We start from the raw sequence: 56,561 nt of genomic DNA on the forward strand, positions 1-56,561 counted from the left end.
CCGCACCGAGAATTCCGGTACCGGATCCTGCCAGGCCGCCTTGTGCAGATACTCGATTCCGGGCGCCGCATCAGCAATGGCGATACAGTGGCTTGGCCGACGCTCCTGCGCAGCGGCCCCGCCCGAAATCACCATCAATGCCGCAATCAAACAGCGCATTCCCGAAGTGTAGCGCAGAACGCCCACAAGTCATGCCCCTTGTTCATCTGGCCACAAATATCCCGGGGGAGGCGCGGCTTGCCGCGACGGGGGCAGCGCCCCCTATCCCGCGTCGGTTTTTCCGCGCCGATCGGACCGCAGGCTGGCATACAGAACATGCGTCCGCCACCGTCCGTTGATCTGCAAATAAGACTGCGCCACGCCTTCATACTTGAAGGCCGAGCTTTCCAGCAGCCCGCGCGACGCCCGGTTTTCCGGCAGGCAGGCGGCTTCGATCCGGCTCAGGTCCAAACGGGTAAAGGCATGGTGAACCATCGCGCCGATGGCTTCACGCATATACCCCTGTCGGGCAAAGGCCTGACCGGTCCAGTACCCCAATGTGCCCGCCTGCGCGGGACCGCGCCGTATGTTGTCCAGCGTGATGGCCCCAACCAAGACGTCATCCTCGCGGCGAAACAGAAAAAGCGGAATTGCCGTCCCGGCCGCTACAGAACGTTGTGCCCAATAAACACGGTTGGTAAAGGATTTGCGGCTCAGGTGGTCCTTGGCCCAGATCGGCTCCCAAGGAGTCAGATAGTCTTTCGAGGCCCGCCGCAACGCGGCCCAATCGTTGAAGTCGGAATGTACAGGCGGGCGCAAGCTGAGCCGCGCAGTCTCGAGTTTCACCTTGCGTCTGCCCAACAGCATCACGCCGCCCGCCTCTCCTGTAGTTCGGCCAATGTCGGCGCCCCCGAAACCGGCCCGTACAGCGCCAAAGCGGCAGGTGCGTTGACGGCCATCTGCTCGGCGAATACGCGCACATCTTCGGTGCTGACCGCATCAATCCGGGCCACCGTATCTTCCAGAGACGGGACCCGCCCCCAGATCTGAACCAGCCGCGCCAAGCGTTCGGCCCGGTTTGACGGGCTTTCAAGCCCCATCAACATCCCGGCTTTCATCTGCGCACGGGCACGGGCAACCTCTTCCGTGGTCATGTCCTCGGCTGCGCGCTTCATTTCGTCAATGGTGATGGTGGCAAGCTCTGCCACCTGATCTGCCGACGTACCGGCGTAGATCGTCGTCGTACCGGTATCGGCATAGGCACCGGTCTGGGCAAAGATCGTATAGCACAGACCGCGCGACTCGCGCACCTCCTGGAACAACCGCGAAGACATGCCACCACCCAAAGCGGTGGAATAGATCTGCGCCGTATAGATCGCATCGTCGCGATAGCCCGGGCTTTCCAGCGCAAGTGCGAAATGGGCCTGCTCCAGCTCTTTCTCCTGCCGTGCTTCACCGCCGGTAAAACGCGCAGGCTCGGCGATCAGCCCGGTGCGTGGTTGCAGATGACCGAACATCTCTTCTGCCATTTTCATCAGCTGATCGTGTTCCACGGCACCGGCCGCGGACAGGATCATCTGATCGGGGCCATAATGCTCGGCCACGAACCCCGACAGATCCTCGCGCGAGAACGCACTGACCCGTTCGGTCGGGCCCAGAATGGTACGGCCCAGAGGCTGGTCGTGATAGCTCTGCTCCTGCAACCAATCAAAGATTACATCGTCCGGCGTGTCATAGGCCTGGCCGATCTCCTGCAAGATCACGCCGCGCTCAACCTCGATTTCGCGCGGGTCGAAAACCGGGTTCAGAACGATGTCGCCGATCACGTCCATCGCCAGCGCCACGTCATCCTTAAGCACCCGGGCATAATAGGCCGTCACCTCACGCGAGGTATAGGCGTTGATGTATCCACCCACATCCTCGATCGCCTCGGCGATTTGCAGCGCCGAACGCCGCTCGGTTCCCTTGAACGCCATGTGCTCAAGGAAATGCGCGATGCCGTTCTGTTCGATCCGCTCATGCCGCCCACCGGCGGTCACCCAGATGCCGATGGCCGCAGATTGCAGCCCCGGCATGTGTTCACTGACGATACGAAAGCCGTTCTTCAGTTGGTCTTGTCTGACAGTCACTCGGCGATGTGCCCTTTGATATGATCCTCGATGGCACCCAGATCGTCGGCAATCCGGGTCACCCGTTCCGGACGTTCATACAGATCAGACATGCGGGATGGAAGAGGCGGATGCACGTCGCTTGCCTTCTCGACTGCGGCCGGAAACTTGGCGGGGTGCGCAGTGGCCAAGGTGATCATCGGGGTGCCGGTGGCACGGTGTTCTTCACCGACCTTGATCCCGACCGCAGTGTGCGGGCAGACCAGTTCCGCGCTGTGGGCAAGCGTATGCCTGATCGTCGCCAGCGTTTCGTCCTCGGACACCCGGCCCGAGTCGAAAGTCTCGCGCAGCGCCTCCATCGCGCCCTGACTGACGTTGAAACCGCCGGACTTGAGCTCATCCATCAACTGCGCCACGGCTCCACCGTCCTCGCCATAGGCGTAATACAGCGCGCGCTCGAAATTCGAGCTGACCTGAATGTCCATCGACGGGCTGATCGATGGGATCGTGTCGCCCTTGAAATATCCCTCGCCCGACAGACACCGGTGCAGGATATCGTTCTGGTTGGTCGCCACGACCAGACGGTCGATCGGCAGGCCCATGCGCTTGGCCAGATAGCCCGCGAAGATGTCGCCGAAATTGCCGGTGGGCACAGTGAAGCTGACCTTGCGGTGCGGCGCGCCGAGGCTGACGGCGGATGAAAAGTAGTAAACGATCTGCGCCAGCACCCGCGCGAAGTTGATCGAGTTCACACCGGCCAGTTTGACACCGTCGCGGAAGTCGAAATCATTGAACATGTCCTTCAGCGCGGCCTGACAATCGTCGAAATCGCCATCCACGGCCAGAGCATGAACATTGCTGTCCGCAGGCGTCGTCATCTGGCGACGCTGCACCTCGGACACGCGGCCATGCGGGAACAGGATGAACACGTCCACCGCGTCCAGCCCCCGGAACGCCTCGATAGCGGCCGAGCCGGTGTCACCACTGGTCGCGCCGACGATGGTCACGCGATCTCCGCGACGCTTCAAGGCCACCTGGAACAGTTGACCGATCAACTGCATGGCGAAATCCTTGAAGGCCAGTGTCGGCCCGTGGAACAGCTCCAGCAGAAAATGGTTTTCGTTCAACTGCTTCAGCGGCGCGCGGGCGTCATGGCCGAAACCTTCATAGGCGCGGCCGATGATCTGCTTGAACTCATCCTCGGCAAAGGACCCGCTGACATAAGGCCACATCACGCGGAATGCGATGTCTTCATAGGACAACCCAGCAAGCGCCGCGATCTCGTCATGGCTCATCACGGGGATCTCGGCGGGCAGATACAGACCACCATCGCGGGCCAGACCGGTCAGCATCGCCTCTTCAAAGGTCAGTTCTGGCGCTTGGCCACGGGTCGAGATGTATTTCATTGCTCTTCTCTCTCAGAAGGGGCGCGGTTGCGCCACAGGAAATACCCGGTCATCACAGCCCAGACCAGAGCCAAGCCAAACCAGGTAATTGCATATTGCAGGTGATCGTTTGGAATTCCCGCCGTATCCACCGGCAAAGGCGTCACGTTCGGGTCGGTCTCAGACCGCGCGATCAGCAGCACCGGCTCGGCCCCCAAAGCGGCGGCCAGATTTGGCACGTCGCGGGCAAACCAGATGTTTTCATCGATATCGGGTTCAGGCGTGTAACCGTCGACCTCATCCGGCCAGTGCAGGTTGCCGGTGATCTCCATCGGGCCGGTCAGACGCGGCGTTTGCTTGGCCGTTGTCGGTATAAAACCCCGATCCACCAGGATTGTGCGGTCCTCGGTGCTGAACGACTGGATGATCCGATACCCTGCCCCCACCTGTTTGACCGAAACAAGCACATGGATTTCGCCTGGTTCCATCTCGCCCGTAACCGTCACCGGAAGATATTTGTCAGAGTCTTCTGAAACCTGCCGGGGCAAGGCGGTGGGTGCGGCTGAGATTCGGCTTTCGATCTCGGCCAGCACCTCCTGCTTCCAGGCCAGACGCTGAAGCTGCCAGATGCCCAGCGACAGCAGCACGCCCAAACCGGCAAGGCCGAAGATCAGCGGGAACAGAATGCGGCGCATGTCAGGGTCAAACCTCGTTTCAGGAACCGGCGTCTTGTTAAGGGGCGTGCGGGACAAATTGCAACCACGCAATTGTATGGGGCGCAATCTTGCGCCCGGAATAGAGAAAAAGCCGCCCCAAGGGGCGGCTTTTGCAATTGGATCACCTGACCGGTCTTACATCAGCGGAGCCTGTCCCCAGATGTAGACCGCGAAGAACAGGAACAGCCAGACAACGTCAACGAAGTGCCAGTACCAGGCGGCCGCCTCGAACCCGACATGTTTTTCAGGTGTGAAGTCGCCCTTGAGGGCCCGGATCAGGCAGACCGACAGGAAGATGGTGCCGATAATGACGTGGAAGCCATGGAAGCCGGTCGCCATGAAGAAGTTCGAATAGAACTGATCATCGCCAAACTTCCAGCCTTCATGGGCCAGCAGCTCATAATACTCGAACGCCTGCAACCCGGTAAAGGCGATGCCCAGAACGATACCGATGGCCAGACCGTTGATCAGCGCCTTGCGGTCATTGTCATGCACCAGCGCGTGGTGCGCCCAGGTAATTGCACAGCCAGACAGCAACAGGACCAGAGTGTTGATCAGCGGCAGGTGGAACGGGTCAACGGCGTGGATGTCCGGCTGGATGTATTCGGTGCCGGCATAGTCGTACATCGGGTACATGCGATGTTTGAAGAACGACCAGAACCAGGCAAAGAAGAACATCACCTCGGACATGACGAACAGGATGAAACCGTAACGCAGGCCGATGCGAACCACAGGAGTGTGGTCCCCCTGGCGGCTCTCGACAACGACTTCGGACCACCATGCGAACATGGTGTAGAGAACTGCGACCAGACCGGCCCAGAACATCCACGGCGTCACGCCGTGCATCCAAAGGACGGCTCCGAACAACATCACAAAGCCGCCGACAGCTCCGATCAGAGGCCAGATCGACGGGGCCAGAATGTGATAATCATGGTTTTTAGCGTGTGCCATCAGCGTCCCTCACCTACAGGCGTTAGTTCGTGTTTGTTTCTGCCTGCGCTTCAAGGGCGGCATAGCCCTCGGGCAGGTCGATTTCGTAGAATGTATACGACAGAGTGATCGTATGAACATACTTTGCTTCAAGATCTTCGACCATTTCAGGATCGACGAAGAAGGTCACCGGCATTTCTACGCGTTCACCGGGTTGCAGCACCTGCTCTTCAAAGCAGAAACAGGCAATCTTTTGAAAATACCCGCCTGCCGAATAGGGTGCCACATTGTAGGAGGCCTGCCCCGCGATTGGGCGATCCGTTGGATTGTAGGCCTCATAGAAAGCCAGTCCGGTCTCGCCGATGCGCACTTCCATCTCGCGGACGACGGGCTTGAATTCCCAGGCCATGTCTTTGGCCTTGGATGCATCAAACCGTACGGTGACCGTGCGGTCCAGAATTTCTTCGGGGGCGGCTTCGGCAACACCCGTGGTTCCGCCAAATCCGGTAACGCGGCAGAACCAGTCGTAGAACGGTACCGATGCCCAGGCCAGGCTGCCCATCAGGACAACCACACCCACGGTTTGAGCGACCGTTTTCTGAGGACCAGACAGCGCCATCAGTTCTGCACCTCCTGCGTGGCCATGTTGAAATCAGTACCCGAGACCTTGACGATGGTCAGGCCAAAGATGATCACGATAAAGGCAGCCAGCGTCAGTCCAACGCCCAGATTGCGGCTGAACCGGCGCTGATGCAGTTCATGGCTTTTGCGCAGGCTCATGACCATCCTCCCAAACCATAGGGCTTCAGCAAGGCTTCGGCCAGAACAGCGCCGAAATGCAGGAAGAGATAGAGCAGCGAAAGTTTGAAAAAGCTGCGTTCGGCCTTGAAGTTGTCGGCCTCCGAGTCATCCTCGGTCCGACGCGAAATTTGCCAGGCGCCGCGCAGGAACAACGCGTTCAACACCAGAGCCACGGTCAGGTAGATGGGACCACCGATGCCAGAAAACGCGGTTCCCACCGCCAGAATCGCCAGCAGGGCCGTATAGACGAGAATGTGTACACGCGTTGCACGGCGGCCGTGTGTCACGGTCAGCATGGGCACGCCCGCATCGTCATAGTCCGAGCGCATGAACAGGGCCAGAGCCCAGAAATGCGGCGGTGTCCACATGAAGGTCAGGGCAAACATCAGCCACGGCTCAACCGCCATGGACCCGGTTGCAGCCACCCAGCCGATCACCGGAGGGAAAGCGCCCGCCGCGCCACCGATCACGATGTTCTGCGGCGTCGAGCGTTTCAGCCACATCGTGTAGACAACGACATAGAAAAAGATTGTGAAGCCCAGAAACGCTCCCGCGAACCAATTGGTCGCAAGGCCCAGCATGATCACCGACAGGCCCGACAGGGTCAGGCCGATGGCCATCGCCTCACCCTCATCCACCTTGCCGGAGGGGATCGGGCGACCTTTGGTGCGTTTCATCACCTTGTCGATATCCGCATCCCACCACATGTTCAGCGCACCGGATGCGCCGCCGCCGATGGCGATGAACAGAATGGCGCAGAACCCGACAAAGGGGTGGACCGGAACCGGGGCCGCCAGCAAACCGACCAGCGCCGTGAACACGACCAGAGACATCACGCGCGGCTTCAGCAGGGCGAAGTAATCGCCAAAGCTGGCCTCGTCCGCGTGGGCGGTCGCTGTGCTAGCATTGATGCTTGCGTCGGTCATCTCGGGTCCTTTTGGGGCGAAAGCTGCGCGGTCAGCCCGCACAGCCTGCATTTCGTGTCAGGCGGGCCTCAACCCGCCCTCAGCGTGCTCAGTTCGAAGCAACCTGATAGTTTTGCGGCAGACCCGCATATTCTTCGATCGCGCCTTGCAGCCACTGGTCATACGCTTCCTGGCTGACGACTTTGACGGTGATCGGCATATAGGCGTGGTCTTTGCCGCAGAGTTCCGAACACTGACCGAAGTAGATGCCTTCTTTCTCGGCCTGGAACCACAGCTCCGCCAGACGACCGGGTACGCCATCCTGCTTCACGCCAAAAGACGGGATGGTCCAGGAGTGGATCACGTCAGATGCGGTAACCTGCATCACGACAACCTTGCCAACCGGAACGACCACGGCGGTATCGGTGGCCAGCAGCCATTCGTCTTCGCTGTAGCCGGCATCGGCCAGCTTGGCACGCATGGCATCATCCAGAACAAACGGGGTCACGTCCGCGTCGGCCGGGCGCGCGCCCTCGTCCAGAGTGGCCGGATGACCCAGCAGGTAGCTGTCGAACGCGAATTCGTGATCGACATATTCATAGGTCCAGTACCACTGGTTGCCCACGACTTTGATGGTGATGTCGCCTTCGGGGATTTCCTGCTGTTTGAACAGAACCGGCAGCGAAAACGCACCGATAAAGACCAGAATCAGGATGGGGCCAAGGGTCCAGGCAATTTCAACCGGGGTGTAGTGCGAAAACCTTGCCGGCTTGGGGTTTACACGTTCGTTGTAGCGCACGATGCAGTAGACCAGCAGACCGGCTACCAGCAGGCAGATTGCGGTGATGATCACCAGAATCATGCCGTCCAGACGCTGAATTCCCGTGGCAAGGCTGGTAGCCGCGGGTTGAAAACCCATACCGCCGTCAACCGGCTTGCCAATAATCTCAAGCTCCTGAGCCATGGCTGGAAGGCTGGAGAGGGCTGTCATAAACCCTGAAAGCATCAAAGCATTCTTCATGTTCTGTCCTGATCGTTTGATCTTTGCGTCCCTGGCGAAAAGGTGTGAATCGGTCGCACCTCTCCCGTTGTCTTTGGCCGCGTTAAAAACCATATTCCGTCGGGTAGATAAAGCAAAATGCTTGCGTCAAACAGACGCTATTTTTGATCTGGATCAAACCCGAAAGGTCCCAACCCATGTCCGACGCCCCGTTTCGCCCCTTTGAAAGCGCTCTTCCGCACGATGAAGCGCTTGCCATTTTGCGCTCGGCCACGGACGGTGCCGAGGACGGAGAGCTGTTTGTCGAGCGGCGGAAATCCGAGTCTCTCGTGTTCGATGACGGACGTCTGCGCACCGCGTCCTACGATGCGTCGGAAGGGTTCGGGTTGCGTGCCGTACAAGGTGAAGTGGCTGGATATGCGCATTCGACAGACGTCTCGATTCCTGCCCTGCAACGGGCGGCGGAAACGGCAAGACTGGCTGTGGGGGATGGCGGCGGGGTCCTGGCGGATGCTCCGCGTTCCACCAATACGCGCCTCTATACGGACGAAGACCCGATTGAATCCGCCGCGTTCCCGGTCAAGATCGAGACATTGCGTGAGATAGACGCCTTCGCGCGCGATCTGGACCCGCGTGTGGTTCAGGTCAGCGCCACGATCGCGGCAGCCGTGCAAGAGGTCGAGATTCTGCGCCCCGATGGTGTGATGGTCCGTGATGTGCGCCCCATGACCCGCGTGAACGTATCGGTCATTGTCGAACAGAACGGACGCCGCGAAAGCGGATCCGCCGGTGGTGGTGGCCGGGTTGGCCTGAGCGGGTTGATCGACCCCGCCGACTGGCAGGCCAAGGTACGCGAAGCGCTGCGCATTGCGCTGGTCAACCTGGACGCAGTTCCTGCACCGGCCGGTGTCATGGAAGTCGCGCTTGGCCCCGGCTGGCCAGGCATTCTGCTGCACGAGGCCATCGGCCACGGCCTGGAAGGCGACTTCAACCGCAAGGGCAGCTCGGCCTTTGCCGGGTTGATGGGTCAGCAGATTGCTTCCAAAGGTGTGACCGTGGTGGATGACGGCACGATTGCTGATCGTCGCGGTTCGATCAGCGTGGATGATGAGGGCACGCCCAGCGCACGCACGGTGCTGATCGAAGACGGCGTCCTGACCGGCTATATGCAGGACCGCCAGAACGCGCGGCTGATGGGGGTTGCTCCTACCGGCAACGGGCGGCGGCAGAGCTATGCACACAAACCCATGCCGCGCATGACCAACACGATCATGCTGGGCGGCGAAGCCGACCCGCAGGCTCTGGTGGCTGATATCAAGGACGGCATCTGGGCGGTTGGCTTCGGCGGCGGTCAGGTGGACATCACCAATGGCAAGTTCGTTTTCTCGTGCACCGAGGCGTATCGGGTCGAAAACGGTAAAATCGGCGCGCCGGTCAAGGGCGCCACGCTGATCGGTGACGGGCCCTCGGCCTTGAAACGCATCCGCGGGCTGGGCAACGATATGGCGCTGGACCCCGGCATGGGAACCTGTGGCAAGGACGGGCAATGGGTGCCGGTGGGTGTTGGCCAGCCGACCGTCCTGATGGACGGGCTGACTGTCGGCGGCTCGGCCGCCTGAGTCGGACGCGGCGCAATCCAAGAGGCGCAGGGTTAACCCAGCGCCTCTTTTTTCGCGAAGATCGCCTTTAGTGTTCAAAGCGCTCTTTCTGACTGAAAGTTTTTTATTTTATTTATTATCAACATCTTACATACGAAAACCCTGACAAGATTGCAAAAAAACACTTCTAATTTTCAACGATTCACAAGCTGTTAACTGCCTGTCCCGTAAACCAGTTCTGCAACAAGGCGGAGCAACGGATGACCGAAGAGCAGCTTTCTTCCAATCACCCCCCACTCCCACCCACCACGGAAGAGGACCGGTTTTCGTGGCTTCGTCTGTTGCGTTCTCGCAAGGTCGGTCCGGCGACATTTCGTCGGCTGCTTCGCGAACATGGCTCAGCGCAGAACGCGCTGGCCGCGCTGCCTGAAATGGCACGCGCCGCCGGTATAACAGGGTATGAAACCTGCCCCCCCGGCGTGATCGAGGCGGAACTCAGGGCCGCAAAAGCCGCCAAAGCGCGGCTTTTGTGCCTTGGGTCCGCTGAATTCCCCGCGACCCTGGCTGAACTGAACGAAGCCCCGCCGCTGCTTTGGGCGATCGGGGACCTTTCGCTGCTGCAAAAACCAGCGATTGCGATGGTCGGTGCGCGAAACTGTTCCTCGCTCGGCGCGCGGATGGCCCGTGGCCTGGCCACCGAGCTGGGCAGCAAGGGGCACGTTATAGTCTCTGGCCTGGCGCGTGGCATCGATACAGCCGCGCATATGGCCGCGCTGGAGACCGGCACGGTGGCTGTCATGGCCGGTGGCGTTGATGTGATATATCCCGCCGAAAACACGGAACTGGCCCATGATATCGCGTCCAGCGGCTTGCGGATTTCAGAACAACCGATGGGCGTGACGCCGCAGGCGCGGCACTTCCCGCGTCGTAACCGGATCATATCGGGCCTCGCGCAGGCGGTTGTCGTCGTCGAGGCTGCTGCCAAGTCCGGCAGTCTGATCACGGCACGGGACGCACTGGATCAGGGGCGCGAGGTTCTGGCCGTTCCCGGCCATCCGTTCGATGCGCGGGCCGCCGGTTGCAATCTGCTGATTCGTGATGGCGCCACACTTGTCCGAACCGCTGAAGACGTCATTGAAGCCTTGCCGCGGCAGGACGACCTGTTTTCCCGGCCAACCGAACCGCCCTCGGAACCAATCGCGCGCCCTGCAAGAAACCTGCACGAGCAGATCATCGCGCGGCTTGGCCCCTCGCCCATCGCCGAAGATCAATTGCTGCGGGATATCGCGGCCTCGGCCGGTGAGCTTGGACCGGCGCTGATCGACCTTGAACTTGATGGGCGAATCCAGCGTCAGCCCGGAGGTCTGCTGTCGCTGGCAAGTTGATCGAACCCTCGTTCCGGCGTGCCCGGTTTCTGAAGATCTGTGGTAGCGCACTGAAATCACGGCGCTTTTCCACCGACGAAAGGAACGCATTGACAATTCCTGCTTGCCCCACACATTTTGCACCACCATAGAAGGCGCCAAATTCGTCGAGCGAGGATTCCCCTTAAATGCCCGTAGTTGTTGTAGAATCTCCGGCCAAAGCAAAAACAATCAATAAATACCTGGGCCCCGACTACACAGTTCTGGCCTCTTACGGCCATGTGCGGGACCTGCCGCCAAAGGATGGATCGGTCGATCCTGAGCATGACTTCTCGATGAAATGGGAGGTCGGCAACGACAGCCGCAAGCATGTCAAGGCCATTGCCGACGCGTTGAAAGAAGACAATGCGCTGATCCTCGCCACCGACCCCGACCGCGAGGGCGAGGCGATCAGCTGGCACCTACAGGAGGCGTTGACCAAACGCCGCTCGATCAAGAAGGATACGCCCGTCAGCCGCGTGACCTTCAACGCCATTACCAAGGACGCCGTGACCGAGGCGATGCAGAACCCGCGTCAGGTCGATATGCCTTTGGTCGAGGCCTATCTGGCCCGCCGCGCGCTGGATTATCTGGTGGGGTTCAACCTGTCTCCGGTTTTGTGGCGCAAACTGCCGGGTGCTAAATCGGCGGGTCGCGTGCAATCCGTCTGTCTGCGCCTGATCGTCGAACGCGAGATGGAAATCGAGGCATTCAAGCCGGTGGAATACTGGTCGGTTCGGGCGCTGTTCGAGACACCGCGCGGGCAGACCTATGAGGCGCGTCTGGTCACGCTGGCCGGCAAGAAGCTGGACAAGCACGATCTGGCCAACGCGACGCAGGCCGAGCTGGCGGTTCAGGCCATCACCAGCCGCGCGCTGAGCGTGACCTCGGTCGAGGCCAAACCCGCCGCCCGCAACCCCAGCGCGCCGTTCATGACCTCGACCCTGCAACAAGAAGCCAGCCGCAAGTTCGGCATGGGTGCGCGCCACGCAATGCAGGTGGCGCAGCGACTTTATGAGGCCGGGTACATTACCTATATGCGGACCGACGGCATCGACATGGCGCCCGAGGCCGTGGCCGCGACCCGCGAGGCCATCGCTGATCGCTACGGCGCGGAATACGTACCGGACAGCCCGCGTATCTACAAAAACAAGGCCAAGAACGCGCAGGAAGCGCACGAGTGTATCCGCCCGACGGATATGTCGCGCGACGCCAAGGCGCTGAAAGTGACAGACGAGGATCAGCGCAAGCTTTATGATCTGATCTGGAAACGTACCATCGCCTGTCAGATGGCCGCCGCGCGTCTGGAGCGCACCACCGTCGAGATCGGCAGCGACGACGGTCAGGTCGGCCTTCGCGCCACGGGCCAGGTCGTAATGTTCGATGGGTTCATGCGGGTGTACGAAGAAGGCCGGGATGACGTCGCGGACGAGGATGAAAAGCGTCTGCCACAGATCACGCAGGGCGATCCGGCCCGTTTTGCCAAGACCTCTCTGAAGGATCAGTTTGCCAAGGCGACCAGCGACAGCGGCGACAAGGTCGCGAAAGAAGCGATCCTGTCCGAGAACGAATCCGTTCTGGCCCTTCAACACCACACCCAACCGCCCCCGCGCTATACCGAAGCGACACTGGTCAAAAGGATGGAAGAGCTGGGGATCGGGCGCCCATCAACTTATGCCTCGATCGTAACGACGATCCAGGACCGGGAATATGTCCGCAAGGACAAGAACCGGCTGATCCCCGAGGAAAAGGGGCGGATCGTTACGATCTTCTTGCTGAATTTCTTCCGGCAGTACGTTGGCTATGAGTTCACCGCCAATCTGGAAAAAGAACTGGATGACGTCAGCGCCGGGGAACGCGACTACAAGGACCTGCTGGGCAAGTTTTGGCGTGATTTTTCAGCCGCGATTGGCGAGACGTCCGAACTGCGGATTTCTGAAGTGCTGGACAGGCTCGACGAAGCTCTGGCTCCGCAGCTCTACCCGCCGCGCGAGGATGGGTCCGATCCGCGTATCTGCCCGAAATGCGGTACCGGTCAGTTGCACCTGAAGACCTCGCGGACCGGTGGGTTCGTCGGATGCGGAAACTATCCGGAATGTACCTATACGCGCCCGATTGCCGGTGAAGGCGCGGAAGGTGACGAAAGGCTGCTGGGTGAAGATGCCGGGGATGAGATCTGGTTGAAATCCGGCCGGTTCGGTCCTTACGTTCAGCGGGGCGAACCCACGCCCGAGAACAAAAAGCCCCCGCGTGCATCCCTTCCGCGCGGGTGGAGCAAGGATGACATGGACCTGGAAAAGGCTCTGACGCTTCTGTCCCTGCCCCGTCAGATCGGCGAACACCCCGAAGGCGGCATGATCAGCGCGAATTTCGGGCGGTTCGGTCCTTACCTGATGCATCAGCTGCCGGAGGAGGCAAAGCCGGTCTATGCCAACCTCAAAGACCCCAATGACGTGTTCGAGATCGGCATGAACCGCGCCGTTGAGTTGCTGGCCGAAAAACGGGCAAACCCCGGTCGGGGACGGCGGGCCGCGGCGAAGCCTCTGAAAGAGTTGGGTGAGCATCCGGATGGCGGCGCGATGCAGGTTCTGGACGGGCGCTATGGGCCCTACGTGAAATGGGAAAAGGTCAACGCGACGATCCCCAAGGACATCAAACCCGAGGACGTGACGCAGGAGATGGCCATCGAGCTTGTCAACGAGCGCGCTGCCAAAAAAGGCACCAAGAAAAAGGCCGCGCCCAAAAAGGCCACGTCCAAAAAGAAAGCAACCACCAAGAAAGCAACAACCTAGGCTGACAGGTGGTCGGGGTTGGAAAAGCCCCCCTGCAATCGCCTTTTCGACATTGCGGCGGGCTGTCAGCGAATGACCTGGGCTGAGCGCCGCACCGCACTTTGAGCGTCGTCTGCCGGTCTTCCGAACCGCTTGAGCTCGGAGAGGAACCGGGCGCGGCCTGAGTTCTGGGCAGCGGCGGTCAGGACATAGACGATCAGGGCTGTATTCTTGTCCACCCCCTGACAGCCGGTATCGCTGGCCAGAACGAAGGCCTCTTTGTCCTGCTGCGCACACCGTTCATTGGCGGTTGAAATTGCAGATTCAAATGAAGACTTCTCAGAGTATCCGGCACCAACAGCTTTGATCTTGTTATCATCGAGCTGAAGTACCGCCGCCTGCTCAGGCTCATAGGCTGACATAGCCAAAAGCGCGGCACCAGCGGTTGCTTCGGCACAAATTCGCTTCATGTTATCAACCTCCTATAATGGTGCGGCGGACATGTTGAGCCGCCTGATCAATTGCAACAGCTCTTTCCATTGGTAGAAATACGACCCCGCCTCCGGTTTCATTGACTTCCCCGTGACGCGACGGCACAACCAGCCCATCACCATGTCATTGGGGGAGTTTTCCATGAAGAAAGTCTATGCCAATGCCACCGAGGCGCTCGATGGGCTGCTGTCGGATGGCATGCTGATCGCCGCTGGCGGGTTTGGCCTGTGCGGCATTCCGGAATTGTTGCTTGAGGCCATCAGGGAATCGGGCGTCAAAGACCTGACCTTTGCGTCAAACAACGCAGGCGTGGACGATTTCGGCATCGGCATCCTGTTGCAGACCAAGCAGGTCAAAAAGATGATCAGCTCGTATGTCGGTGAAAACGCCGAGTTCATGCGCCAATATCTGAGTGGTGAGCTGGAACTGGAATTCAACCCCCAAGGAACATTGGCCGAACGGATGCGCGCCGGTGGGGCGGGCATTCCCGGTTTTTACACCAAGACCGGCGTCGGCACCGTGATCGCCGAAGGGAAAGAGCACAAGGACTTCAACGGCGAGACCTACATTCTGGAAGAAGGCATTTTTGCCGATCTGGCCATCGTCAAGGCCTGGAAGGCCGACGACACCGGCAATCTGGTTTTCCGCAAGACCGCCCGCAATTTCAACGTTCCTGCCGCGACCTGCGGCAAGATCTGCGTGGCCGAAGTGGAAGAGATCGTACCGCGCGGTTCGCTGGATCCCGACTGCATCCACCTGCCCGGTATCTATGTGCATCGCATCGTTCAGGGCGAACACGAAAAGCGCATTGAACAGCGCACCACCCGCAAGAAGGAGGAAGCATAATGCCCTGGGACCGCAATCAGATGGCCGCACGCGCGGCAGAGGAACTGGAAGACGGCATGTATGTGAACCTCGGCATCGGCATCCCGACGCTGGTGGCAAACTATGTGGGTGACAAGGACATCACGCTGCAATCGGAAAACGGCATGCTGGGCATGGGCCCCTTCCCCTTTGAGGGCGAAGAAGACCCGGACCTGATCAATGCGGGCAAGCAGACGATCACCGAGTTGTCCCGCACGGCCTATTTCGACAGCGCCACGTCGTTTGCCATGATCCGCGGCGGCAAGATCGCGGCGGCGATCCTGGGCGCGATGGAGGTCGATGAGAAAGGCGATCTGGCCAACTGGATGATCCCCGGCAAGCTGGTGAAAGGCATGGGCGGCGCGATGGACCTGGTTGCAGGCGTCGGACGGGTCATCGTGGTGATGGACCACACCAACAAGCACGGCGACAGCAAAGTGCTGAAGGAATGCACCCTGCCGCTGACCGGCAAGGGCGTGGTTGATCGCATCATCACCAATCTGGGTGTGCTGGATGTGGTCGAAGGCGGTCTGAAAATCGTCGAACTGGCGGAAGGTGTCAGCGAAGACGAGCTGCGCGCCGCGACGGAAGCGACAATCGTTTCCTGATCAATTGCAAAGGCCCGCCAGATCGCGCGGGCCTTTTTAGTTGGAAGTCTGAAAAACACAGCCGTCGGAAATCAGGTCCGGCGGCGTCGTGCACAAGGCCCGCGCGATCTGAAACGCGGCGAGGACTTTTGGCACGTAGTCTCGGGTTTCAGCATAGGGCGGCACGCCGCTGTGTTTGCGTACGGCCCCCTCACCCGCGTTGTATCCAGCCAATACAAGTATTGGATCATTCCCGAACTCTTCCATCAGCCAGTTGAGGTATTTTACACCGCCCGCAATGTTCTCAGAGGGCTGAAGGCTGTCCTTTACCCCGAATCTGGCCGCCGTGGCGGGCATCAACTGCATGAGCCCCTGCGCGCCTGCGGAACTGACCGCGTCTGCACGCCCGGCCGATTCCACCGAGATGACCGCAAGCACCAGCGCCGGTGAAACATTGGTTCCCACAGTGGAACGAAGGATCTCGATCCCGCGTTCCTTTGCGATATCTTGCAGCGATTGCAGTCGCGGTGATCTCACGTTGGTTGCGGCCAGGGCGTTGATGGCCGCGTCAAGCCGCCCGGCCCCGCCTTCATCAATGTGCGGTGAAATCCGGTTCCAGAAAGCCTTGTACGATCCATTGGGGTCTCGTTTGACCTCCGCACCGGGCGCCGGCAGCGGAGCGACTTTGGTGCGCGCGATGATTTCCGGCACCACCAGTTCAGTGCCCGTGCTGGGCGCTGAAGGCTTGGCTGCGTGTTCTTCCGTTGTGATCTGCACGGTCACACGCGGACGTTCACCGGGTTTTGGGGCTTTGACGCGTTTGTATACGCCGCGCGGCTCTGTCTCGGTCGCATTTACGGATGCGGTGCCCGATATCAGAAACGCCAGCACACCGGCGCATTGAAGTGCGTTCCGGAGATTCATTTGCCTGCCTCGTGTTTTCTTTTTAGGCGATTTGAACCCCGAATCTTCCCGCAAGGCCAGAAAAACAAAGCGAAATGGGGCAGTTTCGCCTCATTTGGCGCAATTTTGCATCGCTACAGAGCCTTCGGCTCAATCGTGGTGATTTTTTTACCCTTTATTTTCATATGGTTATCCAATTTATAACCAAAAAGTTAAGCTGCGCGAAAAAAAATCGGTGTTTGGCCCAATTCCTGCCATGCCCAACAGTCAAACATAGTCCCATACCGAGACGGACATGAGCGGACTGAGAGAGAAAGCTCTGAAAGACGCCGAGGTTTGTTAAACTCTTTTTGATCCTTTAGGAGGGACGTAACATGATCAAGTTCATCAAGAACTTCCGCAAAGACGAAGACGGCGCAGTAACAGTTGACTGGGTTGTTCTGACCGCAGCAGTCATCGGCCTGGCCGCCGTTGCATATCAGCAGATCTCGGCTGGCGCCACTGGCCTGGCAACCGGCGTAAACGAAGCGCTGAACGCCGCATCGCTGAGCACCGGCAGCAACACCGCGACAGGTGGTATCACCGGCGAAGGCAAAAGCAACTAAGTTGCTGACCTAGAGAATTTTCAAGGCCGCGCTCAACGGGCGCGGCCTTTTTTTGTGACCTGAAACTGCCCAATCCCAGGCGCACAGGTTCCTGCCTGCGCGCAAGTCATGCAAACCTTCGCGACGCCCGGGGTATTTTGCTGCAACCCCTGTGTTTCTTCTGTCCCGATCAATTCGACACACGCGCGGTCTCTGCCTGAGACCAAAATTTCCTTCGAAATCAATATTTAGCCCAAATTTCGCCATCCGCGCGAACCAGTTATGCGCCAACCTGTCGGTGGCACTGACGCGACGTATTTGGAGATAAGCACATGTTCAGGTTCCTTAATCAGTTTAAATCCGACGAAGCAGGAGCGGTGACAGTTGACTGGGTGGTATTGACCGCCGTGGTCATCGGATTGTCGGGCGCGACCTACCTTGTCATCAGCTCAAGCGTCAACAGCATGGGCGGCAATATCAACGGGGCCATGAACAGCGCCGTCGTCAGCACCGGGTCGAACACTGCACCGTCTGGTATTATCACGGCGGGAACCGCTGGCGGCGGAAACTAAGTCGCGGCAGGTGTAGGCATCAGCTGTTTTCCAAAGACGTTACGTTTAATCGTTTCGACGCAAAGCGCTGCGCCCATGGGGTGCGGCGCTCTTTTGTTGCGCACGATCCGCTGGCAATCGTGAGGAAAGGCAACGCTCACCATGAATAATTGTGCGGAAGATGGCGCAGAATCTGACAATCAGGCATATTTGTCCCACATTTCGACACAATTTGCGGTTAGCAAATAGGCTGTTTCAATGTGGTTCCTTGGCCGCTAAGTATTCGACCAAACAAAAGAATGAGGTACACGCATGCGAGCAGTTTTCGGACTTGTCCTGATTGTCGGCATTGCACTGGCCGGGGGCGCCGTCTACATGGCGCGAAACTATATCGCGGAATACCAAAGCGAGTTGGCACGCCAAAGACTTGCTGCGGAAGAGGCCCTGGCCAATGCCAAAGTTGATGTCGTTCCAACTGTCACTGTCTTTGTGTCGAATCGCGCTCTGAAATACGGCGAGCGGTTGACAGAGGAAGATATCCGCGCTGTTGACTGGCCGGAAAACGCGATCCCCGAAGGTACATTCACCGAGCTCACAGCCCTGTTCCCCGAAAGCGGCGCAAATGAACGTTTCGTTTTGAGGGCAATGGAAAAAGACGAAGCGATCATGGAGGTCAAGATCACTCGTCCGGGCGAAAAAGCCGGGCTGACGTCACGTCTGGAAAAAGGTATGCGCGCCTTCGCAATCAGCGTTGACGTGGCCTCGGGCGTTTCCGGATTCCTGCGGCCCGGAGACACTGTCGACATCTATTGGACCGGTTCCAGTGGAACGATCGAAGGGAGCAGCGGCGGAATCACCCGACTGATCGAAACCAACGTGCAACTCATTGCCGTCGACCAGACCGCTGGTTCGGACGTCACCAACACGACCATTGCACGTACAGTTACGGTTGCGGCCACACCGGAACAGGTCGCCGCGCTGGCACAGGCCCAGAACACGGGGCGTCTTTCCCTGGCTTTGGTTGGCGTACAGGATGAATCCGTTGCGTCCACGATTGAGGTGGACCAAAACAAACTGTTGGGAATTCAGAAAACTGCCCCGGAACCCGAGGCAAAAATCGAAAAGGTATGCACAACACGCATCCGCCGTGGTGGCGAAATCGTAAATGTGCCTATCCCCTGCACAAATTGACGCCAATTCAGAACGTTACAGGTTCAGAGCCGCACCCTTGGTGCGGCTCATTTTTTTGCGATTGTTGCCAATTCCCCACATAAGGAAACTTACGGAAACCATTGATTATTGCAATAAATTCGGATTTCGCGCAGTCTCTCATCCCATAGGGCACAAGACCCAAAAAAACGAGGCGTGATCGGAGAGGCAGGTCACATGACAATACGTTCCTGGATCAGCGCAACCCTGCTGGGGTTGTCGCTTGTTATGGCCCCCATTGGCGACACCGCCTGGGCTGAAACTTTACGCGTGGTGAAAAAAGGGACGGTGGAAACACTTGATGTCCCGATGAACCGCGCAATCGTCGTAGAAAGCGAGCAACCTTTCGCAGAGCTCAGCATTGCCAACGCCGGCATTGCCGATATCTCTTCTTTGTCGGAGCGCACGATCTATGTTCTGGGCAAGGCCCCGGGCCTGACCACGCTGACGCTGTTTGACGGCGCGGGCAATCTTTTGGCCAATGTCCGCGTCCGGGTCGCACCGGATGTTACGGAATTCAAGGAACGTCTGCGTCAGATCCTGCCCAACGAACCCATAGAAGTTCGCACAGCCAATGATGGTATTGTTTTGTCCGGTACGATCTCCAGCTCGGCCAAACTGGCACGCGCGCTGGAACTGGCTGAACGGTATGCCCCCGATCGTGTCTCGAACCTGATGTCGGTCGGTGGTGTCCAGCAGGTCATGCTGAAAGTCCGCTTTGCCGAGATGAACCGCTCGGTCGCCAAAAGCCTGACGGCATCGCTTGGTTTCGGCGGAAGTGACGTTACGGGGGGCATCAATACGCTCAACAACCAGTTCGCGCTGAACAACGCTTTGGCGAACAACATTCCGACTGTTCAGGCCAATACAGGCGCAATCCTGTTTGGGTTCGGCGCGGGTTCGACGCAGGTTCGCCTGTTGCTGGAAGCACTGGAAGCCAAGGGGTTGGCCCGCAGCCTGGCCGAGCCGAATCTGTCCGCTCTGTCCGGCCAGGAGGCATCGTTCCTGGCCGGTGGCGAAGTCCCCATTCCGGTACCGCAGGATGACGGCGTTGTGGCCATCGAATACAAGGCCTTCGGCGTCGAGATGGACTTTATTCCACGCGTCGTGGACGGCGATCTGATCAATCTTGAAATGGGCACGGCCGTTTCAAGTATCGATCAAACCTCGGATTTCACCATCAACGGGGATTCGGTTCCCAGTTTCATCACTCGCCGGGCAAAAACAACGATCGAACTACGCGATGGTGAAAGCTTTGCCATTGCAGGCCTGATCCAGGACAATTTCGCGGATCTGAGCAACCAGATTCCATGGTTGGGAGATGTGCCGGTTCTGGGCGCGTTGTTCCGCAGCGCCAACTACCAGCGCGAGCAAAGTGAACTCGTCGTTATCATCACGGCGCATCTGGTTTCACCGACTCGGGGCGAAACTCTTGCGCTTCCAACCGATCGGGTCAAACCGCCCAGCGAATTTGACTTGTTCTTGAACGGCCGGGTGGCGCGCACACAGCGTACGGGCGCCGGCGGAGCGTCAGAGGTTGCCAAACAGAACTTCGGCAGCTCCTACGGCTACGTCCTAGATTGATCAGGAGGATAGGACCAATGCATAAGTGGATTATCACACTGGGTCTTTCGGTCGCTGTCGCCGCCTGTACCCGCGAGGCCGGGTACGAGATCGACGCAGGCACTTTCGGAAACGCGACGCTCAACAACGTCCAGGTTCAAAGCGGCGAGTTGACCTATGCGCAAATTCTCAGCCGCAGGTTTGCCGCAGATGTACCCAGCCAGGTGAACTTTGCGTTCAACAGCTCGCAACTGGATGCTTCAGCTCAGCGCATTCTTTTGCAACAGGCTGACTGGATCAAACAGTTCCCCGAGGCCCGGTTCCGCGTTTACGGGCATACGGATGCCGTGGGGTCGACCAGCTACAACAAAAGCCTTGGCCTTCGCCGCGCGCAAGCAGTCGTCGCGTTTCTGGGGCAGCAGGGCATCTCGCGCTCGCGGCTTGAGGCGGTGGTATCATTCGGCAAAACGCAACCGCTGATCGCAACGCAGAACCGCGATCGCAGGAATCGCAGAACGGTTACCGAAGTTTCAGGATTCGTTGATCGCAACCCACAGCTTCTGGATGGCAAATATGCCGAGGTCATCTATCGCGAATATGTGGAAAGTGCGACCGCTATAAGCCAGATCCAGGAAGTGACCGCGCAGGACGGCGCCGGCGGCGGTGGATAATACGTTTGAAATGGGCGGCATCGTCGCCCATTTCCCTACAATTGGTTCTTTTGCGCCCAATTCTTGCCCAACTTCAAAGCGACATTGTGAACAATAGGGTGACCTGCGGCCAAATTTGACCGTATTGGGGCGACAGCACATCCATCTGGCGGATTTCGTTCATATGACATGCTGAGCCCTCACGACGAGGATAGTGTTTATGACCAGCGCGACGCCGCAAGACGACAATACTGCAATCTTGGCCTGCACCATCAGTCGGGATGTTCAGAATTTCGACCTTCTGATCGAAGACATGGAAGCCATCTTGGGCGAGCGCTGGGGAGATCTGGGGTTTGCAGAAGCGTTGGCCTTTTTCAGCCAACCCGAAGCTGAAACGCTGGAATTCGTAGCGCTGGCGATCGACGGAGAAGACGAAGACAACCTGTCTCTGCTGGGTGAAATAATCACTCAAGCCAATGAAAAGAAAGTAAAAGTTGTTCTGATCGCCGAGGATGTCACTCCGGCGTCTTTGCACCAACTGCTGCGCAAGGGTGCCGACGAGTTCGTCCCCTATCCTCTTCCCGAAGGCGAATTGCAGGAAGCCATCGAGCGTATGAAGCAGCCCGACCCGGTTGCCGTGGCACAGGCGACCGCCGTTCCCCTGGCCGGTGGCGCGTCCAAGGAAGGCGCGTTGTTTGTCGTTCAGGGCCTTGCAGGTGGAGTCGGCGCAACGACACTGGCCGTTAACCTGGCCTGGGAGCTGGCCTGTGTCTCGGACAAGGACGCGCCGACCGTGTGCCTGATCGATCTGGATCTGCAATACGGGACCGTTTCCACCTATCTGGATCTGCCGCGACGAGAGACAGTGTTTGAAATGCTGTCGGACACGGACGCGATGGACAGCGAAGTATTCTCGCAAGCCCTTCAAACATATGAAGAAAAGCTTCAGGTTTTGACGGCGCCATCCGACATGGTGCCGCTTGACTTGATCACTCCGGAAGACATTCAGCGCGTGATCGACATGGCGCGCGCGCATTTCGACTATGTCATTGTCGACATGCCAAAGACGCTGGTCCTGTGGTCGGAAACAGTTTTGCAGGCCGCCCATGTGTATTTCGCCATGATCGAGCTCGACATGCGGTCCGCCCAGAATGCCCTGCGCCTGAAACGTGCGTTGCAGGCAGAGGAACTGCCATTCAACAAGCTGCGCTTTGCGTTGAACCGTGCGCCGAAATTTACCGATCTGAACGGGAAAAGCCGCGTGAAACGCATGGGGGAAAGCCTTGGAATCTCTATCGACCTGCTGCTGCCTGATGGTGGCAAACCGGTCATGCAAAGTGGGGATCATGGTCTGCCTCTGGCAAATGCGGCCGCCAAGAACCCGTTGCGCCGGGAAATCTCAAAGCTGGCGAAGTCGCTTCACAGCCTCGGCAGCAGTGCCGAAGAAGCTGCGTAAACATCATCCCAAGGGGGGATAAGCCGTGTTTTCAAGATACAAAAAGCAACCCGCAGCGCAGCCCGTCAAATCGCCGGCACAACCGGCTGAAACAGCGGCGCCTTCTGCACAAGCGACACCTGTCGCGACCGCGGTGGCACGCAAACCCGTGAAAAAGAATGCAGGTGAGGTCGCAAGTTCAGACAAAGACCGCAAACGCAAGGAGCGGCTGGGTGAGATCAAGATCGAACTGCACCGCGAACTGCTGGAAAACCTGAACCTGGCCGCGCTTGAAAACGCCGGCGAAGCAGAGTTGCGCGCTGAAATCAGTGCCATCGCCAGTGAAGTTCTGGAAACAAGAAACATTGTTCTGAACCGCGAAGACCGATCCCAGCTGAACAAGGAACTTTATGACGAGGTGACGGGTCTCGGCCCGCTCGAGGCGCTGCTTCAGGACGATACGGTCAACGATATTCTGGTGAACGGTCCACAACAGATCTTTGTGGAACGTGCCGGCAAGCTGGAACTCAGCGACATTACCTTCAAGGATGAAAAGCACCTGATGCGGATCATCGACAAGATCGTGTCCGCCGTGGGCCGCCGTGTCGATGAATCCAACCCGTATGTTGACGCCCGTCTGGCCGATGGCTCGCGTTTCAACGCCATGGTGCCCCCGATTGCGGTGGACGGATCGCTTGTTTCCATTCGTAAGTTCAAGAAAGACAAGCTGGGCATTGACGATCTGGTCAATTTCGGTGCGTTTACCGAAGAAATGGCCGCCTATTTGCAGGCCGCCGTGTCCACCCGGCTGAATATCATCGTTTCCGGGGGTACGGGCTCGGGTAAAACGACCACACTCAACGCCCTGTCCAGTTTCATCGACGACGCCGAGCGTATTCTGACCATCGAGGATACCGCGGAACTTCAGCTGCAACAGACCCATGTGGGTCGGATGGAAAGCCGCCCACCCAACGTGGAAGGCAAAGGTGAAGTCAGCCCGCGCGACTGTCTGAAAAACGCCCTGCGTATGCGTCCTGACCGTATCATCGTGGGTGAGACGCGCGGCGCCGAAGTCATCGACATGTTGCAGGCCATGAACACCGGTCACGACGGATCTATGACCACGATTCACGCCAACTCGGCCCGGGACGGTATTTCACGTCTGGAAAACATGATCGCGATGGCCGGGATCGAAATGCCGATCAAGGCGGTCCGCAGTCAGATCGCCTCGGCTGTGAACCTGATCGTGCAGGCCAGCCGCCTACAGGACGGGTCGCGTCGGATGACCTCGATCACTGAGATCACCGGGATGGAAGGTGACGTGATTTCCATGCAGGAAATCTTTCGTTTTCAACGCGTTGGCCTGACACCCGACAACAAGATCATCGGGCATTTCACCGCCACCGGCGTCCGCAGCCACTATTCGGAACGGTTCCGTCTATGGGGCTTTGACTTGCCAGCGTCCATCTACGACCCAACCACAATGTAGGAGAACCGGGTATGCAATTGCCTATGGAGGCGATCATTTATGTCGCCATCTTTGTGGGGGTTCTTGCCTTGGTCGAGGGCATCTATCTTGTTGCCTTCGGCAAGTCCATCAGCCTGAACAGCCGGGTCAACCGACGCCTGGACATGCTTGAAAAAGGTGCCGGGCGCGAACAGGTGCTGGAACAGCTGCGCAAAGAAATGCAGCAGCATATGAAATCACAGAGCATTCCTCTGTATTCACTTCTCGCTGACAAGGCGCAAAAGGCGGCTATCGCGTTTTCTCCACGTCAATTGATCATGATCATGGGGCTGGTATCAGCTATGGCCTTTGTCGGATTGAGCATCGGAACCGCTACGGACACGGCACTGCGCATCGTTGTTTCCATCGCAATCGGCATTGGCGGCGTTTACGCCTGGGTCAACCACAAGGCCAAGAAACGCATGGGGATGATTGAAGAACAACTGCCCGATGCGGTTGAACTGATGGTGCGCTCGTTGCGTGTCGGCAACCCGTTCGTCTCGACGATTCAGGTGGTTGCAAACGAAGTTCAGGATCCGCTGGGAACCGAATTTGGCGTTATCGCCGATGAATGCGCCTATGGTCGCGATGTGGGCGAGGCGCTAAAGGACATGGCTGAACGTCTGGACATGCAGGATATGCGCTTTCTGGCAGTCGCCGTGGGTATTCAGCAGCAATCCGGCGGTAACCTTGCCGAAATTCTGGCCGGATTGGCAAAGGTGATCCGTGCGCGTTTTCGCCTGTTCCGTCGGGTCAAGGCGATTACGGCCGAGGCACAATGGTCGGGCAAGTTCCTGTCCGGGTTCCCTGTTGCCTGTCTGATTTTCATTCTGGTCAAGGACCCGGGCTATTACGACGAGGTGTTGGATCACCCCTGGTTTATTCCCGCGTGTTTTGTTGTCGCCATCCTGCTGACACTGAACCTGATCGTCATGAAAATCATCACCAACATCAAGGTCTGAGGGCAGCACCATGGAAATCCTGACCGGCATCAATGACCTGTTGACCCAGCACCTGGGCGAATTCGGCCCCCTGATCATTGTCGGCGTACTTGGCCTGCTTATGGTTCTGGTCGCTGTCACATTGATCATGAAGCAGCCCGAAGACCCCTTGAAGAAACTGCAAAGATCGAATGCGGCTCCTCCAAAGCAGAAAAAGGGGAAGAAAGAGCAGCTTCGAAACTCGAACCGAAACGAACAGCTTGAGAAGTTCGCAACTTTCCTTGAGCCCAAGAACGAAGAAGAATACTCGGCCGTCGAGTTGAAGCTGCGTCAGGCGGGCTACAGGTCGAAGGATTCGGTTCGGTTCTTCCACTTTGCGCAGTTTTCTCTGGGTATCCTTGGCATTATCATTGGTGTTCTGCTGGTCACGGTTTTTTCCGGCGGCCAGGAGTTTACCGGAACACAGATGATGATCCGGGTGCTTGTCCCCGGCGCGATCGGCTATTTCGCACCCAAATACTGGATTACGCGCCGGGTTGAAGAACGGAAGGAAGCGATTACCGCCGGCTTTCCCGATACGCTTGATCTGATGCTGGTCTGCGTTGAAGCCGGTCAATCGCTGGATCAGGCCATCGTTCGCGTGGCCAGTGAAATGAGCGCGTCTTATCCGGATATCGCGCAGGAATTCGAAACCGTCGCGTATGAAATGAAGGCTGGCAAGGACAAGGACACCGTCCTGCGTGACTTCGGCGTGCGCTGTGGGGTTCAGGACGTGAACTCTTTTGTCACCGTCATGATCCAATCGGCGACATTTGGTACATCAATTGCCGAGGCATTGCGGGTTTACGCCGGTGAGATGCGCGACAAACGCGTGATGCGCGCCGAAGAGGCCGCGAACAAGTTGCCGACCAAGATGACTCTTGTCACAATGATGCTGACGGTCCCACCGCTGCTGATCATTCTGGTTGGCCCGTCGGCGAATGTTATTTCGAGTTTTGGACGCTAGGTCGGATAGAGCCATATGAAAGCTGAATTCAGGTGCTTCCCTTCCGGGTTTCGCCGAACGCTCTGGGCCACCATGGTTTTTGCCATGGTGGCTTCTTGCACAGAAGGCCTGTCACCCGCCGGTTTGGATGCGCCGGGAATTGACACCAAAGGTCAGGCCGAGGACAGCATCGAGGTCGGAAACAGATTGATGGCAGCCGGAGAATACGAACTGGCGCTTGAAACCTTTACCCGGGCCGCGCTGGACCAGGGTATGACGCCCCAGGTCCTGACGTCTCTGGGTACTGCGAATATTGGGCTACGCCGCTTGGGACAGGCCGAAAAACTGCTGCGCAGAGCCGTCGAAGACGACACGGACTGGCCGGTGGCCTGGAACAATCTGGGTGTCCTGCTGATGGAGAAACAGGAATACCCCGAGGCCGCGCAAGTGTTTCGGCGGGCCTATGCGCTGGACAATGGCGAAAGTGACGCAATCCGGGACAATCTGCGCTTAGCACTCGCAAAAATGGAAAATTCTGTTAATAATACCCCACAAGAACAACAAGAATACACACTGGAGCAGCTTGGCGACGGGCAATTCACGCTACGCAAGATCCAGTAATTGAGGCGAGAGCAGTAAAGGACGCAAAAAATGCGCCAGCAATTCTTGATTCCGACTGTTGTTATCAGTGGTCTGATCCTGTCGGCCTGTGCAAAGGAAACCGAAGAGGAAAAGGTTGAACGAACGTTTCAGGAAGTGAACGTTATCGACGAAACAAACCTGAACGATGTGCTTCTGAGCGCCGCAGATCCAAATGAAGCGGTGACCTATTTCCACGGTGCAGCGCTCAAAAACCCGGACCGGATCGATCTTCAACGCGGACTGGCAATATCCTTGGGCCGCGCCAAACGCACGACCGAGGCCGTAACCGCGTGGAAGCGCGTCACAACGATGAAGGGCTCGAACGCCGCGGACAAGGTTGAATACGCGGACGCATTGGTCCGAAACGGCGACTGGTCGCAGGCCAAAACTGTTCTGGATTCGGTTCCCCCCACCTTTGAAACCTTCAAACGGTATCGCCTGGAGGCAGTCGTTGCGGATTCCCGGAAAGAGTGGAAACGCGCGGATCATTTCTATGAAACCGCTGTCGGGCTGACGACACGTCCGGGCAGCGTGATGAACAACTGGGGATATTCCAAGCTGAGCCGCGGCGAATATGCCGAAGCCGAGCGGTTGTTCTCGGAAGCTATCCGTCAGGACAACTCGCTGTTTACCGCCAAGAACAACCTGGTTTTGGCGCGGTCGGCACAAGGCAACTACAACCTGCCGGTCGTCCCCATGACACAGGTCGAACGGGCGCGTCTGCTCAATACAATGGGTATTTCAGCGGTCAAACAGGGCGACATAACCACCGCCAAAAACCTGTTCCGCGAAGCCATTTCAACCCACCCGCAGCATTTCGACGAGGCGGTCCGCTCGCTTCGGGCGCTTGAAGGGGCCTGACACATGCAGATACCCGCAGTGGCAGCGGCCTGGTTTCTGCCGTTTGTGCTGCCGATCTGCTTTTACGTGGCCTTTACGGATATGCGTGAGATGCGGATCAAGAACCATGCAGTCCTTGCGCTGACGTTGGTTTACATCGTGATAGGTCTGATCGCCATCCCGCCCTGGTCCACAGGCGGCATCAGCGGCAATCTGGGGCCGTTCACCGTGTCCATGCCGGTCTATTTCTGGCAACTGCTGCATATCGTCGTGGTTTTGGTAATCGGTATCTTGCTGAATGCTGCGGGCACCATGGGCGCTGGCGATGCCAAGTTTCTGGCCGCCGCGTCGGCGTTTGTCTGGCTGGGCGATCTGAGAATTGTGCTGATGATCCTGACCGCCTGCGTTCTGGCTGCCGTGCTCACTCATCGTTTGGCCAAAATCACAAAGCTGCGCACCATTGCACCGCATTGGGAAAGCTGGGATCGGGGCAAACAGTTTCCGATGGGGTTCGCCTTGGGCGGATCATTGGCGATGTACCTGATTCTGGGCACTGTTCTCGGATCGTAAACTATCATCAGCGCGCCTTGCCGCTGCCTTTGTCCCGCCACAAAGCTGGTTCATTTTCTTCAAGACGCCCGTTTTCGGGTTCTTGGCGTGACATTTTGATGGACGAGCACCGCGCATGAATATGCAGACTTCCTCAGTTATGGCCCCCCCTGCCCCCAAGGGTCTGGGCGAAATGAAGCTTCCGCTTGTAATGATGCGGGATATTCTGCTTAAGACGATTTTTCGCAAAAACGCGAGCACAGTGTCAGAAGTGGCCGAAGCCATCTGTCTTCCGGGTTCGGTTACTCAGGAACTGATCGACATCGCGCGCGATCAGAAACTGCTTGAAGCGACCGGAACACTGAACGCCAATAGCGGCAATGAGATGGGGTATCAGCTGACCGATGCGGGCAAGGCCCGTTCGCTGGATGCGCTGAGCCAATCCGAGTATTTTGGTGCGATGCCGGTGCCGCTGGATGTCTATCGCGAGCAGGTCAAACGCCAGTCGATCCGCAACATTCAGGTCACGCGAGAACAACTCGTGGGTGCAATGGGCCATCTGGTCCTGCCCGACAGCCTGCTGGATCATCTGGGCCCGGCGGTCAGCGCGGGCCGGTCGATTCTGATGTATGGTCCTCCGGGCAACGGTAAATCCTCGATCTCGAACGGCATACGGGATGCGCTGGGTGATAACGTCTATGTGCCCTACGCCATCGAATATGCGGGTCAGGTGATCACGGTCTATGACCCGATCGTGCACACGGCGATCGAACAAGAGCCGGACGACCCCAACAGCCTGCGTCGTCGCAGGCGGTTCGATTCCCGATATGTCCAATGTGAACGCCCCACCGTCGTAACCGGTGGTGAGCTTTCGCTCAGCATGTTGGATCTGGTCTACAACCCAACCGCACGAACCTATCAGGCCCCGTTGCAACTGAAATCCACCGGTGGCATTTTCATCGTGGATGACCTTGGCCGGCAAGCCGAGCCGCCGCAGGCGCTGGTCAACCGTTGGATCGTCCCGCTGGAGGAAAACAAGGATATCCTCGGCCTGCAATCGGGTGAAAAATTCGAAGTGCCCTTCGACACGCTGGTCATCTTCTCGACCAACTTCCACCCGAACGAGATCTTCGACCAGGCCGCCCTGCGCCGGATCTTCTTCAAGATCAAGATTGACGGCCCGAACCAGGAGAACTTCCTGAAAATCTTTGCCATGGTGGCCCGCAAACGTGGAATGCCGCTGGACGAGGCGGCATTGGTGCACCTGTTGAAGGTCAAATACCCGACCATCAACAATATCTATGCCAACTACCAACCGATCTTCCTGATCGATCAGATGATCTCGATCTGCGAGTTCGAGGGCATTCCTTATCAGATGAACCCGGACCTGATTGACCGCGCCTGGGCCAACATGTTCGTAAAAGACGAGAAAATCGTCAAATAACGCCGTGCCAATCCCTCCTTCGGGCGGGTAATCTGTGACCATGACGCAGATTCCCGCTCGGATTGATACGTGGTTTTCCACCAAAGGCTGGTCCATCCACCCACATCAGCAAGAGATGTTCGATCGGGCGAAGGACCCGGCAACCCTGCTGATCGCCCCGACCGGTGGCGGCAAGACCATGGCCGGTTTTCTGCCTTCCCTGTCCGAGCTGGCCGGTGGAGGCCACAACGGTTTGCATACACTCTATGTCTCGCCGCTCAAGGCGCTGGCTGCGGATATCAAACGTAACCTGCGCACCCCGGTGGACGAGATCGGCCTGCCCATTCGGATCGAGGATCGCACCGGTGACACCTCGGCCACGCAGAGAAAACGCCAAAGGGCCGATCCACCCCATATCCTGCTGACCACACCGGAAAGCCTGGCACTGCTGACCTCGTACGAGGATGCCCCGCGCATGTTCGATGGGGTGCAGCGGATCATCGTCGACGAAATCCACGCACTGGCGGAAAGCAAGCGCGGTGATCAACTGATGCTGGCCCTGGCGCGTCTTCAGCGCCTCAACCCGGATCTGCGTCGCGTCGGCCTGTCGGCCACGGTCGAAGACCCCACTGCGATTGCCCGCTTTCTGGCGCGCCACCCGGACCCCTGCCGGATCGTGCAGGCCGACCCCGGCCCGGACCCGGACATCCAGATGCTGGAAACAACCGAAATGCCGCCATGGTCCGGCGGAGGCGCGGCCTATTCCATTCCGGCTGTGCTGGACCAGATCCGGCGGCACAAGACCACGCTGATCTTTCACAACACCCGCGCGCAGGCCGAGATCTATTTTCACAACCTGTGGCTGGCGAATGACGACGGCCTGCCCATCGGCATCCATCATGGCAGTCTTGACCGACAGCAGCGCGAGCGGGTCGAAGCCGCGATGGTGCGTGGCGAATTGCGCGCCATCGTCTGCACAGGCAGCCTCGATCTGGGCATTGATTGGGGCGATGTCGATCTGGTGATTCAGATCGGTGCGCCCAAGAACGTCAAACGGCTGGTGCAAAGGATTGGTCGGGCCAACCACCGCTATAACGCGCCTTCCAAGGCGCTGCTGGTTCCTGCCAACCGGTTTGAAGTTGTCGAATGCGTCGCTGCGCTCGAGGCCGCCAAAGCCCATGACCTGGACGGGGAACCCCGAGGCCCCGGCCCCCGCGATGTGTTGTGCCAGCACATTCTGATTGCGGCCTGTGCCGGGCCCTTTGACGCCGATGATCTGTATGCCGAGATGACATCCGCCGGACCTTATGCACAGTTGACGCGACCCGAATTTGACGCCTGTCTGGATTTCTGTGCCACCGGGGGCTACGCCTTGCGCGCCTATGATCGCTGGCAAAGGTTGCAGCAGCGTGCCGACGGGCAATGGCAATTGCGCGATCCTCGCGCTGCGTCACGCATTCGCATGAACTTGGGCACGATTCAGGATACCGACACCCTGAAGGTACGCCTGAAGCGCAGCCGTGGTGGAAAACCGTTGGGCGAAGTCGAAGAAGCCTTTGCTGCTTCGCTGACCCCCGGCGATACCTTCCTGATCGGCGGGCAGATCGTGCGCTATGAGGGCCTGCGCGAAATGGTGGTCGAGGTCAGCCGTCGCGCAGATCGCAAACCAAAGATCGCGACCTTCTCGGGCACGAAATTTGCGACTTCCACGCAACTCAGTGACCGCATTCTGCGCATGTTCACCCAAACTGACTGGCCGCACCTGCCTTCTCATACGGCGGATTGGCTGGACTTGCAGCGCCAAGTGTCCCGCCTGCCTCAACGCGATCGTCTGCTGATCGAAAGCTTTCCAAGTGACGGGCGAGAGCATCTGTGCGTTTACGGATTCGCTGGTCGCAATGCGCAACAGACACTGGGCCTGCTGCTGACCAAACGGATGGAGGAAACCGGTTTGGCCCCGCTGGGGTTTGTCGCCACAGACTATGCCACGCTGATTTGGGGTTTGGATGCGGTCACTGACCCGCGCCCTTTGTTTCAACCCGAAGCGCTGCGTGACGGGCTGGACACATGGCTGGCGGGCAACGCAGTCATGAAGCGTACCTTTCGCGCGTCGGCCACGATTGCCGGTCTGATCGAACGCAACATGGCCGGACAGCGTAAAACCGGACGGCAAGCCACGTTTTCGTCGGACATTCTCTATGACACACTGCTGAAATATGATCCCGATCATCTGTTGATGCAGATCACCCGCGAAGAGGCCATGCGCGGGTTGGTTGACTTCGGTCGTATCGAGGCGATGCTGGCGCGCATCGGCGACCGCATAGACCTGCTGCGTCTGGATCGCGTTTCCCCACTGGCCGCGCCGCTTTTTCTTGAGGTCGGAAAGGTGCCTGTCAAAGGGGCAGCCGAAGAAAGGCTGCTTGCCGAAGAAAGCGCGCGCCTGATGGAAGCCGCCGGGTTGGACCAGCTTTGATCCCCCTTGCGCAAGACGTGGAATCGGGTCAAGAACGTATCATGAACGTGTGCAAATTTTCCTTTGCAGGCCAGCAACTCGATGCGGTGCCGTCTGGCGCATTATGGTGGCCGGCGCGGCGACTGCTCTGTGTCTCGGATCTGCATCTGGGGAAATCTGAGCGCATGGCCCGTCGGGGCGGGGCTACGCTGCCCCCCTATGACAGTCGCGAAACGCTAGACCGTCTGGCGCGCGATCTGGAATACACCAGCGCCGAAACCGTCATCTGCCTTGGCGACAGCTTTGACGATCTCGAAGCGGCCCGGGCCTTGCCCGACGCAGAATGGCTAAGAATTGCAGCTTTGCAGGCCGGGCGTCAGTGGATCTGGATCGAAGGAAATCACGATCCCGGCCCGATCGAGATGGGGGGCTCTCATTTGGTCGAATGGCAGTGCGGCCCACTTGTCTTTCGTCATATCGCCCAGGATCGGCGACAAGGCGAGGTTTCAGGCCATTTTCATCCGAAAGCACAGATTCGGACAAAAGGCCGGCACATTTCCCGGCCCGCCTTTCTGCTGGACAGAAATCGGCTTATCCTGCCTGCCTACGGAGCTTATACCGGGGGTTTGCGCAGTTCGGATCGGGCACTTTCCGATCTTTTGGGCGCGGACGCCATGGCCATTCTGACCGGCCCGCATCCGCGGATGATTCCAATGCCACGTTAAATTCAGATCAACCCGTCTTCTTCCAACTTCGGTTTGTACTTGCGGCTCACTGGAACCAGATCGCCGTTCGCCAGGCGCAAAAAGGTTTTGCCCGCCGTTTTTTCAACCCTAACGATGGACGCGTCCACCACCCAATGTGAACGGTGCGAACAGTGCCCGGGAACCGGCTCCATCTCGGCAATTGCGTCCGTAAAGCGTGAGCGGATCGTGAACGTGCCTTCCGAGGTCACAACATCCACATTGTGATCCCTGACCGTCAGACGATGGATTTGGCCGTCGAAATCAGGCGGCAGACGCCTGGTCAGACGCGGCTTCTCGATTTCAGGCGTTGAGGCCATCAATGGATTCTGATCATTGCGCTGCACAAGAACCAGACCCGTTGCAAACAAGACCCCATACACCGCTACGGTCTGGGCGCCTGGTGCCATGTGACCTCCACACGTGAACAGGACCCATGCCAACATCCAAAGGGACGGCGTGAACAGAACCAGGATCAGTGCCGCAAATGCCAGATCACGGGCAGGAACATTCAAAAGAACAGGGTTTTTCTGCATCAGCTTGCGCGCCAGCCCGGTGACCGTCAGGGCAAGAACCATCACCCCGGTCCAGAAAAGAAGACGCAATCCAAAGGTCAGATCAGCAACCAGAAACGGTGGAAACGCGTAGGCAAGCAATGGAAGAAAGACAACGCCCGCCGTCACTCGCTGTGGGGTACAAGCATTCCGGACAACTTTGATCTTGGATGTCATACCGCTTTTGTGCACGATTTATCAGAATTCAACCTTAGCACGACAAGCACTTAGGCACCTTACCTGTAACCAACTGGGAATACGGGGATATCACGATTTTCAAAGCTGTCAAACCCATTCAGGGCAAAATGACCACAGCGTGCAATGATTGTCCCACGAGGTCATGCACAACCGAGGGAGGTGCCGGGCCGACATAATCGACCCGACTAGATTACCTTACGCCGTCAAACCTTCTGGTTCGGGCAGAGCGTTGGCGCGGCAGCACGCAGTCAAAGTGTTGGCCAACAGGCAGGCAATGGTCATCGGACCTACACCGCCCGGAACCGGAGTGATGGCGCCAGCACGCTGGGACGCGCTGGCATAGTCCACGTCACCGACAAGCTTGTTCTTTCCGTCGCGTTCGATGCGGTTGATGCCTACGTCGATCACGGTCGCGCCTTCCTTGATCCAGTCACCCGGTACCATTTCAGGACGACCCACCGCGGCCACGACGATATCTGCACGGCGCACGACATCCGGCAGATCCTTGGTGCGCGAATGCGCGATGGTCACGGTGCAGCTATCGCCCAGCAGCAGCTGCGCCATCGGTTTGCCCACAATGTTCGAGCGGCCGATCACAACCGCGTCCATGCCGGAAAGCGAACCGTGGTGGTCACGCAGCATCATCAGGCAACCCAGCGGGGTGCAGGGCACCATCGATTTCTGACCGGTGCCCAGCAGGCCCACGTTCGAGATATGGAACCCGTCGACGTCTTTGGCCGGATCGATGGAATTGATCACCAGGTCTTCATTCAGGTGCTTGGGCAGCGGCAACTGGACCAGAATGCCATGCACGGCCGGGTCGTTATTCAGCTTGTCGATCAGCGCCAGAAGATCTTCTTCCGAGGTATCGGCATCCAGTTTGTGCTCGTACGAATTCATGCCGACTTCAACAGTCATTTTGCCCTTCGAGCGGACATAGACCTGGCTGGCTGGGTCTTCGCCCACAAGAACCACGGCCAGGCCGGGAGTGATGCCGTTTTCCTCTTTCAGCTTTGCAACCTGATCGGCCACTTGCGCGCGCACTTTTGCGGCAAAGGCCTTACCGTCGATAACCTGAGCTACCATGTTTCGATCCCTTCTTTCAAAAAACGGATCGGGCGCACAAAGCGCCCGGTCAGTCAGTCGGTGCCAATCACGCGCTCTTCGCGTGCAATCGACCAGTCAATCAATATGCGCCATAGCTTCTCGGCCAGATCAGGGTCCATCCCCAGCGCATCCGAGCTTGCACGCACGCGTTGCACCACCTCTTCCACGCGTTCCGGGATACGGGCCGGAAGGCCCTCGCCCGGCTTCAGCTGCGACGCGCGGTCAATGTAACTCGCGCGTGTCACCAACATTTCGATCAGTTGGCGATCCAGCTTGTCGATCTCGGCCCGCAGGTCCTGCATCGTGTTACAGTTCTGGGGCGGTGTCAGAGTGGGCATCGTCATCTCCTCATGGCCCGGGAATGAATCCCCCGGACCACGAGATGTCTTATTCAGCAGCTTAGAACAAGCCCTCGATCTCACCTGCGTCATTGAGGCAGATGGTTTCAGCAGCCGGTTTGCGAGGCAGACCGGGCATGGTCATGATCTCGCCGCAGACGACCACGATGAAACCGGCGCCTGCGGACAGGCGAACTTCACGCACCGGAACCGAATGGCCGGTGGGCGCACCGCGCAGCGATGGGTCGGTCGAGAAGGAATACTGCGTCTTGGCCATGCAGACCGGCAGGTTGCCGTATCCGGCTTCTTCCCATTCACGCAGCTGGTTGCGGATCTTGTTGTCGGCCAGAACTTCGTCAGCGCGGTAGATACGCTTGGCGATGGTTTCGATTTTCTCGAACAGAGGCATTTCGTCGGGGTAGATCGGTGCGAAGTTCGCGGTGCCACCTTCGACGATTTCGACGACTTTCTCGGCCAACGGGGCAGACCCTTCGGAACCCAGCTCCCAGTGACGCGACAGAACCGCCTCGACGCCGTGCTCGCTGCAATAGTCTTTCACCGCCTGAACTTCGGCATCGGTATCGGTGACGAAGTGGTTGATGGCGACGACAACCGGTACACCGAAGGATTTCACGTTCTCGATGTGACGGCCCAGGTTGGCACAGCCTGATTTGACGGCTTCAACGTTTTCCGCACCCAGATCAGCCTTGGCCACGCCACCGTTCATCTTCATCGCGCGCACGGTCGCAACCAGAACAACTGCCGACGGGGCAATGCCCGCCTTGCGACATTTGATGTTCATGAACTTCTCAGCGCCCAAATCGGCACCAAAACCCGCTTCGGTCACGACATAGTCGGCGACTTTCAGAGCGGTTTTGGTCGCGATGACCGAGTTACAGCCATGCGCGATGTTCGCGAACGGGCCACCGTGAACAAATGCCGGGTTGTTTTCCAGCGTCTGCACCAGGTTGGGCTGCATTGCGTCCTTCAGCAGAACGGTCATCGCGCCTTCGGCCTTGATGTCACGGCAATAGACCGGGGTCTTGTCGCGGCGGTAAGCGACGATGATGTCACCCAGACGCTTTTCCAGGTCTTTCAGGTCGTTCGCCAGACAGAGGATCGCCATGACCTCGGACGCCACGGTGATGTCAAAACCTGCCTCACGCGGAAAGCCGTTCGACACACCACCCAGGCTGGCGGTGATCTGACGCAGGGCTCGGTCGTTCATGTCGACCACACGACGCCACGCAACGCGGCGGGTGTCGATCTCCTGCTCGTTGCCCCAATAGATGTGGTTGTCGATCATCGCCGACAGCAGCGAGTGCGCCGAGGTGATGGCGTGGAAGTCACCGGTGAAGTGCAGGTTCATCTCTTCCATCGGAACAACCTGCGCGTAACCGCCACCCGCGGCGCCGCCCTTCATGCCGAAGTTCGGGCCCAGCGAGGCTTCGCGGATACAGATCATCGCGTTCTTGCCGATGCGGTTCAGGCCGTCACCCAGACCCACTGTGGTCGTGGTCTTGCCCTCACCTGCCGGGGTCGGGTTGATTGCAGTCACGAGGATCAGCTTGCCGTCTTCGCGGTCCTGCACCGAGTTGATGAAGTTCTGGCTGACCTTCGCCTTGTCATGGCCGTAAGGCAGCAGATCCGCAGAGTCGATGCCGATCTTGGCACCGATTTCCTGAATCGGCTTTTTGTTCGCTTCGCGGGCGATTTCGATATCGGATTTGTAGCTCATTGGCCGGGGTCCTTGATTGAATACCGTGCAAAACCGACGCGGGGCGTCGGCGCTGTGCATTCCATACCCTTGTGTACAATCCCGATAGCCATGGATTCCGACATTCTGGCGTCGCGAAGCGTCGTAAGTTCGTTTCCGGGGTTTCTAATCGGAAACAAGCCCGTTTTCACAAGCCCAGGCAGGTTGATCGGGAATAAACAGTTTCAACCGATCCCCCAGTTGAATGCGCCCCGGACGTTCGACCCATCCGGTGATGCCCCGACGCCCGGCCGCCGCAGGTTTGAAAGCCGCGCCCTGCCCCGGTTGATCCGCTTCGATCTCGCGCCCCGGCAGAACGCAAGGGGCGTTTTCCATGTCCACTGTTATCGTCGCCCCGCTCGTTGCCTGAAGACGTGAAGACGGGGGGATATGTGAAAAATCCGGGATCCCGCGCAGCACGATGGAAGCCCCAAGATAGGACGGGTCAAGCTGGTCCAACCCCATGTCCCGGGCAATCTGCTGCAACTCCTCTTCGGACAAAACTGAAAGCTGACGCACATTGCGAATTTCGGTGTCTTTTGGATAGAGATTTGAGACCCTGACACAGGACGCCCGATTGTGTCCCTCGTGGCGCTCACCCTTCACGCCGTCAAAGCCCAGATCCAGCGTGTCAACAGCCTTGGCCCGCAAGGAGGTTCCCGCAGGAACATGGCCAAGCCAGACGGCTTCGGCGGCAAACTCGGTTTCGCGCAAAAATGGCATAGCCTTCCCTTTTCGATATTTTTCTTGCGCGCATATTGCCCGGCAAAACACCGATGAAAAGAAAAAAGACCCGGACTATGCGCCGGGTCTATTTTTGACTATGCGGAGGGTTCAGGCTCCATTCCGCCATCGGGCGGAGATTTCTTGGCCTTTGTCTTGGGAATGGCCGTGACACTGGGCGCGCTGCCTTCATCCGGCTTGTCGCCTTCGTCATCCTCGCTGGGTGATTCACCATTCATAACACGCTTGATCTCATCCCCAGTCAGGGTTTCGTATTCAAGCAGACCCTGCGCCAGGCGTTCCCATTCTTCGTGCCGTTCGGTCAGAATCTGGTGCGCGCGCTCATAACCCTGCTGGATCAATCGCTTCACCTCTTCTTCGATCAGCTCTTTCGTATGGGCGGAAACCGAGAACCCTGCGGTGTTGCCCTGATAACCTTCATGAGCCTCGGCATAATCGATGTTGCCGACCTTGTCCGACATGCCCCAGCGCATCACCATGGCACGCGCCAGTTGGCTGGCCTGCATGATGTCCCCGGCCGGGCCGTTCGAAACGTGGTCTTCACCGTATTTGATAACCTCGGCGGCCTTGCCGGCCATGGTCATTGCCAGCTTTTGCTCACACTCATCACGGTGGTAGTTCAGGCGATCCATTTCAGGCAGCGAAACAACCATACCCAGCGCACCACCGCGCGGAATGATCGTGGCTTTGTAGACAGGATCGCACAGTGGCAGGGTCAGACCGACAACGGCATGCCCCGCCTCGTGATAGGCGGTCTTTTCCTTCTGGTCCTGAGTCAACACCATCGAGCGGCGCTCGGCGCCCATCATCACCTTGTCCTTGGCGTTCTCGAAATCTTCCATAGTGACAAAGCGGCGACCCACGCGGGCGGCCATCAACGCGGCCTCGTTCACGAGGTTTGCCAGATCAGCCCCCGAGAAGCCCGGCGTACCGCGCGCAATGATGCGCAGATCGACATCGGGCCCCAAAGGTGTCTTGCGCGCGTGTACGCCCAAAATCTTCTCGCGGCCTTTGATGTCGGGGTTGCCGACGGTCACCTGGCGGTCGAACCGGCCGGGGCGCAGCAGCGCCGGGTCCAGCACGTCCTTGCGGTTGGTCGCGGCCAGGATGATGACGCCTTCGTTGGCCTCAAAGCCGTCCATCTCGACCAGAAGCTGGTTGAGGGTCTGTTCGCGTTCGTCGTTACCACCGCCGTAACCGGCGCCACGATGGCGGCCCACGGCGTCGATCTCGTCGATGAAAACGATACAGGGCGCATTCTTCTTGGCCTGTTCAAACATGTCCCGGACACGGGATGCACCGACGCCGACGAACATCTCGACAAAGTCGGACCCCGAAATGGTGAAGAACGGCACACCCGCCTCACCCGCGATGGCTCGGGCCAGCAAGGTCTTACCGGTGCCCGGAGGGCCGACCAGCAGCGCGCCTTTCGGGATCTTGCCGCCAAGGCGGCTGAACTTCTGCGGATTGCGCAGAAACTCGACGATCTCTTCCAGCTCTTCCTTGGCTTCGTCGATGCCTGCGACGTCGTCAAATGTGACGCGGCCATGCTTTTCGGTCAGCATCTTGGCCTTCGACTTGCCAAAGCCCATCGCACCGCCTTTGCCGCCGCCTTGCATCCGGTTCATGAAATAAACCCAGACACCGATCAGCAGCAGGAAGGGCAAGAGCGTGATCAGGAAAGACTGGAAGCCCGACTGCTGTTGCTTGACCGCCTGAACCGGGATGTTCTCATCGATCAAAAGCTTGGTGACCTCGGCGTCGCCGGGTTTGATCGTGACGTAAGTCGCACCGCTTTCGGTGGTATAGCGGATCTGTTCGCCATCCAGTGTCACGTTCTTGACTTCACCGCTTTGCACGGCGCCGACAAAGTCGGAGTAAGTTCTTTCATTGCTCTGAAGCGTTCCGCCTGGTCCACTGAACAGATTGAACAGTGCAAGGATCAGCAGAAACAGAACGACCCAAAACGCGATATTGCGAGCGTTGCCCAAGGAAATTCTCCCAAAAGTTCCGGCAGGTGAGGAACTGCCAAGTTACCTCTTAAAATAGAGAGGATTGTGGTATGTTCAATGCGATAAAAAAGATGCGTGGAACTCGGGCCATTCCGGCGTCATGTCCGCGCGCCATCCGTTCGCGAATCCCGCAAGCGGAGCGGCCAGCACCGCGCCCCCCTTCCAGACCGCGGGCGTCGCGCTCAAGGCCAGCCTGGGGCGGCCTGTTTCGCGCCATTCGGGCACCTGTCGCAGCCCCTCTTCACCCAAAGCGCGGATCTTGGCACCGGAAATCTCGGGCCCGGCCAAGACCCATTTGCCATCCCAAGCTTCGTCAGGTGCCGAAACCCGAGCCTCCACGGCCTTGAATTCCCTGCAAATCCAAACACTCATCCCTTCTGGCACCAACAGGCAGCCGCTGAGCGAACCCGCCCGCCCGTCGGTTATGGCCTTCATGGCCTGCTCGACCGCCGCCTGACGCGGGGGATATCCCTGCCCTGCGATCCAGGCAATGCATCCTACCAATACGCGGCGCCGGATTTCCTTGGGTAATGCGGTAAAACCGGCCCTGTCCACCTTCACGTCGCCTTGTTCGACCTGGGCGACCTTCCCTGCGGATTCCTGCGCAAAAACACCCAGGGCTGCATGGGCCTGCGCCAGATTGTCGGCCACTCGCGACAGTGAAAGCGCGTCAATTCCCAGAGGTTTGAGGCCGGACACGGCCTCTCGTGCCTTGATCCGGTCGAAACGAGGGTCCTGATTCGACGGATCTTCGACCCATGTTGCGCCGATACCGGTCAGGTAGGTTCGCAGGTCCTTTCGGGTGATCCCCAGCATAGGTCGCAGCAATGTCACACCTTCCCGTTGCCGACTTGCCGACATACCGGACAGTCCCGTGACACCTGATGAACGACCCAGTCGCATCAACAACGTTTCCGCCTGATCATCCGCTGTATGCCCCAACGCGATGGCCTCGATTCCGCGCTGTTGTGCCCAACCGGCAAGCAGGCTGTAACGCGCCTTGCGGGCCTCATCCTGAACATTGCCGGCTCCGTCCCAACCCGCCCAATGCAAAATGTCATGCGGCAACCCCAATGCAGCGGCCTGGCGGGACACTGTCACGGCCTCCTGCGCTGCGCCGGGGCGCAAGCCGTGATCGACCGTGGCCACAAAAAGGGTGATCTCTTCGTTTTGGGCGACTTGATGCAAGAGATGCATCAACGCAACGGAATCCCCACCGCCCGAGACCGCCACGCCCAGTTTACGCGGAAGCCTTTCGGGAAGCCGGGCGCGAAGTTCTGCAAGCAGGTTTTCGCCGTGTCGTTTCAAGAACACCCCAGCGCAGACATCTCTTGCGTCGCAGCCGCAAACGCCGGTGCGGATGGAAAGCGCACGCCAACTTCATTGAGCGTGATGCAGGCCTGATCGGTCTGCCCCAGACGCCCCAGCGCCGCGCCCAACTCGAACAGGGCCTCGGGGGCAAATGCTCCTTCGGAATCTCCGGTAAAGCTTGCCAAGAATGCCCGTGCCGCTTCGCGGGTGTCGCCAAGACCTTCAAGCGCATGACCCCGTTTCAGATTCGCTTCGGGCGCCAGAGGGCTGCCGGGATAGTTCGCGTCAAACTGCGCAAACAAATCAGCCGCAGTCTGGTAATCGCCATCGGCCAGTGCTTGCGATGCCGCGTCGAAATCCGCCCGCTCGCCCACGGCCAGTTCACCCTGATCGGTTTGGGATGGTGTGGCAGGCGTGATGACGGCCGTACCTACATCTGCGTCCTCTCCGCCCAGTGTGCTGGTCGGTTCGCCTGAAATCTCGCAATTTGCCTCCAGCTCGCACAGGCGGAACTCCAGATCTCCGATGCGATTGGTCCCGTCCGAGACAATGTTCTGCACACGCTGGTTCAGCTGCTCGGTCTGACGGGTCAGGCGTTGCAGTTCCGCTTCAATGGCGTCAACCCGTTCGAGAATCGAACTGCCGGACAGGTTTGGCGCGGGCGATCCTGTGGTGGAAAACTCGCGCTTCAGACGCTGAATTTCCACATGCAGCACCGTCAGCTCCTGACGTATGTCGGCCAGGGTCTGTTGATCCTGTGCCTGTGCAACACCGGCCGTCGCCATGACTGCCGCCAATACCCATCCTGCCATACGCATCGTCTTACCCCAGCGTTGATCCGGTCAGCACCGTCACTGCGCGGCGGTTTTTGGAATAGCACTCCTCGGTGCTGCAAATCTCAATCGGGCGCTCCTTGCCGTAGCTGACGGTTTTGAGACGGTTGCCTGCAACACCGCGCGAAATCAGATACTCCCGAGCGGCATTTGCGCGACGCGCACCCAGCGCAAGGTTGTATTCGCGGGTGCCCTGCTCGTCCGCGTGACCTTCGATCGTGGCAACGAAATCCGGATTGGCCAGAAGCCAGTCCGCTTGCCCTTGCAACACGGTCTGCGCCTGTGGTGTCAGGGTCGACTGGTCCACTGCGAACAGAACACGATCCCCGACGGTCTGCTGGAAATACGCAGGCGAACGCGGGTCACTGGGCGAGCCCGGTACGATCGCGCCTGTGCCACCGGCACCGCCCAATGCGGATGGGTCATTGTTCGTACAGGCGGCGATCACACTCAGCGCGCCCAACGCCAGGACTTTGCTCAATACATTCATTTCAAGTGCCTCGTGTTTTGATTATTGCCGCCTGTCTATCACAGCGACGATTCGTTGTGAACTTTGCTGCGATCAATTCTGTAGTGGGCCCCATGACGGATCACTGCCGCCATCCGGGGTACGCACAGGGCGCAGGTTGCGACCCGAGATGTCCACCGAATACAGCGAGGCCCGGCCACTGGCACCCTGCGTTTCACGGGTGAACATGATGACGCGGCCATTGGGCGACCAGGTTGGGCCTTCATCCAGAAACGAGGCGGTCAACAAGCGTTCCTCTGATCCGTCCGTGCGCATCACCCCAATGTGGAAGCGGCCCTGATTTTGCTTGGTAAAGGCAATCAGATCGCCGCGCGGCGACCATACCGGCGTGCCGTAACGACCTGCGCCAAAGCTGATCCGCGTTGCCTCGCCGCCATTCGCGGGCATAACGTAAAGCTGCGGCGTACCAGAACGGTCGCTTTCAAACACGATCCGGCTGCCATCCGGCGAATAGCTGGGTGCGGTTTCAATCGCCGGAGTGTTGGTCAGACGGGTGCTTTTCCCCGAGGCCAGATCCATTTTCCACAGATCCGTGTTTCCGCCTTGAATCAGAGAATACACGATCGACCGGCCATCTGGCGAAAAGCGGGGCGAAAAACTCATGGTTCCGTCCTGCGTCTTCAGCTCCTGCCGTTTTACGCGGCCCACGTCCAGAACATAGATGCGCGGGCTGCCGCTTTCATAGCTGGTGTAAAGCAAACGATCGCCGGTAGGCGAAAAACGCGGCGCCAGAACGATTGCGGCACTGTCAGTCATGTACTGCACATTCGCCCCGTCATAATCCATGATCGCCAGTCTCTTCAGGCGCTGGTTTTTCGGCCCGCTTTCCGAAACGAAGGCCACACGGCTGTCGAAATACCCGCCCTCACCTGTGATCCGGCTATAAACTTGGTCCGCCACCTTATGCGCCATACGCCGCCAACCTTCGGTGGTACCCGCCAGTTGCAACCCATTGCCCAGTTCCTGACCCGAAAACACATCCCAGACCCGGAACCGAACCGTAAGGTTCTTGCCCGAAACATTGACCGCCCCCGTGATCAGCGCATCCGCATTGATCGCTTTCCAATCGGCAAACTGAACCGGAGCTTCGAAACTGCTGACCCGACTGATGAAGGCATCCGAAGAGATCTCGCGGAACAACCCCGTTCCCGTCAGATCAGCCGCCACCACGCGCGAGATGTCCTGTGCATATTGCGACGCTGACGGGCCATCGGGGACAAAGTTCGGTACCGCAAAGGGCAAGGGTTCGATAATGCCCTGGTCCAACTCCAGTCGCAGGGGACCGTTCTGTGCAAGAACCGGCGCAGACATCAGCGTCAGGCCGACAAAGAGGCTGGTCAGAAGTTTCATCATTTGATCCGCATCCTCTCGGGATTGAATGTAATCTCAACATCCTGCCAATGAGCGTATTTGTCAGCAGGCAAGTCATATCCTCTGGCCCCGCAGCGCAAAATCGCGCGCCGGGCGGCCTGATAGGCCTGATTGGCCGCGCCAGCAGACCCACCAGAACTGTCCAGCATCCGAATGCTGCCATCCACAACCGTACCATCACGGTTCAGCGAAAAAGCTACAACGACCACGGTGCTCAGCGCATCCGTAGACAAAGAGCCCACGTTCCAGCATTTGGACACGGCCAATCGCATCGCGTCCTTCTCGCCGCTGGTCAGCGGTGGGCCGGAAGGCTCGGTTCCGCCGCCCAAAGCTTCGGCCAGAGCGTCATTGATCGCGGCCTCGTCGGCTTGCGCGTCAGGTTCAGGTGCCGCCTCGGGCGTCTGCGCCACAACAGGTTCGGGCGGTGGGCTTGGGCGGTTCGGACGCACCCGCGGTCGCGGTGACGTAAGCGGAGACTGCTCTTTGGTTTCCTCTGCCTCGGTCACGATTTCGGGGGCCGCTTCTTCCGGCGCAGTCTGATCCTGTTGTTCCTGCTGAACCTCGGCGCCTTCGTCCAGAGACACCGGCGGCGTTTCGAAATCATCCGGTTTTGCCTCGGGCGGTGGTGGTGCTATGGCCTCGGGGGCGACACGATCCGACGGGCGCGGCTGCGCCTCGGGCCCTGGTGGCACAGGCTGTGCAACAGGTTCGACCTCGGGCTCTGTCAGTACCGGCGGCTCATCCGGCACGTCCGGTTCCGGCGGCGCTTCGACGATAACAGGAGCGGGCTCAGGTTCGGGTTCGGCGGGCGCAACAGGTTCAGGGCGCGGCTGTTCCTCGACCACAGGTTCCGGCGGCTTGGTCTCAGCCTGTGGTTCGGGCGGCTGTTGCAATGCCGTCGGCACCTCCGGGATCTCAGGCGCATCCCGCTGCGCCGTCATGGCCGCGAATTGTTCAGCGGTGATCACGGTCACATCCTGTACGGCCATCGGCAACGGCTCGGACCGGAAGGTGCCGCCGAACAGCGCCGCTCCGATCAGGCTGACATGCGCAATCGCCGAAATCTTGGTGCCGGTATCCACCGTGCGGCCTCACTCTCCACCTTCATCCAGCGTCGGCCCGCCCGTATCGGTAACAAGCCCAACGTTGGAAAACCCGCCTGCGTTCAGCGCACCCATGACCTGCATGACCTGGGCGTAAGGAATTGCGCCATCGGCGCGCAGGAAAACCCGGTCACTGCTCCGCTCTGCGGCGATGGCCCGCAGTTTGCCGATCAGCTCTTCGCGCAACACGTCAGTTGTTTGAATTTGCACCCGTCCATCTGCCGTCAGGGTCACGGTCAACGGTTCTTCATTGTCACCGGGCAAAGCACTGGCAGCGGTCTTGGGCAGATCCACCGGAACACCGACGGTCAGCAATGGCGCGGCCACCATGAAGATAATCAGCAAAACCAGCATGACATCCACAAACGGGGTCACGTTGATCTCGGCCATGGGCTGCGCGCGACCGCGACGTCGACCGCGTCTGCGCCCGTTTTCACCCGAGGATTGCTGAACCGCCGCGCCCATTGTCAGCTGTCCAACTGGCGCGACAGGATGGTGGCGAATTCATCGGCAAAGGCTTCGTACCCGCCCACGATGCGGTCACAGTCTGCACTGAGCTTGTTGTAAAAAATTACTGCCGGGATCGCCGCCAGAAGGCCCAGCCCCGTCGCCATGAGGGCCTCGGCAATACCTGGGGCCACGACCGCCAGGTTGGTATTCTGCTGCTCTGCGATTTCGATAAAGGCATTCATGATGCCCCAGACGGTACCAAACAGGCCGATGAACGGCGCAGTCGATCCAACCGTGGCCAGAATGGGCAGACCTTTCTGCAAAGTCTCTGCCTCTTTCGCAATGGCCACATCCATGGACCGGTCTATCCGCGCGGTCGCTCCGGCAATCAATCCCCCGTCATTTCGGTGCGACCTTCGCCATTCGATCATTCCGGCAGCAAAAATCTTTTCGGAACTGCCATCCGGCTGGGTTCCGATCTGCTCGAACAACTCGTCCAAAGGGTTGCCGGACCAAAAGCTCTCGTCAAATGCCTGCGCCTCGCGGCGGGCCGCGCGGTAATTGATCAGCTTCTGGATGATGATCCCCCAAGACCAGATGGATGCGCCGATCAGCATCAACATCACCAATTTGACGATAAAGGTCGCGCGGGCATACAGCCCCCACATGGAGAAATCGATCTCCTGCGCCAGCGCCAGCGTTTCAGCTTCCATGAACCTGCTCTTTGTTTTGCCTGACGGCCGTTTGTTTGGCCTTGTTTTGCCAAACGCTAACGCAGTTGGGGCTGAAATGCCAACATAACCACCCCTGAGACGCAAATTGTTACATCAATGCGCGAATCTCTGCCGGAAGCCGGATCGGCCTGCCGTCCTTGTTGATGCAAACGGCAGTGACCGAGGCGCGAAAAATCTCGGTCTCGCCACGCCGGACCAGCTGCGCCATGGTCAGCCGCACGCCCGAGATTTCCGTGACTTCGGTTTCAACGATCAACTCGTCATCGAACCTGGCGGGCGCAAGGTAATCGGCCTCGACCCGCCGCACGACCCACACAATGCCCTCTTCCCGCATCGCGTTCTGGTCATTGCCCAGATTGCGTACCCAATCCGAACGCGCACGTTCGATATACCGCAGATAGTTCGCGTGATAGACGACGCCACCCATGTCGGTGTCTTCATAATATACGCGAACCGGATAGGTATGTTTCATTGCAGTGGCTCCAGCCGGGCAAACAACCTGAGCGCATGAGACGCATCCTGCGCAGAACCCGGCAAAACCGGATCATAGGCTGCCCGAATCAACGCAGCAATATCGGGGCGCAGGATCGTCGTTTCACCTGCCACAGCCAGCGGAGATTGCGTCCGAAACGCAGCATCGGACCAAAGCAGGATGGTCTGCACCACCTGGCTCAGCGCCAGCGTTTCCGCCGGTATCTTGGACAACTGCGTGTCCATGCGCAGAAAAACAAAAGCCGCTCGGATCGCGCCATCCTCTTCGAACCGGAAAATGCGGTACTGGTTTGCATCCGCTTCAACCAAGCGCCCGACCAACGGTGCCAGTTCGGGAATCAGACGATCAAGATCCGGCACGTCCAGCAGCTCTTGCCAATCCCGAAAGAAGAAGATCATGCAGTTGGCACCAAGCTCGGGGTCGGTTTCGGCCATTTTGTGACCGGCCAAGGTGACAACCGCCTCGAAGGCACCCTTCACAGTGGACAGCGTTTCATCTTCAACACCAAACACAATCGGCACGATCGGCCGCCCCCAACGCGCAAACAGAAACTCACCGCTTTCGCGCGTGAACAGCGCCTCAATCTCTTCCGGTGTCACGCCCCGCCCTTCATCTTTTCGAAAATACTCTCGCCGAAGGCATAAATTTTCCAAGCGCAAGCTTCAACCAAACAGATCGCTCTGCCGCTTGGGCGCAGCCATTCCCAAATGCGTCCAGGCCTTCTGCGCCAACATCCGCCCACGCGGTGTTCGCTGGATCAACCCCTGTTGCAACAGATAGGGCTCGATCACTTCTTCCAGCGAATCCCGGCTTTCCGATAGCGCCGCCGACAAGGTCTCAATCCCAACCGGCCCGCCGGCATAGTTTTCGGCGATCAGTTTCAGATAACGCCGGTCGGCGCCATCCAGCCCCAGTTTGTCTACACCCAGGCGCGTCAGTGCGCCATCCGCAAGACCGCGCGTGATCCGCCCATCCCCTTCGACAATGGCGAAGTCCACCACCCGGCGCAGCAGACGTCCGGCGATGCGCGGTGTCCCGCGCGACCTGCGCGCAATCTCGCGTGCGCCCTCATCATCCGCCGGAGCGCCGAGTTTCCGCGCGTTTCGGGTTACGATCTCATGCAGCTCGTCCACGGTGTAGAACTGCAACCGGGTTGGAATACCAAACCGGTCGCGCAAAGGTGTGGTCAGCAAACCCATGCGCGTCGTGGCCCCGACAAGCGTGAAGGGTTGCAACTCGATCCGTACGGTTCGCGCAGCGGGCCCCTCGCCGATCACCAGATCAAGCTCGAAATCTTCCATCGCGGGGTAAAGCACCTCTTCCACCGCCGGGTTCAGGCGGTGGATTTCGTCGATGAACAGGACATCACGTGCTTCGAGATTGGTCAGGATCGCAGCCAGATCACCCGCTTTCGCCAGAACCGGCCCGGACGTCATGCGAAAATTCACCCCCAGTTCACGCGCCATGATCTGCGCCAGCGTCGTCTTGCCCAATCCCGGAGGGCCATGGAACAACGTGTGATCCATCGCCTCGCCCCGTTGGCGGGCAGATTGGATGAAGATGCGCAGATTGGCGCGTGCCTCGGCCTGACCGATGAACTCATCCAAGCCCTGCGGGCGCAATGCGCGGTCATTGTCCTCGGGCAATGGGTCCGGGCGCACAGTGGGATCAGCGTCTACCATTCATTCAGCCTTTCGGAGCCAGCAATTGCAGGGCAGCACGGATCAAACCCGCTTCGTCTGCATCCGGGTTGTTGGCGGCCGCCTCGGCAACCGCGGCTGCTGCATCCGACGGCCCATAACCCAGATTGGACAAGGCTGACAGCGCACCCGCTGATGCCGCAGCGGCCCCGGAGGCCGGTTTTGGCGTTCGCTTCGCAACAGGCGCTGCCTCGACAGGCTCGACAACTTCGATCGAAGGGCCATCCATCGCATCGGTCACCGTGCCACCCATGGCCATTACGCCCGGCGCCTTGTCCTTGAGATCCAGAACGATCCGCTGCGCCGTTTTCGGCCCCACGCCTTTCGCCGCCTTGACCGCCGCCCAATCTCCCAGTGCGATTGCGCGGCTGACACCGTCCGGCCCCAGCGCGCTGAGGATCGCCAGAGAGACTTTCGCTCCGACCCCCTGAACCGAGCACAAAAGGCGGTGCCATTCCTTCTCGACTAGCGAGAGAAAGCCATAAAGCTGCATCAGGTCCTCGCGCACGACCATATCCGTATAGATCGAAACCGCCTCGCCCACACCCGGCAGTGCGGCCATGGTCCGATCAGAGCAATAGACGATGTAGCCAACGCCACGCACATCGATCAGCACGTGATCCGCCGCGCGGTAGTCCAAGCGACCTGTCAGTTTGCCAATCATGCCCGCACCTCTTTCACACGCACCTGTTGCGTCTTGCCGTAATAGGCATGGCAGATCGCAATCGCCAGAGCATCTGCCGCATCCGGCCCTTTGGGCTGACATCCGGGCAATTGCAGTTTGACCATGTGCAGCACCTGCTCTTTCTCGGCATGACCCACACCAACCACGGTCTTTTTGACGCGGTTGGGTGCGTATTCCCCCACCGGCAATCCGGCCTGTGCCAGCGTCAGCAGCGCAACACCCCGCGCCTGGCCCAGTTTGAGCGTACCGGCGCCATCCTTGTTCACAAAGGTCTGTTCGATGGCCGCCTGGTCCGGTCGGTGATCGGCGATGACTTCGACAATCTGGTTGTGAAGAGACAGCAGCCGCTCACCCAGATCATCCCCATCCGACTTGCACAAACCGTTGGCCACATGGCTCAGGCGGCTGCCATTTGATTCGATGACGCCCCACCCCAGGGTCCTAAGCCCCGGATCAATGCCCAGAATTCGCATGTTTTGCCTCGGCCTGCTCGGGTTCTGTGATCTTTTTCCAACGCCTAGCACGAAGCGTGAACATTTTCCAAGCGAATTGACCCAAGGCCTGAAAACGACACACCTGTCCCATGGGCGACTCAACGCGCCATTTGCGACTTCAAAAAGTCTGAATTCGACACTTTTGTGAACGCGTTTTCACCAATTTTTTAAGGGGATTTCAGCCTTTTCGAGCATTGCAGGAAACGCATAGGACACATGCAAAAACTGAACTTGTGCAGGTGATTTGGCGGCACTAGATGCCGGGCAGATCGCAAGACTGCAAAGTGAACACCAACCAGAAGGAAACAGGATATGGCTGCACTGGACACCACCCGCTTCGCCTCCACTGGCTCGTTCGGCCTCGTTGGCCGTATCGGCGCATTTTTTGTATCGGCCGTGAACGCCGCCGTCGAATGGAATGACGCCCGCGTTACCCGCAACGCGCTGACCGGTCTGAGCGATCGTGAACTGGAAGATATCGGCCTGTGCCGTGGCGACATCGACGCCATCGCTCAAGGTCGCCGGTAATACCGACCACCACTCGCATTCGCCCCTACTTCCTCCCTTAAGGGGCAAACAGAAACACCGCGCGCCCCAGGCACGCGGTGTTTTTTTCCGAAAACCGAGATTCAGTACATAATCTTGTTGAGTTGGGCGGCAATCGCCTGTGACACCGGGTCGATCTGCATCACCCAGGCACCTGCTTTTTCGACCGATGTGCCTTCGTTCAAACTGTCGATCCGGTATTGGTATCCGGTCGGGCCAAGGCTGGACAAAAGAAACGCTTTGAACGCTATGACACCCAACAGCGTAAGCAACAGCACCCTGGCCGGCACTGCCGAGCTTACCCGCTGCGGTTTCATGACGACCAGACCATCCCTGCGCATCGTCGCGCGATAGCCACGGCTCATCTTTTGATGTTTTTTGTTCAGGCGATTAACGCGCTGAGTGAACTCCAGTTGTTTACCCGTCATGGCAGCCTCCAAAAACCGCCCCCCTCGACTTCAGTCAGAAAACGGTAAAAAGAGATTACGACAAAAACGTGGCAAAATTCCACAAAACTCCTGCAAATGGCCTAGTTTGCGCCCTGTTTCATTAAGATTAGGGTCGTCCATTCACCAATCTCACCCCTATGAGCAAGATTGAATTCGTTTTGAGAATAAACGGACACCACATCATCGGCCTGTTCGTTGAGGATCCCCGACAGGATTGCATACCCTCCGGGACGCAGATTCGCCGCGATTTCCGGCGAGAGGGCGACCAGAGGACCTTTGAGAATATTGGCAAAGATCAGGTCATAGGGCGCGTGCGCCCTGAGATCGGGGTGGTCGAAACCCGCGGCTTCCACGCACCGCACGGCACCGGACATCCCGTTCGCCTTGAGGTTGGCTTCGGCCACGTCAACGGCCACTTCATCAATATCGCTGGCAATGATGTCGCCGTCCCAGACCCGGGCTGCGGCCATGGCCAGAACGGCGGTGCCGCAGCCGATATCCGCCACTTTCGTCGCGGTGAAGCCTTCGTCCAGCAATCTGTCAAAGGCCTTGAGGCAACCCAACGTCGTACCATGGTGGCCGGTGCCAAAGGCCATTGCGGCCTCGATCAGCAATGGAATGCGACCTTCGGGCAGCTTGTCGGCATCATGGCTTCCATAGACAAAGAAACGCCCCGCCTCGACGGGCGCAAGCTCGCGTCGCACATGCGCAACCCAGTCGGTTTCCGGCAGCTCTGAAACAACAAACGGTTTGGCGTCGAACGCGGCGGCCAGAACCGCCAGTGCGGTTTCGTCCGGGGCTTCGGTGAAATATCCGCCGACCTCCCACAGGCCGGATCCGTCTTCGACCTCGAACACACCAACGCCGGTTGGTTCCGGCTCCAGACGTTCCATCGCCTCGCCCAGACCTTCGGCGGCCTTCTTACCTGTCAGCGTCGTCAGTGCGGTGAATGTGGGCATTGGGGCCTCCTGTCTCGATTGACACCGCGCCTAGGACGCCGCGCCGTCAAGGTCAAGCGCCGAGGCCTATTCAGCAGGGGCCGGAGCGTATTTGGTCAGGATGGTCTCGTTGCCGGGCTCGGGATGACGCGGGATCAACAGCGACAGCAGCAGCGAAACGATCGCCATCGCCGTGGCCAGGCCAAACACGGCGCCCGGCGACACGACCCAAAGCAGGCCAAGCAAAGCGGGCAAAAACACCGCCGCAATATGATTGATCGTGAAGGCCACCGCAGCGGTCGGCGCGATATCAGCAGGGTCGGCGATTTTCTGGAAATAGGTTTTCAACGCCAAAGCCAGCGCAAACAGCACGTGGTCGATCACATAAAGGGTCGCCGCAAGCAGAACACCCCAGCCGAACCAATAGATGCCGCCATAGGCTGCGAACACGATGGCCAGACCGGTGTATTCGAATATCAGCGTGCGCCGCTCACCGAACTTTGCAACCGCCTTTCCCAGCAATGGGGCGGCCATCATGTTGATCATCAGGTTGATCAGGTAAAGGCTGGTGAGCTCATGCACTTCAAAGCCGAATTTCTCGACCATCATGAACCCGGCAAAGACGACAAATATCTGCCGCCGCGCGCCTGCCATGAACTGCAATGCATAATACAGCCAATACCGGCGGCGCAGGATCAGCTTCTTGGTCTGCGGCGTGGGCGCATCGAATTGCGGATAGGCGAACAGACAGAACAGGGCCAGCGCAGCCGTAACACCACCCGACGCCATGAATACAAAGTTGTAGGACAGATCAAAGCGATCCCAGGTCAGTACGATCAGCCCATACACCACCATGGTCGCCGCCGATCCCATCGCAACCAGCCATCCCAGCACCTGCGGAGCACGATCCTTGGGCAGCCACTGCAATTGAAGCGACTGGTTCACGGTCTCGTAGTAATGGAACCCGATCGAGCTGAACAAGGTCACGAAAAGCAACCCGCCCAGGCTGGGGAACCACGCGGTCACCGCCGTTGCGACACCAAGCATCATCAGAGAGATCATCGCCAGCACCTGCTCGCGAATGAAAATGATGACGGCAATCACGCCAACCGCCAGAAACCCCGGAATCTCGCGCACCGTATGCAGCAGACCGATATCCGCGCCATCAAAATTCGCCACCTCAATAACGAAGTTGTTCAGCAGCGCGCTCCATGCGTTGAACGCAATGGGCATGGTCAGCGCCATCATGAACAACAGCGTGATGGGGCGGCGCCAGAACGGCAGGCTCTTAGCCTCGGCAAGGGGCATGGGTTTCAGCATGAGCCCCCTCTACGCCCATTTCACCGCTTTGGCGAGAGGGAAGCGGTCTGCGCACAATCACCCTGCACAGATGCAGAGGTCAATAAAAATTCTGTGGGTCAATATCGACGGTCAGACGGATATCACCCTTCAGACGCAATGGGGCGATCCAGCGGGCAATAGCATCCTGAATCGACGCCCCTTTAGGGGCTTTCACCAACAAGCGTACTCTGTGGCGGCCACGTATACGTGCAATGGGTGCCGGCGCCGGGCCAAAGACCTGAGCGCCGATGGCGCGCAGGGGCGCATCATTGCGTGCCATTGCATTGCCGATATCGAAAACCGGCCCGACCTCGGGGCCCGACAACACGATCCCGGCCATGCGACCATAGGGCGGCACGCCTGCCGCCTGCCGACCCGCTGCCTCGGCTTTCCAGAACCCTTCCTCGTCACCCGAGAGGATGGCCCGGATCACCGGGTGTTCCGGTTGAAATGTCTGCAACAACGCCTGCCCCGGCTTGTCCGCCCGTCCCGCGCGCCCGGCCACTTGCCGCATCAATTGAAACGTACGCTCAGCCGCGCGCAGGTCCGCGCCATGCAGGGAAAGGTCAGCGTCGATCACACCGACCAATGTGAGTTTGGGAAAGTTGTGGCCCTTGGCCACCAGCTGCGTACCGATGATAATATCGGCATCCCCGGCGGCGATCTCTTCAATCTTGGCCTTCAAGGCCCGCGCCGAACCGAACAGATCAGAGCTCAGCATCGCGATGTTTGCCTCTGGGAAGGTCGCCTCGGCTTCTTCCGCCAGCCGTTCGATCCCCGGCCCGACCGGGGCCAGCTTGCCTTCCACGCCGCAAGAGGGGCAGGCTTCGGGCATCGGCTTGGTTTCACCGCATTGGTGGCACATCAGCCGCTTGAGAAACCGATGCTCGACCATGCGTGCGTCGCACTGATCACAGGCGATCTGCTCACCGCAGGCCCGGCACAACGTGACCGGCGCATAGCCACGGCGGTTGATGAACAATAGCGATTGTTCGCCTTTTTCAATCCGCTGCTGCACCGCTTGCCGCAAAGACGGAGAAACCCACGTTCCGGGCGTCATCTGTTCGGCCCGCATGTCGATGGGCTTCATCTCGGGCAATACCGCCGCTCCGAAGCGCGAGGTCAGGTCGAGCCGTTCATATTTGCCGGCCTCGGCATTGGCCCAGCTTTCCAGCGAAGGCGTCGCGCTGGCCAGAATCACCCGGGCGCCACAGATCGCCGAGCGCAGAACTGCCATGTCACGGGCGCTGTAATGCACGCCGTCTTCCTGTTTGTAGGACGTGTCGTGTTCTTCGTCGACGACCACCAGCCCCAGATCGCGGAATGGCAGAAACAGCGCCGACCGGGCGCCCACGACCAGTTGCGCATTCCCCTGTCCGACCATCCGCCAGACCCGGCGCCGTTCCGTCATCGTCGCGCCGGAATGCCATTCCGCCGGGCGCGCACCGAACCGCGCCTCGACCCGGGTCAGAAATTCTGCGGTCAGGGCAATCTCGGGAAGCAGAACCAAGGCCTGCCGCCCCATGCGCAACGCCTCGGCCACGGCCTCCAAATAGACCTCGGTCTTGCCGGAACCGGTAACGCCTTTCAGCAGCGTGGTGCCGTAATCGCCGGTCCGCTGCCCGGCCTGAAGCCGTTTGACCGCCGCTGCCTGATCCGCGGTCAGGTTTTTCCCGGGCAGGTCCGGATCAAGATGCGGATAAGGCAGGTCGCGCGGGCTGTCCTCTTCGCGCACGGCGCCTTGTTTGACCAACCCCTTGACAACAGATGACGTTACACCTGCCTGTTCGGCGAGTTCCTTCAAGGTAAAGGCCAGCCCGCCATAATCCCGCAATACCTCCAGAACCCGGGTCCGGGCATCGGTCATTCGGTCAGGTTCAGTATCACCCAGCCGGTAGACCTTGCGCATAGACGGCGGATCACCCAGGCCCGGTGCCCGCGTCGCCAGACGCAGCATCGCAGGCATTGGCGTCAGAGTGTAATCGGCAACCTTCTCCAGAAACACCCGCATCTCTTCGCGCATCGGAGCAACTTCGAGAACCCGGATCACCGACCGCGCCTTGCTCAGATCAAAACCACCCTGCCCCGGCCCCCAGACCACCCCCAGCACCTTGCGCGGGCCCAAAGGAACCTCGACAAACGCTCCCAGAACGCACCCGCCTTCGGGCGCTTTGTAATCCAGCGTCCGGTCAAGCGGCTGCGTTGTCAGCACCGCAACCAGCTCTCCTTGGTCGAAAAATCCGTTAGCGCTCACGGCATGTCCTTCGCAGGGGGTTCCAGCAGGGGTCTCTTTGAGGTAAAGCCATCCGCGACCAAGGCCAACCCATCAAAGGACTGCCCTCATGAAATTCTTCGTAGACACAGCCGAAATCGACGCCATCGCCGAACTGAACGATCTGGGCATGGTGGACGGCGTAACCACCAACCCTTCGCTGATCCTGAAATCGGGTCGCGACATTCTGGAAGTAACCAAAGAAATTTGTGAGCTGGTCGACGGCCCGGTATCGGCAGAGGTTGTCGCTACCGAAGCTGACGACATGATCGCCGAAGGCCGCAAGCTGGCCAAGATCGCGCCGAATATCGCCGTGAAGGTTCCGCTGACATGGGCGGGCCTGAAAACCTGCAAAACGCTCAGCGACGAAGGCCAGATGGTCAACGTGACCCTCTGTTTCTCGACCAATCAGGCGATTCTGGCTGCAAAGGCGGGCGCGACATTCATCTCGCCATTCATCGGACGGCTTGACGATATCAACCTCGACGGCATGGACCTGATCGCAGACATCCGTCAGGTCTATGACAACTACGGGTTCGAGACCGAAATTCTTGCCGCATCGATCCGTACCGTCAACCATGTGACCGACAGCGCCCGCATCGGGGCCGACGTGATCACCGCGCCGCCTGCCGTCATCAAGAAACTGGCCGACCATCCGTTGACGGACAAAGGTCTGGAAACCTTCCTCGCGGACTGGGCCAAAACCGGCCAGAAGATCCTCTGATCCCAGACCCGACCGCGCGGTGCCGAAAGGCGCCGCGCCCGGCCCAACGGCCAAATGCCTGATCTGTGATCAGGCATGGCGGGCGGGAGCCCCTGCGCCACAGCATGCAAGGAATCCCACCCTTGCATGCATTTTTTCCAAGGCAAATCCGGACCGGCATGTTATAAGCCGCGACAACAAAAAAGACCGGACGGAACATGAGCAGCAATCCCAAACTCGAGGACAACCTCCGCGCGGCAATTCTGGCCGAGCCGGATGTCGTGCTGGACGACAAAGACCTGATGCAGGCGCTTGTCGCAGCCAACGAGCAAGCACGCGGCGACAACGTGATTGACCTGCGCGGCATTGCGATGCAACGGCTCGAGGCCCGGCTGGATCGTCTGGAAGACACCCACCGTTCCGTCATCGCCGCGGCCTATGAAAACCTTGCGGGCACCAATCAGGTCCACCGCGCCATTCTGCGATTGCTGGAACCTGTCGAGTTCGAAGATTTCCTGCGCACGCTGGGCGCCGATGTGGCGGACATCCTGCGCGTCGACAGCGTTACGCTGGTTCTGGAAACCACCGTGGTTCAGAACGATCCTGCGATTGACACGCTGGGTGGTGTCCTGACGATCGCGGAACCCGGCTTCATCGACCGGTATCTGACCATTGATCGCGGTGGCCCCGCACGGGACGTGATCTTGCGGGAAATCCATCAGCCAAGCCGCCGCATTTTCGGGTCACAGGCCGATCAGCTTCGTTCCGAGGCCTGCCTGAAGCTTGACCTCGGGGCCGGTCGTCTTCCGGGCATGATCGTCATGGCAGCCCGCGACCCGCGGCATTTCACTCCGCAGCTGGGCACCGATCTTCTGGCCTTTTTTGCCGGCGTATTCGAACGCTCGATGCGCCACTGGCTGTCGTGAGCCTGATCTCACCCGCCTGCCGCGACGCGCTTCAGCATTGGCTGGACAGCCTCGGCGCACTGGCCGGACGATCCGAGAACACGCGAAACGCCTATCGAGGCGATGTCGTCGAGTTTCTGTCGTTCATGACCCTGCATCACGCCGAACGGCATGGCCTGAAAGCGCTGGAACGGATCACGGTGTCGGATATGCGCGCCTGGATGGCGGATCAGCGCGGCGCAGATGTCAGCGCGCGGTCTTTGGCGCGCAAACTGTCGGCGGTCAAAAGCTTCTACCGTTGGCTGGCAGAGCGTGAGGGGTTCGAGCCCACCGCCGTTCTGTCCACCCGCGCGCCAAAATTCACCAAGAAACTGCCCCGTCCACTGGCCGAAGACGCAGCCCGCGCCATGATCGATACAGTGGAACTGCAATCCACGTCGGACTGGGTCGCAGCCCGCGACGTCGCGGTTGTCACGCTG

General features: G+C 59.0%; 58 protein-coding genes (2 of these 58 running past the window's edge). 24 read left to right on the forward strand and 34 right to left on the reverse strand.

From position 1 onward, the window contains the following. The 10 genes from AC2FF8_RS13965 to coxB form a co-directional block, all read right to left on the reverse strand. Positions 1–159, reverse strand: partial view of an MBL fold metallo-hydrolase gene (locus AC2FF8_RS13965; RefSeq protein ID WP_170345124.1) — the 5' portion only. 660 nt of this gene lie to the left of the window's left edge; 159 of the gene's 819 nt are visible here — the first part of the coding sequence; the start codon lies at positions 157–159; its stop codon lies beyond the left edge, outside the window. Between the two features lie 102 nt (positions 160–261). Then, positions 262–846 (reverse strand): GNAT family N-acetyltransferase, encoded by a 585-nt coding sequence (locus AC2FF8_RS13970; protein ID WP_496879967.1) that lies wholly within the window; start codon positions 844–846, stop codon positions 262–264. After that, positions 846–2,108, reverse strand: coding sequence for a M16 family metallopeptidase (locus AC2FF8_RS13975; RefSeq protein ID WP_257600233.1), 1,263 nt, complete (start codon positions 2,106–2,108; stop codon positions 846–848). The genes AC2FF8_RS13970 and AC2FF8_RS13975 overlap by 1 nt, the downstream gene beginning before the upstream one ends. After that, entirely contained in the window at positions 2,105–3,493 is a 1,389-nt protein-coding gene (gene thrC, locus AC2FF8_RS13980) for a threonine synthase (RefSeq protein ID WP_496879968.1), read from the reverse strand. The genes AC2FF8_RS13975 and thrC overlap by 4 nt, the downstream gene beginning before the upstream one ends. Further along, positions 3,490–4,167, reverse strand: a complete 678-nt coding sequence (locus AC2FF8_RS13985) for an SURF1 family protein (protein WP_496879969.1) — start codon at positions 4,165–4,167, stop codon at positions 3,490–3,492. The genes thrC and AC2FF8_RS13985 overlap by 4 nt, the downstream gene beginning before the upstream one ends. A 156-nt stretch (positions 4,168–4,323) precedes the next feature. Beyond that, positions 4,324–5,139 (reverse strand): cytochrome c oxidase subunit 3, encoded by an 816-nt coding sequence (locus AC2FF8_RS13990; protein WP_170345005.1) that lies wholly within the window; start codon positions 5,137–5,139, stop codon positions 4,324–4,326. A gap of 22 nt (positions 5,140–5,161) precedes the next feature. Beyond that, positions 5,162–5,737 carry a cytochrome c oxidase assembly protein gene (locus tag AC2FF8_RS13995; RefSeq protein ID WP_170345004.1) on the reverse strand — a complete coding sequence of 192 codons (576 nt, stop codon included), beginning with the start codon at positions 5,735–5,737 and terminating at the stop codon, positions 5,162–5,164. Next, positions 5,737–5,898 (reverse strand): cytochrome c oxidase system small membrane protein, encoded by a 162-nt coding sequence (locus AC2FF8_RS14000; RefSeq protein ID WP_162896804.1) that lies wholly within the window; start codon positions 5,896–5,898, stop codon positions 5,737–5,739. Before AC2FF8_RS14000 ends, AC2FF8_RS13995 begins: the two co-directional genes overlap by 1 nt. Next, positions 5,895–6,845 (reverse strand): heme o synthase, encoded by a 951-nt coding sequence (cyoE, locus tag AC2FF8_RS14005; RefSeq protein ID WP_496879970.1) that lies wholly within the window; start codon positions 6,843–6,845, stop codon positions 5,895–5,897. The genes AC2FF8_RS14000 and cyoE overlap by 4 nt, the downstream gene beginning before the upstream one ends. 88 nt (positions 6,846–6,933) lie before the next feature. Then, complete coding sequence (gene coxB, locus AC2FF8_RS14010; RefSeq protein ID WP_170345002.1) at positions 6,934–7,845, reverse strand: cytochrome c oxidase subunit II; 912 nt, start codon at positions 7,843–7,845, stop codon at positions 6,934–6,936. A gap of 176 nt (positions 7,846–8,021) precedes the next feature. Here coxB and tldD point away from each other — a divergent pair, with 176 nt between their 5' ends. From tldD to topA, 3 genes are all read left to right on the forward strand, one after another. Then, on the forward strand, positions 8,022–9,443 hold the full coding sequence (gene tldD, locus AC2FF8_RS14015) for a metalloprotease TldD (protein WP_496879971.1): 1,422 nt from the start codon (positions 8,022–8,024) through the stop codon (positions 9,441–9,443). Between the two features lie 239 nt (positions 9,444–9,682). Further along, positions 9,683–10,807, forward strand: a complete 1,125-nt coding sequence (gene dprA / locus AC2FF8_RS14020; RefSeq protein WP_496879972.1) for a DNA-processing protein DprA — start codon at positions 9,683–9,685, stop codon at positions 10,805–10,807. 167 nt (positions 10,808–10,974) lie between these two features. Next, positions 10,975–13,617 (forward strand): type I DNA topoisomerase, encoded by a 2,643-nt coding sequence (gene topA / locus AC2FF8_RS14025; protein WP_496879973.1) that lies wholly within the window; start codon positions 10,975–10,977, stop codon positions 13,615–13,617. Between the two features lie 65 nt (positions 13,618–13,682). Here topA and AC2FF8_RS14030 read toward each other — a convergent pair whose 3' ends face one another. After that, complete coding sequence (locus AC2FF8_RS14030) at positions 13,683–14,066, reverse strand: hypothetical protein (RefSeq protein ID WP_496879974.1); 384 nt, start codon at positions 14,064–14,066, stop codon at positions 13,683–13,685. Between the two features lie 163 nt (positions 14,067–14,229). Here AC2FF8_RS14030 and AC2FF8_RS14035 point away from each other — a divergent pair, with 163 nt between their 5' ends. Together AC2FF8_RS14035 and AC2FF8_RS14040 are read left to right on the forward strand one after the other, a co-directional pair. After that, entirely contained in the window at positions 14,230–14,934 is a 705-nt protein-coding gene (locus tag AC2FF8_RS14035; protein WP_171117520.1) for a CoA transferase subunit A, read from the forward strand. Further along, positions 14,934–15,560: a CoA transferase subunit B gene (locus AC2FF8_RS14040; RefSeq protein WP_152457252.1), complete on the forward strand. Its 627-nt coding sequence runs from the start codon at positions 14,934–14,936 to the stop codon at positions 15,558–15,560. The genes AC2FF8_RS14035 and AC2FF8_RS14040 overlap by 1 nt, the downstream gene beginning before the upstream one ends. A 36-nt stretch (positions 15,561–15,596) precedes the next feature. On the opposite strand, the gene AC2FF8_RS14045 is transcribed toward AC2FF8_RS14040, so the two are convergent. After that, entirely contained in the window at positions 15,597–16,463 is an 867-nt protein-coding gene (locus tag AC2FF8_RS14045; RefSeq protein WP_496879975.1) for a lytic transglycosylase domain-containing protein, read from the reverse strand. Positions 16,464–16,816: 353 nt separating this feature from the next. On the opposite strand from AC2FF8_RS14045, the gene AC2FF8_RS14050 reads away from it, so the two are divergent. The 15 genes from AC2FF8_RS14050 (at position 16,817) to pdeM (ending at position 32,498) form a co-directional block, all read left to right on the forward strand. Next, on the forward strand, positions 16,817–17,047 hold the full coding sequence (locus tag AC2FF8_RS14050) for a Flp family type IVb pilin (protein WP_117869713.1): 231 nt from the start codon (positions 16,817–16,819) through the stop codon (positions 17,045–17,047). A gap of 311 nt (positions 17,048–17,358) precedes the next feature. After that, a complete protein-coding gene (locus tag AC2FF8_RS14055) occupies positions 17,359–17,598 on the forward strand; it encodes a hypothetical protein (protein ID WP_170344754.1) in 240 nt (79 codons plus the stop codon). A gap of 291 nt (positions 17,599–17,889) precedes the next feature. Further along, a complete protein-coding gene (gene cpaB, locus AC2FF8_RS14060) occupies positions 17,890–18,768 on the forward strand; it encodes a Flp pilus assembly protein CpaB (RefSeq protein ID WP_170344994.1) in 879 nt (292 codons plus the stop codon). Positions 18,769–18,963: 195 nt separating this feature from the next. Beyond that, positions 18,964–20,370, forward strand: a complete 1,407-nt coding sequence (locus AC2FF8_RS14065; protein WP_257600223.1) for a type II and III secretion system protein family protein — start codon at positions 18,964–18,966, stop codon at positions 20,368–20,370. Between the two features lie 17 nt (positions 20,371–20,387). Beyond that, positions 20,388–21,020 carry an OmpA family protein gene (locus AC2FF8_RS14070; RefSeq protein ID WP_425079784.1) on the forward strand — a complete coding sequence of 211 codons (633 nt, stop codon included), beginning with the start codon at positions 20,388–20,390 and terminating at the stop codon, positions 21,018–21,020. A 199-nt stretch (positions 21,021–21,219) separates the two neighbouring features. After that, positions 21,220–22,455 carry a CpaE/TadZ family protein gene (locus AC2FF8_RS14075; RefSeq protein ID WP_170344991.1) on the forward strand — a complete coding sequence of 412 codons (1,236 nt, stop codon included), beginning with the start codon at positions 21,220–21,222 and terminating at the stop codon, positions 22,453–22,455. A gap of 25 nt (positions 22,456–22,480) precedes the next feature. Continuing rightward, the gene (locus AC2FF8_RS14080; RefSeq protein ID WP_170344990.1) at positions 22,481–23,923 is read left to right on the forward strand and encodes a TadA family conjugal transfer-associated ATPase; all 1,443 of its coding nucleotides are present in this window, start codon (positions 22,481–22,483) and stop codon (positions 23,921–23,923) included. Between the two features lie 11 nt (positions 23,924–23,934). Further along, positions 23,935–24,903, forward strand: coding sequence for a type II secretion system F family protein (locus tag AC2FF8_RS14085; protein WP_152457244.1), 969 nt, complete (start codon positions 23,935–23,937; stop codon positions 24,901–24,903). Positions 24,904–24,913: 10 nt separating this feature from the next. After that, on the forward strand, positions 24,914–25,888 hold the full coding sequence (locus AC2FF8_RS14090) for a type II secretion system F family protein (RefSeq protein WP_257600221.1): 975 nt from the start codon (positions 24,914–24,916) through the stop codon (positions 25,886–25,888). A gap of 15 nt (positions 25,889–25,903) precedes the next feature. Beyond that, a complete protein-coding gene (locus AC2FF8_RS14095; RefSeq protein ID WP_496879976.1) occupies positions 25,904–26,488 on the forward strand; it encodes a tetratricopeptide repeat protein in 585 nt (194 codons plus the stop codon). Between the two features lie 30 nt (positions 26,489–26,518). Then, complete coding sequence (locus AC2FF8_RS14100) at positions 26,519–27,370, forward strand: tetratricopeptide repeat protein (RefSeq protein WP_257600220.1); 852 nt, start codon at positions 26,519–26,521, stop codon at positions 27,368–27,370. Positions 27,371–27,373: 3 nt separating this feature from the next. Next, on the forward strand, positions 27,374–27,919 hold the full coding sequence (locus tag AC2FF8_RS14105; protein WP_170344987.1) for a prepilin peptidase: 546 nt from the start codon (positions 27,374–27,376) through the stop codon (positions 27,917–27,919). 115 nt (positions 27,920–28,034) lie between these two features. Next, positions 28,035–29,342: a DUF8689 domain-containing protein gene (locus tag AC2FF8_RS14110; protein WP_170344986.1), complete on the forward strand. Its 1,308-nt coding sequence runs from the start codon at positions 28,035–28,037 to the stop codon at positions 29,340–29,342. Between the two features lie 40 nt (positions 29,343–29,382). Next, complete coding sequence (locus AC2FF8_RS14115) at positions 29,383–31,794, forward strand: ligase-associated DNA damage response DEXH box helicase (RefSeq protein ID WP_496879977.1); 2,412 nt, start codon at positions 29,383–29,385, stop codon at positions 31,792–31,794. A gap of 41 nt (positions 31,795–31,835) precedes the next feature. Then, a complete protein-coding gene (pdeM, locus tag AC2FF8_RS14120; protein ID WP_496879978.1) occupies positions 31,836–32,498 on the forward strand; it encodes a ligase-associated DNA damage response endonuclease PdeM in 663 nt (220 codons plus the stop codon). 2 nt (positions 32,499–32,500) lie between these two features. Here the strand turns inward: pdeM and AC2FF8_RS14125 are convergent, their stop codons facing one another. The 18 genes from AC2FF8_RS14125 to ruvC all read right to left on the reverse strand — a co-directional run bounded on the left by AC2FF8_RS14125 (position 32,501) and on the right by ruvC (position 48,907). After that, positions 32,501–33,247: a LytTR family DNA-binding domain-containing protein gene (locus AC2FF8_RS14125; RefSeq protein ID WP_496879979.1), complete on the reverse strand. Its 747-nt coding sequence runs from the start codon at positions 33,245–33,247 to the stop codon at positions 32,501–32,503. A 216-nt stretch (positions 33,248–33,463) separates the two neighbouring features. After that, positions 33,464–34,354 (reverse strand): bifunctional methylenetetrahydrofolate dehydrogenase/methenyltetrahydrofolate cyclohydrolase FolD, encoded by an 891-nt coding sequence (gene folD / locus AC2FF8_RS14130; protein WP_170344982.1) that lies wholly within the window; start codon positions 34,352–34,354, stop codon positions 33,464–33,466. Between the two features lie 53 nt (positions 34,355–34,407). Beyond that, on the reverse strand, positions 34,408–34,713 hold the full coding sequence (locus AC2FF8_RS14135; protein WP_170344981.1) for a chorismate mutase: 306 nt from the start codon (positions 34,711–34,713) through the stop codon (positions 34,408–34,410). 61 nt (positions 34,714–34,774) lie between these two features. After that, entirely contained in the window at positions 34,775–36,451 is a 1,677-nt protein-coding gene (locus AC2FF8_RS14140) for a formate--tetrahydrofolate ligase (protein WP_170344980.1), read from the reverse strand. 144 nt (positions 36,452–36,595) lie between these two features. Then, a complete protein-coding gene (locus tag AC2FF8_RS14145; protein WP_496879980.1) occupies positions 36,596–37,192 on the reverse strand; it encodes an MOSC domain-containing protein in 597 nt (198 codons plus the stop codon). A gap of 98 nt (positions 37,193–37,290) precedes the next feature. Further along, positions 37,291–39,204 carry an ATP-dependent zinc metalloprotease FtsH gene (gene ftsH / locus AC2FF8_RS14150; protein WP_257600215.1) on the reverse strand — a complete coding sequence of 638 codons (1,914 nt, stop codon included), beginning with the start codon at positions 39,202–39,204 and terminating at the stop codon, positions 37,291–37,293. A 75-nt stretch (positions 39,205–39,279) separates the two neighbouring features. Then, on the reverse strand, positions 39,280–40,539 hold the full coding sequence (gene tilS / locus AC2FF8_RS14155) for a tRNA lysidine(34) synthetase TilS (protein WP_496879981.1): 1,260 nt from the start codon (positions 40,537–40,539) through the stop codon (positions 39,280–39,282). Then, complete coding sequence (ybgF, locus tag AC2FF8_RS14160) at positions 40,530–41,354, reverse strand: tol-pal system protein YbgF (RefSeq protein ID WP_170344976.1); 825 nt, start codon at positions 41,352–41,354, stop codon at positions 40,530–40,532. The genes tilS and ybgF overlap by 10 nt, the downstream gene beginning before the upstream one ends. A 4-nt stretch (positions 41,355–41,358) precedes the next feature. After that, positions 41,359–41,859, reverse strand: coding sequence for a peptidoglycan-associated lipoprotein Pal (gene pal / locus AC2FF8_RS14165; protein WP_170344975.1), 501 nt, complete (start codon positions 41,857–41,859; stop codon positions 41,359–41,361). 72 nt (positions 41,860–41,931) lie between these two features. After that, a complete protein-coding gene (gene tolB / locus AC2FF8_RS14170; protein WP_170344974.1) occupies positions 41,932–43,251 on the reverse strand; it encodes a Tol-Pal system beta propeller repeat protein TolB in 1,320 nt (439 codons plus the stop codon). Then, entirely contained in the window at positions 43,248–44,351 is a 1,104-nt protein-coding gene (gene tolA / locus AC2FF8_RS14175) for a cell envelope integrity protein TolA (protein ID WP_496879982.1), read from the reverse strand. The genes tolB and tolA overlap by 4 nt, the downstream gene beginning before the upstream one ends. 9 nt (positions 44,352–44,360) lie before the next feature. Next, complete coding sequence (tolR, locus tag AC2FF8_RS14180; protein WP_496879983.1) at positions 44,361–44,837, reverse strand: protein TolR; 477 nt, start codon at positions 44,835–44,837, stop codon at positions 44,361–44,363. A 2-nt stretch (positions 44,838–44,839) separates the two neighbouring features. Further along, complete coding sequence (tolQ, locus tag AC2FF8_RS14185) at positions 44,840–45,535, reverse strand: protein TolQ (protein ID WP_170344972.1); 696 nt, start codon at positions 45,533–45,535, stop codon at positions 44,840–44,842. Positions 45,536–45,644: 109 nt separating this feature from the next. Next, positions 45,645–46,028, reverse strand: a complete 384-nt coding sequence (ybgC, locus tag AC2FF8_RS14190; RefSeq protein ID WP_170344971.1) for a tol-pal system-associated acyl-CoA thioesterase — start codon at positions 46,026–46,028, stop codon at positions 45,645–45,647. Continuing rightward, positions 46,025–46,648, reverse strand: coding sequence for a hypothetical protein (locus AC2FF8_RS14195; RefSeq protein ID WP_496879984.1), 624 nt, complete (start codon positions 46,646–46,648; stop codon positions 46,025–46,027). The genes ybgC and AC2FF8_RS14195 overlap by 4 nt, the downstream gene beginning before the upstream one ends. A gap of 63 nt (positions 46,649–46,711) precedes the next feature. Then, a complete protein-coding gene (ruvB, locus tag AC2FF8_RS14200; RefSeq protein ID WP_171117487.1) occupies positions 46,712–47,731 on the reverse strand; it encodes a Holliday junction branch migration DNA helicase RuvB in 1,020 nt (339 codons plus the stop codon). Positions 47,732–47,735: 4 nt separating this feature from the next. Then, positions 47,736–48,413 (reverse strand): Holliday junction branch migration protein RuvA, encoded by a 678-nt coding sequence (ruvA, locus tag AC2FF8_RS14205; RefSeq protein ID WP_170344968.1) that lies wholly within the window; start codon positions 48,411–48,413, stop codon positions 47,736–47,738. Continuing rightward, complete coding sequence (gene ruvC, locus AC2FF8_RS14210; RefSeq protein WP_170344967.1) at positions 48,410–48,907, reverse strand: crossover junction endodeoxyribonuclease RuvC; 498 nt, start codon at positions 48,905–48,907, stop codon at positions 48,410–48,412. The genes ruvA and ruvC overlap by 4 nt, the downstream gene beginning before the upstream one ends. Positions 48,908–49,240: 333 nt before the next feature. Between ruvC and AC2FF8_RS14215 the strand changes: the two genes are divergently transcribed. Continuing rightward, on the forward strand, positions 49,241–49,456 hold the full coding sequence (locus AC2FF8_RS14215; RefSeq protein ID WP_170344966.1) for a DUF1127 domain-containing protein: 216 nt from the start codon (positions 49,241–49,243) through the stop codon (positions 49,454–49,456). A gap of 101 nt (positions 49,457–49,557) precedes the next feature. Here AC2FF8_RS14215 and AC2FF8_RS14220 read toward each other — a convergent pair whose 3' ends face one another. From AC2FF8_RS14220 to AC2FF8_RS14235, 4 genes are all read right to left on the reverse strand, one after another. After that, positions 49,558–49,902, reverse strand: a complete 345-nt coding sequence (locus AC2FF8_RS14220; RefSeq protein ID WP_257600209.1) for a hypothetical protein — start codon at positions 49,900–49,902, stop codon at positions 49,558–49,560. Positions 49,903–50,003: 101 nt separating this feature from the next. Continuing rightward, positions 50,004–50,882: a 50S ribosomal protein L11 methyltransferase gene (locus tag AC2FF8_RS14225; protein WP_170344964.1), complete on the reverse strand. Its 879-nt coding sequence runs from the start codon at positions 50,880–50,882 to the stop codon at positions 50,004–50,006. 66 nt (positions 50,883–50,948) lie between these two features. Continuing rightward, the gene (locus AC2FF8_RS14230) at positions 50,949–52,181 is read right to left on the reverse strand and encodes an MFS transporter (RefSeq protein WP_480685354.1); all 1,233 of its coding nucleotides are present in this window, start codon (positions 52,179–52,181) and stop codon (positions 50,949–50,951) included. A 79-nt stretch (positions 52,182–52,260) separates the two neighbouring features. Then, positions 52,261–54,456: a primosomal protein N' gene (locus AC2FF8_RS14235; protein WP_496879985.1), complete on the reverse strand. Its 2,196-nt coding sequence runs from the start codon at positions 54,454–54,456 to the stop codon at positions 52,261–52,263. An 88-nt stretch (positions 54,457–54,544) separates the two neighbouring features. Here AC2FF8_RS14235 and fsa point away from each other — a divergent pair, with 88 nt between their 5' ends. The 3 genes from fsa to AC2FF8_RS14250 all read left to right on the forward strand — a co-directional run. After that, positions 54,545–55,198 carry a fructose-6-phosphate aldolase gene (fsa, locus tag AC2FF8_RS14240; protein WP_117869747.1) on the forward strand — a complete coding sequence of 218 codons (654 nt, stop codon included), beginning with the start codon at positions 54,545–54,547 and terminating at the stop codon, positions 55,196–55,198. Positions 55,199–55,395: 197 nt separating this feature from the next. Then, positions 55,396–56,103 carry a DUF484 family protein gene (locus tag AC2FF8_RS14245; RefSeq protein WP_170344961.1) on the forward strand — a complete coding sequence of 236 codons (708 nt, stop codon included), beginning with the start codon at positions 55,396–55,398 and terminating at the stop codon, positions 56,101–56,103. Then, positions 56,100–56,561 carry the 5' portion of a tyrosine recombinase XerC gene (locus AC2FF8_RS14250; RefSeq protein ID WP_496879986.1) on the forward strand. Its footprint extends 459 nt past the window's final position, so the window shows 462 of its 921 coding nt (coding positions 1–462); its start codon is at positions 56,100–56,102; the stop codon falls past the right edge of the window. The genes AC2FF8_RS14245 and AC2FF8_RS14250 overlap by 4 nt, the downstream gene beginning before the upstream one ends.

It is taken from the genome of Ruegeria sp. YTSA144 (assembly GCF_059610125.1).

Excerpts from the sequence above, each read along its gene's own strand:
- AC2FF8_RS13970 (WP_496879967.1), bottom strand. The coding sequence starts at position 846 with ATGCTGTTGGGCAGACGCAAGGTGAAACTCGAGACTGCGCGGCTCAGC.
- thrC (WP_496879968.1), bottom strand. The coding sequence starts at position 3,493 with ATGAAATACATCTCGACCCGTGGCCAAGCGCCAGAACTGACCTTTGAA.
- AC2FF8_RS13985 (WP_496879969.1), bottom strand. The coding sequence starts at position 4,167 with ATGCGCCGCATTCTGTTCCCGCTGATCTTCGGCCTTGCCGGTTTGGGC.
- AC2FF8_RS13990 (WP_170345005.1), bottom strand. The coding sequence starts at position 5,139 with ATGGCACACGCTAAAAACCATGATTATCACATTCTGGCCCCGTCGATC.
- AC2FF8_RS13995 (WP_170345004.1), bottom strand. The coding sequence starts at position 5,737 with ATGGCGCTGTCTGGTCCTCAGAAAACGGTCGCTCAAACCGTGGGTGTG.
- AC2FF8_RS14000 (WP_162896804.1), bottom strand. The coding sequence starts at position 5,898 with ATGAGCCTGCGCAAAAGCCATGAACTGCATCAGCGCCGGTTCAGCCGC.
- cyoE (WP_496879970.1), bottom strand. The coding sequence starts at position 6,845 with ATGACCGACGCAAGCATCAATGCTAGCACAGCGACCGCCCACGCGGAC.
- coxB (WP_170345002.1), bottom strand. The coding sequence starts at position 7,845 with ATGAAGAATGCTTTGATGCTTTCAGGGTTTATGACAGCCCTCTCCAGC.
- tldD (WP_496879971.1), top strand. The coding sequence starts at position 8,022 with ATGTCCGACGCCCCGTTTCGCCCCTTTGAAAGCGCTCTTCCGCACGAT.
- dprA (WP_496879972.1), top strand. The coding sequence starts at position 9,683 with ATGACCGAAGAGCAGCTTTCTTCCAATCACCCCCCACTCCCACCCACC.
- topA (WP_496879973.1), top strand. The coding sequence starts at position 10,975 with ATGCCCGTAGTTGTTGTAGAATCTCCGGCCAAAGCAAAAACAATCAAT.
- AC2FF8_RS14030 (WP_496879974.1), bottom strand. The coding sequence starts at position 14,066 with ATGAAGCGAATTTGTGCCGAAGCAACCGCTGGTGCCGCGCTTTTGGCT.
- AC2FF8_RS14035 (WP_171117520.1), top strand. The coding sequence starts at position 14,230 with ATGAAGAAAGTCTATGCCAATGCCACCGAGGCGCTCGATGGGCTGCTG.
- AC2FF8_RS14040 (WP_152457252.1), top strand. The coding sequence starts at position 14,934 with ATGCCCTGGGACCGCAATCAGATGGCCGCACGCGCGGCAGAGGAACTG.
- AC2FF8_RS14045 (WP_496879975.1), bottom strand. The coding sequence starts at position 16,463 with ATGAATCTCCGGAACGCACTTCAATGCGCCGGTGTGCTGGCGTTTCTG.
- AC2FF8_RS14050 (WP_117869713.1), top strand. The coding sequence starts at position 16,817 with ATGATCAAGTTCATCAAGAACTTCCGCAAAGACGAAGACGGCGCAGTA.
- AC2FF8_RS14055 (WP_170344754.1), top strand. The coding sequence starts at position 17,359 with ATGTTCAGGTTCCTTAATCAGTTTAAATCCGACGAAGCAGGAGCGGTG.
- cpaB (WP_170344994.1), top strand. The coding sequence starts at position 17,890 with ATGCGAGCAGTTTTCGGACTTGTCCTGATTGTCGGCATTGCACTGGCC.
- AC2FF8_RS14065 (WP_257600223.1), top strand. The coding sequence starts at position 18,964 with ATGACAATACGTTCCTGGATCAGCGCAACCCTGCTGGGGTTGTCGCTT.
- AC2FF8_RS14070 (WP_425079784.1), top strand. The coding sequence starts at position 20,388 with ATGCATAAGTGGATTATCACACTGGGTCTTTCGGTCGCTGTCGCCGCC.
- AC2FF8_RS14075 (WP_170344991.1), top strand. The coding sequence starts at position 21,220 with ATGACCAGCGCGACGCCGCAAGACGACAATACTGCAATCTTGGCCTGC.
- AC2FF8_RS14085 (WP_152457244.1), top strand. The coding sequence starts at position 23,935 with ATGCAATTGCCTATGGAGGCGATCATTTATGTCGCCATCTTTGTGGGG.
- AC2FF8_RS14090 (WP_257600221.1), top strand. The coding sequence starts at position 24,914 with ATGGAAATCCTGACCGGCATCAATGACCTGTTGACCCAGCACCTGGGC.
- AC2FF8_RS14095 (WP_496879976.1), top strand. The coding sequence starts at position 25,904 with ATGAAAGCTGAATTCAGGTGCTTCCCTTCCGGGTTTCGCCGAACGCTC.
- AC2FF8_RS14100 (WP_257600220.1), top strand. The coding sequence starts at position 26,519 with ATGCGCCAGCAATTCTTGATTCCGACTGTTGTTATCAGTGGTCTGATC.
- AC2FF8_RS14105 (WP_170344987.1), top strand. The coding sequence starts at position 27,374 with ATGCAGATACCCGCAGTGGCAGCGGCCTGGTTTCTGCCGTTTGTGCTG.
- AC2FF8_RS14110 (WP_170344986.1), top strand. The coding sequence starts at position 28,035 with ATGAATATGCAGACTTCCTCAGTTATGGCCCCCCCTGCCCCCAAGGGT.
- AC2FF8_RS14115 (WP_496879977.1), top strand. The coding sequence starts at position 29,383 with ATGACGCAGATTCCCGCTCGGATTGATACGTGGTTTTCCACCAAAGGC.
- pdeM (WP_496879978.1), top strand. The coding sequence starts at position 31,836 with ATGAACGTGTGCAAATTTTCCTTTGCAGGCCAGCAACTCGATGCGGTG.
- AC2FF8_RS14125 (WP_496879979.1), bottom strand. The coding sequence starts at position 33,247 with ATGACATCCAAGATCAAAGTTGTCCGGAATGCTTGTACCCCACAGCGA.
- folD (WP_170344982.1), bottom strand. The coding sequence starts at position 34,354 with ATGGTAGCTCAGGTTATCGACGGTAAGGCCTTTGCCGCAAAAGTGCGC.
- AC2FF8_RS14135 (WP_170344981.1), bottom strand. The coding sequence starts at position 34,713 with ATGCCCACTCTGACACCGCCCCAGAACTGTAACACGATGCAGGACCTG.
- AC2FF8_RS14140 (WP_170344980.1), bottom strand. The coding sequence starts at position 36,451 with ATGAGCTACAAATCCGATATCGAAATCGCCCGCGAAGCGAACAAAAAG.
- AC2FF8_RS14145 (WP_496879980.1), bottom strand. The coding sequence starts at position 37,192 with ATGCCATTTTTGCGCGAAACCGAGTTTGCCGCCGAAGCCGTCTGGCTT.
- ybgF (WP_170344976.1), bottom strand. The coding sequence starts at position 41,354 with ATGCGTATGGCAGGATGGGTATTGGCGGCAGTCATGGCGACGGCCGGT.
- pal (WP_170344975.1), bottom strand. The coding sequence starts at position 41,859 with ATGAATGTATTGAGCAAAGTCCTGGCGTTGGGCGCGCTGAGTGTGATC.
- tolB (WP_170344974.1), bottom strand. The coding sequence starts at position 43,251 with ATGATGAAACTTCTGACCAGCCTCTTTGTCGGCCTGACGCTGATGTCT.
- tolR (WP_496879983.1), bottom strand. The coding sequence starts at position 44,837 with ATGGGCGCGGCGGTTCAGCAATCCTCGGGTGAAAACGGGCGCAGACGC.
- tolQ (WP_170344972.1), bottom strand. The coding sequence starts at position 45,535 with ATGGAAGCTGAAACGCTGGCGCTGGCGCAGGAGATCGATTTCTCCATG.
- ybgC (WP_170344971.1), bottom strand. The coding sequence starts at position 46,028 with ATGAAACATACCTATCCGGTTCGCGTATATTATGAAGACACCGACATG.
- ruvB (WP_171117487.1), bottom strand. The coding sequence starts at position 47,731 with ATGGTAGACGCTGATCCCACTGTGCGCCCGGACCCATTGCCCGAGGAC.
- ruvA (WP_170344968.1), bottom strand. The coding sequence starts at position 48,413 with ATGATTGGCAAACTGACAGGTCGCTTGGACTACCGCGCGGCGGATCAC.
- ruvC (WP_170344967.1), bottom strand. The coding sequence starts at position 48,907 with ATGCGAATTCTGGGCATTGATCCGGGGCTTAGGACCCTGGGGTGGGGC.
- AC2FF8_RS14215 (WP_170344966.1), top strand. The coding sequence starts at position 49,241 with ATGGCTGCACTGGACACCACCCGCTTCGCCTCCACTGGCTCGTTCGGC.
- AC2FF8_RS14220 (WP_257600209.1), bottom strand. The coding sequence starts at position 49,902 with ATGACGGGTAAACAACTGGAGTTCACTCAGCGCGTTAATCGCCTGAAC.
- AC2FF8_RS14225 (WP_170344964.1), bottom strand. The coding sequence starts at position 50,882 with ATGCCCACATTCACCGCACTGACGACGCTGACAGGTAAGAAGGCCGCC.
- AC2FF8_RS14230 (WP_480685354.1), bottom strand. The coding sequence starts at position 52,181 with ATGCTGAAACCCATGCCCCTTGCCGAGGCTAAGAGCCTGCCGTTCTGG.
- fsa (WP_117869747.1), top strand. The coding sequence starts at position 54,545 with ATGAAATTCTTCGTAGACACAGCCGAAATCGACGCCATCGCCGAACTG.
- AC2FF8_RS14245 (WP_170344961.1), top strand. The coding sequence starts at position 55,396 with ATGAGCAGCAATCCCAAACTCGAGGACAACCTCCGCGCGGCAATTCTG.